The 57,671-nt window shown below is 59.4% G+C and carries 54 protein-coding genes and 1 tRNA gene (2 of these 55 running past the window's edge); 13 read left to right on the top strand and 42 right to left on the bottom strand.

What is annotated here, in order from left to right; genetic code table 11:
* From rpsB to rpsP, 16 genes are all read right to left on the bottom strand, one after another.
* Positions 1 to 469: the 5' portion of a 30S ribosomal protein S2 gene (gene rpsB / locus Q0H23_RS00795; protein ID WP_293834674.1), read on the bottom strand. It extends 287 nt beyond the left edge of the window; 469 of the gene's 756 nt are visible here — the first part of the coding sequence; the start codon lies at positions 467 to 469; its stop codon lies beyond the left edge, outside the window.
* Positions 470 to 629: 160 nt separating this feature from the next.
* Positions 630 to 1,574 (bottom strand): tyrosine recombinase XerC, encoded by a 945-nt coding sequence (locus Q0H23_RS00800; protein ID WP_293834677.1) that lies wholly within the window; start codon positions 1,572 to 1,574, stop codon positions 630 to 632.
* Positions 1,567 to 2,892, bottom strand: coding sequence for a methylenetetrahydrofolate--tRNA-(uracil(54)-C(5))-methyltransferase (FADH(2)-oxidizing) TrmFO (gene trmFO, locus Q0H23_RS00805; RefSeq protein ID WP_293834679.1), 1,326 nt, complete (start codon positions 2,890 to 2,892; stop codon positions 1,567 to 1,569). The genes Q0H23_RS00800 and trmFO overlap by 8 nt, the downstream gene beginning before the upstream one ends.
* Before the next feature lie 30 nt (positions 2,893 to 2,922).
* Positions 2,923 to 3,846, bottom strand: coding sequence for a DNA-processing protein DprA (locus Q0H23_RS00810; protein ID WP_293834681.1), 924 nt, complete (start codon positions 3,844 to 3,846; stop codon positions 2,923 to 2,925).
* The gene (locus Q0H23_RS00815) at positions 3,833 to 5,344 is read right to left on the bottom strand and encodes a YifB family Mg chelatase-like AAA ATPase (protein ID WP_293834683.1); all 1,512 of its coding nucleotides are present in this window, start codon (positions 5,342 to 5,344) and stop codon (positions 3,833 to 3,835) included. Before Q0H23_RS00815 ends, Q0H23_RS00810 begins: the two co-directional genes overlap by 14 nt.
* On the bottom strand, positions 5,344 to 5,742 hold the full coding sequence (locus tag Q0H23_RS00820; protein WP_293814583.1) for a YraN family protein: 399 nt from the start codon (positions 5,740 to 5,742) through the stop codon (positions 5,344 to 5,346). Before Q0H23_RS00820 ends, Q0H23_RS00815 begins: the two co-directional genes overlap by 1 nt.
* Before the next feature lie 96 nt (positions 5,743 to 5,838).
* Entirely contained in the window at positions 5,839 to 6,630 is a 792-nt protein-coding gene (locus Q0H23_RS00825) for a ribonuclease HII (protein WP_293834685.1), read from the bottom strand.
* A gap of 70 nt (positions 6,631 to 6,700) precedes the next feature.
* Positions 6,701 to 7,045, bottom strand: coding sequence for a 50S ribosomal protein L19 (rplS, locus tag Q0H23_RS00830; RefSeq protein WP_073294688.1), 345 nt, complete (start codon positions 7,043 to 7,045; stop codon positions 6,701 to 6,703).
* A gap of 167 nt (positions 7,046 to 7,212) precedes the next feature.
* Complete coding sequence (locus Q0H23_RS00835) at positions 7,213 to 8,046, bottom strand: kinase/pyrophosphorylase (RefSeq protein ID WP_293834687.1); 834 nt, start codon at positions 8,044 to 8,046, stop codon at positions 7,213 to 7,215.
* Between the two features lie 89 nt (positions 8,047 to 8,135).
* A complete protein-coding gene (glyS, locus tag Q0H23_RS00840; protein ID WP_293834689.1) occupies positions 8,136 to 10,232 on the bottom strand; it encodes a glycine--tRNA ligase subunit beta in 2,097 nt (698 codons plus the stop codon).
* Complete coding sequence (locus Q0H23_RS00845) at positions 10,233 to 11,144, bottom strand: glycine--tRNA ligase subunit alpha (protein ID WP_293834691.1); 912 nt, start codon at positions 11,142 to 11,144, stop codon at positions 10,233 to 10,235.
* Between the two features lie 55 nt (positions 11,145 to 11,199).
* On the bottom strand, positions 11,200 to 11,769 hold the full coding sequence (gene lepB / locus Q0H23_RS00850) for a signal peptidase I (RefSeq protein ID WP_293814578.1): 570 nt from the start codon (positions 11,767 to 11,769) through the stop codon (positions 11,200 to 11,202).
* A complete protein-coding gene (gene trmD / locus Q0H23_RS00855) occupies positions 11,770 to 12,525 on the bottom strand; it encodes a tRNA (guanosine(37)-N1)-methyltransferase TrmD (protein ID WP_293834693.1) in 756 nt (251 codons plus the stop codon).
* A gap of 1 nt (position 12,526) precedes the next feature.
* Positions 12,527 to 13,063, bottom strand: coding sequence for a 16S rRNA processing protein RimM (locus Q0H23_RS00860; RefSeq protein WP_293834695.1), 537 nt, complete (start codon positions 13,061 to 13,063; stop codon positions 12,527 to 12,529).
* Positions 13,064 to 13,066: 3 nt separating this feature from the next.
* Positions 13,067 to 13,363: a KH domain-containing protein gene (locus Q0H23_RS00865; RefSeq protein ID WP_293814575.1), complete on the bottom strand. Its 297-nt coding sequence runs from the start codon at positions 13,361 to 13,363 to the stop codon at positions 13,067 to 13,069.
* 2 nt (positions 13,364 to 13,365) lie between these two features.
* Positions 13,366 to 13,722, bottom strand: coding sequence for a 30S ribosomal protein S16 (gene rpsP, locus Q0H23_RS00870; RefSeq protein ID WP_293814574.1), 357 nt, complete (start codon positions 13,720 to 13,722; stop codon positions 13,366 to 13,368).
* Between the two features lie 251 nt (positions 13,723 to 13,973).
* Between rpsP and Q0H23_RS00875 the strand changes: the two genes are divergently transcribed.
* From Q0H23_RS00875 to dinB, 3 genes are all read left to right on the top strand, one after another.
* Positions 13,974 to 14,651: a response regulator transcription factor gene (locus Q0H23_RS00875; RefSeq protein WP_293834697.1), complete on the top strand. Its 678-nt coding sequence runs from the start codon at positions 13,974 to 13,976 to the stop codon at positions 14,649 to 14,651.
* A gap of 107 nt (positions 14,652 to 14,758) precedes the next feature.
* On the top strand, positions 14,759 to 15,997 hold the full coding sequence (locus tag Q0H23_RS00880; protein ID WP_293834699.1) for a HAMP domain-containing sensor histidine kinase: 1,239 nt from the start codon (positions 14,759 to 14,761) through the stop codon (positions 15,995 to 15,997).
* A 1-nt stretch (position 15,998) separates the two neighbouring features.
* Positions 15,999 to 17,261, top strand: coding sequence for a DNA polymerase IV (gene dinB, locus Q0H23_RS00885; protein ID WP_293834701.1), 1,263 nt, complete (start codon positions 15,999 to 16,001; stop codon positions 17,259 to 17,261).
* Here dinB and rsfS read toward each other — a convergent pair.
* The 18 genes from rsfS to Q0H23_RS00975 all read right to left on the bottom strand — a co-directional run bounded on the left by rsfS (position 17,258) and on the right by Q0H23_RS00975 (position 39,000).
* Positions 17,258 to 17,623 carry a ribosome silencing factor gene (gene rsfS / locus Q0H23_RS00890; RefSeq protein WP_293834703.1) on the bottom strand — a complete coding sequence of 122 codons (366 nt, stop codon included), beginning with the start codon at positions 17,621 to 17,623 and terminating at the stop codon, positions 17,258 to 17,260. The two genes, dinB and rsfS, sit on opposite strands and share 4 nt — an antisense overlap.
* A gap of 9 nt (positions 17,624 to 17,632) precedes the next feature.
* Positions 17,633 to 18,307, bottom strand: a complete 675-nt coding sequence (gene yqeK, locus Q0H23_RS00895) for a bis(5'-nucleosyl)-tetraphosphatase (symmetrical) YqeK (protein WP_293834705.1) — start codon at positions 18,305 to 18,307, stop codon at positions 17,633 to 17,635.
* Positions 18,304 to 19,059, bottom strand: coding sequence for a nicotinate-nucleotide adenylyltransferase (nadD, locus tag Q0H23_RS00900; protein WP_293814568.1), 756 nt, complete (start codon positions 19,057 to 19,059; stop codon positions 18,304 to 18,306). Before nadD ends, yqeK begins: the two co-directional genes overlap by 4 nt.
* Entirely contained in the window at positions 19,059 to 20,330 is a 1,272-nt protein-coding gene (locus Q0H23_RS00905) for a glutamate-5-semialdehyde dehydrogenase (RefSeq protein ID WP_293834707.1), read from the bottom strand. The genes nadD and Q0H23_RS00905 overlap by 1 nt, the downstream gene beginning before the upstream one ends.
* 36 nt (positions 20,331 to 20,366) lie before the next feature.
* Positions 20,367 to 21,470, bottom strand: coding sequence for a glutamate 5-kinase (proB, locus tag Q0H23_RS00910; protein WP_293814566.1), 1,104 nt, complete (start codon positions 21,468 to 21,470; stop codon positions 20,367 to 20,369).
* Between the two features lie 3 nt (positions 21,471 to 21,473).
* Complete coding sequence (obgE, locus tag Q0H23_RS00915) at positions 21,474 to 23,012, bottom strand: GTPase ObgE (RefSeq protein WP_293814565.1); 1,539 nt, start codon at positions 23,010 to 23,012, stop codon at positions 21,474 to 21,476.
* Positions 23,013 to 23,109: 97 nt separating this feature from the next.
* Positions 23,110 to 23,367, bottom strand: coding sequence for a 50S ribosomal protein L27 (gene rpmA / locus Q0H23_RS00920; protein ID WP_293814564.1), 258 nt, complete (start codon positions 23,365 to 23,367; stop codon positions 23,110 to 23,112).
* Positions 23,368 to 23,409: 42 nt separating this feature from the next.
* Positions 23,410 to 23,766, bottom strand: coding sequence for a 50S ribosomal protein L21 (rplU, locus tag Q0H23_RS00925; protein WP_293814563.1), 357 nt, complete (start codon positions 23,764 to 23,766; stop codon positions 23,410 to 23,412).
* A 933-nt stretch (positions 23,767 to 24,699) separates the two neighbouring features.
* On the bottom strand, positions 24,700 to 25,917 hold the full coding sequence (locus Q0H23_RS00930) for an FtsW/RodA/SpoVE family cell cycle protein (protein ID WP_293834709.1): 1,218 nt from the start codon (positions 25,915 to 25,917) through the stop codon (positions 24,700 to 24,702).
* Between the two features lie 11 nt (positions 25,918 to 25,928).
* A complete protein-coding gene (gene mrdA / locus Q0H23_RS00935) occupies positions 25,929 to 27,965 on the bottom strand; it encodes a penicillin-binding protein 2 (RefSeq protein WP_293814560.1) in 2,037 nt (678 codons plus the stop codon).
* 3 nt (positions 27,966 to 27,968) lie between these two features.
* Positions 27,969 to 28,529 carry a rod shape-determining protein MreD gene (mreD, locus tag Q0H23_RS00940; protein WP_293834711.1) on the bottom strand — a complete coding sequence of 187 codons (561 nt, stop codon included), beginning with the start codon at positions 28,527 to 28,529 and terminating at the stop codon, positions 27,969 to 27,971.
* A gap of 9 nt (positions 28,530 to 28,538) precedes the next feature.
* Positions 28,539 to 29,546, bottom strand: a complete 1,008-nt coding sequence (gene mreC, locus Q0H23_RS00945) for a rod shape-determining protein MreC (protein WP_293834713.1) — start codon at positions 29,544 to 29,546, stop codon at positions 28,539 to 28,541.
* A 10-nt stretch (positions 29,547 to 29,556) separates the two neighbouring features.
* Positions 29,557 to 30,600 (bottom strand): rod shape-determining protein, encoded by a 1,044-nt coding sequence (locus tag Q0H23_RS00950; protein WP_293814557.1) that lies wholly within the window; start codon positions 30,598 to 30,600, stop codon positions 29,557 to 29,559.
* Positions 30,601 to 30,666: 66 nt separating this feature from the next.
* Positions 30,667 to 32,166 (bottom strand): tetratricopeptide repeat protein, encoded by a 1,500-nt coding sequence (locus tag Q0H23_RS00955; RefSeq protein ID WP_293814556.1) that lies wholly within the window; start codon positions 32,164 to 32,166, stop codon positions 30,667 to 30,669.
* 22 nt (positions 32,167 to 32,188) lie between these two features.
* Positions 32,189 to 32,734, bottom strand: a complete 546-nt coding sequence (locus Q0H23_RS00960) for a peptidylprolyl isomerase (RefSeq protein WP_293834715.1) — start codon at positions 32,732 to 32,734, stop codon at positions 32,189 to 32,191.
* A 191-nt stretch (positions 32,735 to 32,925) separates the two neighbouring features.
* The gene (locus tag Q0H23_RS00965) at positions 32,926 to 33,915 is read right to left on the bottom strand and encodes a zinc ribbon domain-containing protein (RefSeq protein WP_293834717.1); all 990 of its coding nucleotides are present in this window, start codon (positions 33,913 to 33,915) and stop codon (positions 32,926 to 32,928) included.
* Positions 33,912 to 36,587 carry an aconitate hydratase AcnA gene (acnA, locus tag Q0H23_RS00970; RefSeq protein ID WP_293834719.1) on the bottom strand — a complete coding sequence of 892 codons (2,676 nt, stop codon included), beginning with the start codon at positions 36,585 to 36,587 and terminating at the stop codon, positions 33,912 to 33,914. The genes Q0H23_RS00965 and acnA overlap by 4 nt, the downstream gene beginning before the upstream one ends.
* Entirely contained in the window at positions 36,577 to 39,000 is a 2,424-nt protein-coding gene (locus Q0H23_RS00975; protein ID WP_293834721.1) for an HAD-IC family P-type ATPase, read from the bottom strand. Before Q0H23_RS00975 ends, acnA begins: the two co-directional genes overlap by 11 nt.
* Positions 39,001 to 39,168: 168 nt before the next feature.
* Here Q0H23_RS00975 and Q0H23_RS00980 point away from each other — a divergent pair.
* The 9 genes from Q0H23_RS00980 (at position 39,169) to Q0H23_RS01020 (ending at position 48,696) form a co-directional block, all read left to right on the top strand.
* Positions 39,169 to 39,245, top strand: a tRNA-Arg gene (locus Q0H23_RS00980).
* A gap of 303 nt (positions 39,246 to 39,548) precedes the next feature.
* Positions 39,549 to 40,568 (top strand): 3-deoxy-7-phosphoheptulonate synthase, encoded by a 1,020-nt coding sequence (gene aroF / locus Q0H23_RS00985; RefSeq protein WP_293834723.1) that lies wholly within the window; start codon positions 39,549 to 39,551, stop codon positions 40,566 to 40,568.
* Positions 40,569 to 41,477 carry a prephenate dehydrogenase gene (locus Q0H23_RS00990; RefSeq protein ID WP_366509933.1) on the top strand — a complete coding sequence of 303 codons (909 nt, stop codon included), beginning with the start codon at positions 40,569 to 40,571 and terminating at the stop codon, positions 41,475 to 41,477.
* Positions 41,477 to 42,622, top strand: coding sequence for a 3-dehydroquinate synthase (gene aroB, locus Q0H23_RS00995; RefSeq protein ID WP_293834725.1), 1,146 nt, complete (start codon positions 41,477 to 41,479; stop codon positions 42,620 to 42,622). Before Q0H23_RS00990 ends, aroB begins: the two co-directional genes overlap by 1 nt.
* A 12-nt stretch (positions 42,623 to 42,634) precedes the next feature.
* Positions 42,635 to 43,945, top strand: a complete 1,311-nt coding sequence (aroA, locus tag Q0H23_RS01000) for a 3-phosphoshikimate 1-carboxyvinyltransferase (protein ID WP_293834727.1) — start codon at positions 42,635 to 42,637, stop codon at positions 43,943 to 43,945.
* 11 nt (positions 43,946 to 43,956) lie between these two features.
* Positions 43,957 to 45,105 (top strand): chorismate synthase, encoded by a 1,149-nt coding sequence (gene aroC, locus Q0H23_RS01005; protein WP_293834729.1) that lies wholly within the window; start codon positions 43,957 to 43,959, stop codon positions 45,103 to 45,105.
* 25 nt (positions 45,106 to 45,130) lie between these two features.
* A complete protein-coding gene (locus tag Q0H23_RS01010) occupies positions 45,131 to 46,276 on the top strand; it encodes a bifunctional chorismate mutase/prephenate dehydratase (RefSeq protein ID WP_293834731.1) in 1,146 nt (381 codons plus the stop codon).
* Positions 46,276 to 47,571 carry a shikimate kinase gene (locus Q0H23_RS01015; RefSeq protein WP_293834733.1) on the top strand — a complete coding sequence of 432 codons (1,296 nt, stop codon included), beginning with the start codon at positions 46,276 to 46,278 and terminating at the stop codon, positions 47,569 to 47,571. The genes Q0H23_RS01010 and Q0H23_RS01015 overlap by 1 nt, the downstream gene beginning before the upstream one ends.
* Before the next feature lie 162 nt (positions 47,572 to 47,733).
* Complete coding sequence (locus tag Q0H23_RS01020; protein WP_293834735.1) at positions 47,734 to 48,696, top strand: type II 3-dehydroquinate dehydratase; 963 nt, start codon at positions 47,734 to 47,736, stop codon at positions 48,694 to 48,696.
* A 163-nt stretch (positions 48,697 to 48,859) separates the two neighbouring features.
* On the opposite strand, the gene nrdG is transcribed toward Q0H23_RS01020, so the two are convergent.
* Together nrdG and nrdD are read right to left on the bottom strand one after the other, a co-directional pair.
* Positions 48,860 to 49,411 carry an anaerobic ribonucleoside-triphosphate reductase activating protein gene (gene nrdG, locus Q0H23_RS01025; protein ID WP_293834737.1) on the bottom strand — a complete coding sequence of 184 codons (552 nt, stop codon included), beginning with the start codon at positions 49,409 to 49,411 and terminating at the stop codon, positions 48,860 to 48,862.
* A gap of 77 nt (positions 49,412 to 49,488) precedes the next feature.
* Positions 49,489 to 51,711, bottom strand: coding sequence for an anaerobic ribonucleoside-triphosphate reductase (gene nrdD, locus Q0H23_RS01030; RefSeq protein WP_293834739.1), 2,223 nt, complete (start codon positions 51,709 to 51,711; stop codon positions 49,489 to 49,491).
* A gap of 422 nt (positions 51,712 to 52,133) precedes the next feature.
* On the opposite strand from nrdD, the gene trpS reads away from it, so the two are divergent.
* A complete protein-coding gene (trpS, locus tag Q0H23_RS01035) occupies positions 52,134 to 53,195 on the top strand; it encodes a tryptophan--tRNA ligase (RefSeq protein WP_293834741.1) in 1,062 nt (353 codons plus the stop codon).
* Between the two features lie 177 nt (positions 53,196 to 53,372).
* Here the strand turns inward: trpS and Q0H23_RS01040 are convergent, their stop codons facing one another.
* The 6 genes from Q0H23_RS01040 to rnd form a co-directional block, all read right to left on the bottom strand.
* Positions 53,373 to 53,798 (bottom strand): C-GCAxxG-C-C family protein, encoded by a 426-nt coding sequence (locus Q0H23_RS01040; RefSeq protein ID WP_293834743.1) that lies wholly within the window; start codon positions 53,796 to 53,798, stop codon positions 53,373 to 53,375.
* 94 nt (positions 53,799 to 53,892) lie between these two features.
* Positions 53,893 to 54,246: a histidine triad nucleotide-binding protein gene (locus tag Q0H23_RS01045; protein ID WP_293814540.1), complete on the bottom strand. Its 354-nt coding sequence runs from the start codon at positions 54,244 to 54,246 to the stop codon at positions 53,893 to 53,895.
* Between the two features lie 8 nt (positions 54,247 to 54,254).
* Positions 54,255 to 54,515: an exodeoxyribonuclease VII small subunit gene (gene xseB / locus Q0H23_RS01050; protein WP_293834746.1), complete on the bottom strand. Its 261-nt coding sequence runs from the start codon at positions 54,513 to 54,515 to the stop codon at positions 54,255 to 54,257.
* Between the two features lie 44 nt (positions 54,516 to 54,559).
* Complete coding sequence (gene xseA / locus Q0H23_RS01055; protein ID WP_293834749.1) at positions 54,560 to 55,951, bottom strand: exodeoxyribonuclease VII large subunit; 1,392 nt, start codon at positions 55,949 to 55,951, stop codon at positions 54,560 to 54,562.
* Positions 55,952 to 56,656 carry a zinc metallopeptidase gene (locus Q0H23_RS01060; protein WP_293834752.1) on the bottom strand — a complete coding sequence of 235 codons (705 nt, stop codon included), beginning with the start codon at positions 56,654 to 56,656 and terminating at the stop codon, positions 55,952 to 55,954.
* A 104-nt stretch (positions 56,657 to 56,760) separates the two neighbouring features.
* A protein-coding gene (gene rnd / locus Q0H23_RS01065) for a ribonuclease D (protein WP_293834754.1) crosses the window boundary here: on the bottom strand, positions 56,761 to 57,671 show its 3' portion. 223 nt of this gene lie beyond the right edge of the window; the window shows 911 of its 1,134 coding nt (coding positions 224–1,134); its start codon lies off the right edge, out of view — the gene reads right to left on this strand; it ends in the stop codon at positions 56,761 to 56,763.

The raw sequence follows: 57,671 nt of genomic DNA on the forward strand, positions 1-57,671 counted from the left end.
GCTTCATATCACGAACGCCACCAAGGTTGCGCTGAAGCTTCTCGAGCTCCTTGGTGAGAACGCTCTGCTCCTTCTTGCCACGAGCGGCCATGCGGCCATCCTCGACCATGGCCTCGAGCTCCTCCATACGATCGATGCGGGAGCGCATGGTCACGAAGTTGGTCAGCACGCCGCCGAGCCAACGCTGGTTGATGTAGGGCATGTCGCAGCGAGCAGCCTGCGTGGCGACGGGCTCCTGAGCCTGCTTCTTGGTGCCGACGAAGAGGACCTTGCCGCCCTTGGAAGCAGTCTCCTTGAGGAACGTGTAGGCCTTATCGGCATCCATGATGGTCTGCTTGAGGTCAAGGATGTAAATGCCGTTGCGCTCACCGAAGATGTACGGCTTCATCTTGGGGTTCCAACGACGGGTCTGGTGACCGTAGTGGCAACCGGCCTCGAGCAGGGTGTTAAGATTAATCTTGACTGCCATGGTGCTACCTTTCTTTGGTTTCGCCTCCGCGCCGGTCATCCCGTCTAGCCACCCGTGTTTCACGGGCACCGTGGCCTTTTGGTCGCGACGCGTGTGATTTGACGCTGGCTTCTGCACAGCGATTGGACAGTGTACCAGCGAACAAGCATTAACGCAAGGCCTAATTAGATTCCGACCTTGGGTGGGCCTGTAGCGCCGCTTCCTTCAGCCGCTCGATTGACAGATGGGTATAGATCTGGGTCGTTGACAGGCTCTCGTGACCAAGCAGCTCCTGGACACTTCTAAGATCGGCCCCGCCGTCGAGGAGCTCGGTGGCGAATGTATGGCGCATCGCATGGGGCGTAAGGCTCGGATCGAGACCGGCTATCTCGACTAGGTTCTCGAATCGTTTCCGTAGGGCGGCGGCGCTCATACGCTTGCCTTGTTTGGTGAGGAACAAAGCGTTGGTTCTGACCTTACCCGATCCGGCGAGTTCCGGGCGAGACGTCAGAAGATACCTCTCGATTGCCTCGGCGCTCTTCGCATAGATGGGGACGACCCTTTCTTTCGACCCCTTGCCAAAAAGGCGCACCTGGCGCTGAGCCAAGTCGATATCGTGTACGTCAAGCCCACTAGCCTCGGAGATTCGAGCCCCCGTGGCATAGAGGAGCTCGATCATTGCGCCGTCTCGAATCCCCACCGCATCCGAGCCACAGGCTTCAAGCAGCCTGAGGACATCACCGTCCCTCATCGTCTTTGGGAGCCGCTTTGCAATCTTGGGACTCGAAACCGTTGCCGGCGCATCTTCGTCCGTATACCCACGGCTCACAAGCCACCGATACAACATGCGAACCGAAGAGAGGTGACGGTTCTGCGTGGTGGTTGCATATCCCGCGGCAGATAGCTCGGCTATCCAGCCGCGAACCTCACGGTGAGTGACGTGCATGGGGTCTATGCCTTCACGACGCGCCCAGTCTAAATAGGCCCCAAGGTCAATCTCGTAAGCCCGAACTGTGTTTGGCGAAAGGTTCCTTACCTCACGCAGGTATGAGCAGAACTCCCCCGCTCGAGACTCGAACTCATTTTGAGATTGCTCTCTATTCGCTGTCGTGGCTCGCTCAGGCAAAAAGATCAGGCCTTTCGAGGAGATACGAACGAAGATCGGAAAGGGCGCGCTCAGAATAGCGAGCGTAACGCTCCCGCTTCTTCATGCGCGGGCCCTCAATTGGCGGCACGATTCCAAAATTTACGTGCATGGGCTGGTAGGGAGAAGTTGAGGGATCGGTGGCATATGCCACCAGAGATCCAAAGGCGCCGGTACGCGGGAGCTCGACTCTTTCAGCTCCCTTGAGATCCGCATACGTGTTAAGTGCGGCAAGAAGCCCCGAGGCGATTGCCTCCGTATATCCTTCGGTCCCGCAAATCTGACCGGCAAACCTGACTCGTGTGCCAGGAGCGGCAAACGTGTCATCGAGGGCGCGTGGGGAGTCGATAAACGAATTCCTGTGCATGACCCCGTAACGGAAGAACTCGGCAGATTCGAGGCCCGGAATCATGCGGAACACGCGCTTCTGCTCTGGCCACGTGAGGTTCGTCTGGAAGCCGACGAGGTTATAAGCTGTATGGTCGGCGTTTTCCGGACGAAGCTGCACAACGGCCCACGGGCGGCGGTCGGTCCGAGGGTCAGTAAGACCGACCGGCTTCATCGCGCCATAGCGAGCGGCGTCAACACCCGTACGAGCGACTTCTTCCACGGGTTGGCAAGCGCAGAACAAGTCGCGCTGTTCGAAGTCCCTCGCAACCACCCTCTCGGCAGAAAGCAAGGCGTCAATGAGCGCCTCGTACTCGGCCTTGTCCATGGGACAGTTGAGGTAATCTCCCTCACCGGCCTCCTCGTATCGAGATTGAGAGAAGACAATGGATCGGTCTATTGTCTCGGCGTCAACGATGGGAGCGGCGGCGTCGAAGAAGGAAAGTGAGCCGCCGCCCACCAGCTCAGATACGCTACTTGCGAGCGCATCGGAACAGAGCGGACCTGCGGCAATAACGCAGGGACCCTCCGGAATCGAAGTCACCTCGCCACGAACCACCTCAATAAGCTCTGAGGACCCAACGCGTTCGCCCACGAGCCTCGAAAACAAATCCCTATCGACAGCCAGGGCCCCGCCGGCTGGGACGGCAGCCTGATGGGCACAGTCAAGAAGCTCGCAACCCATTTCGCCAAGCTCTGCCTTGAGGAGCCCGGCGGCAGAGTCCACGCGGGTCGCCTTGAGCGAGTTTGAGCAAACGAGCTCAGCCATACCATCGGTGTGATGGGCGGCCGTCGTAGATAGGGGCCTCTGCTCGCAAAGGCGAACCCTCACGCCCCTTTTGGCAAGCTGCAAGGCACACTCGCAGCCCGCAAGGCCAGCACCAACAACCGTAACCGTCTCAAACTCGCTCATGTCTCTCCTTACCCGGGCGTAGCCGGAACATCAGTGTCTGACATTTTGCCCTAGATACGAGTCTTCCGTTGGCGCGAATCTGCCATCCATCAATCTCGTGACAAGACCCATGGCTTCGTGTTCGGCAAGAAGCGCGAGCGTTGAGGGCAAATCAAGGTCAATCAGATGTGAGATCTCATCCGGAAACATGGGATTGGCCACGAGTGCGTCCAAGAGCACTCCCCTTTCTTTGTGCTTTGATGCCCCGCACATTCTCAGTCGCCCATAATCAAGGGCAATTAAGGCCTCGAGAGATTCTTCATCCACGACAATCGCGGCACCAGACTCTATCAGCCAATTGGTTCCGGAAGAGTTGGCTGAGAATATCGAGCCTGGAATGGCGTAAACGCGACGACCGAGATCCGCCGCCTGTGTCGCTGTGCCGAAAGTGCCGGATGGCCTGCCAGCCTCGCAGACGATAAGAGACCGCGAGAGCGCTGCTATGGCGCGGTTTCGTTTGAGAAACGTCCATCTCGTTGGAGGGCACCCCCAATGCTCGACCGACACCACGCAGCCTCCCGTCTCAAGGGCACGGCAAAATAGCTTTTCGCTAGACCTTGGATAGACGACATCCGCGCCGCATCCTGGTATGACAACGGTCTTGCCACCCGCCTCGACCGCCGCTGTTCCGGCAACGCAATCACAGCCGATAGCTCCCCCCGACACTACGGTGATGCCAGACTCCGCCGCCACGCGCGCAGCCATCTTGGCGCAGCTTTCTCCATAGGGAGTCGCCTTTCTTGCTCCGATTACAGACAGGCAGTCTCCAAGCAAGACATCAGGATCCCCGTAGCCTCTGAGTATGGGCGCGTCTTTACCCAGGTCTAAAAGACTCGCAGGGTAGGAGCTGTCATCCGGCAACAACTCCCAAGAACGGAACCCCGCGCGACAAGCCGCGTAATCAACGGCCGGCATGATGGCCTCCCGTTTCGAAGCGGCACCTAAAAGCGCATGCCTCGGCAACGTGAGCAGAAGTGACGAGATCTGATTGCGAGAGATCCGCAATCGTTCGAGCAACCCGCGCGGTTCTCGTTATGGCTCTTCCTCCAAGGGCAAGGCGCTCAGACATCGTTTCGAGAAGCGAGGCGGCACTCGCATCCAAGGCGCAGGAGGCGACGTCTATGTCAACGGTTGCTCCATCCCTTTTCGCCCTTCTCCAGCTTGAGAATTCTCGAGCTCCCACAACTTGTTCCAGCATTTCATTTGACCCCAATCCCTCGGAACCCTTGATGACTCGAGCGGCGGCCGGCCTCTGCACATCAACGAAGACATCGATGCGATCCATAAGCGCACCACCAATTCTTCCCTGATAGCGAGCTATTTCTTGTGGAGTGCAGGTACATGTCCTACCCCTATCGCCAGCGTGACCACAAGGACAGGGGTTTGAAGCCGCTATGAGCTGAAACGCGCAGGGAAAGCTATATGACCCCTCCGCACGAACGAGCCTCACTTCCCTATCCTCCATGGGCTGCCTTAACGCCTGAAGGACCGACGGAGAAAACTCGGGGAGCTCGTCCAAAAAGAGGACCCCGCGATGTGCGAGCGAGGCCTCGCCCGGTCTAACTGGATTGCCTCCGCCAACGAGGCCCGCTCTTGACACCGAGTGATGAGGAGAGCGAAATGGCCTATAGCCAGCAGAAATATCATCAATGGACTCACCGCAGACGGAATGCACGAGTAGTGCCTCAAGGCGTTCCGCCTCGTCAAGCTCAGGAAGAATCGAAGGCATACGACGAGCGAGCATCGTCTTTCCAGACCCTGGAGGTCCCATCATGAGCATGCCATGGCCTCCCGCCGCGGCAATTACCAGGGCGCGCTTCGCAGCCTCTTGATCCACGACGTCCGAATAGTCAAGAGAGTGTCTAGCTCGAGTCCCTGGCATATTTACAGGTGTCGAATCAATGAGTCGCGACACACCGAGACGAACCTGCGATAAAGCCGATATCTCCTTAGGAGCAATGCCCCCAACGCTAGCGCAATCCTTCACAAGAGCCGGGGCGCCAACAAGGGTCAATCCAAGCTCTCTCGCGAGAAGAGCGTAGGCGATACCGCCGCGGACCGAGCTTACGTCTCCGGATAGGCCAAGCTCTCCGGCGAAGAGGCAGGAATCGAGGTCCGTCTTAGGCATCTGTCCGCTGGCGGCAAGTGTGGCCACGGCTATCGCGAGGTCAAGGCCCGTTCCGCTCTTACGCAGGTCGCTCGGCGCAAGGTTCACCGTGATGTGAAGGCGCGGCATCTCGAAATTGCTTTCGCGAAACGCGCAACGTATGCGATGCCTCGCTTCAAGAACAGCAGAATCGGGCATGCCGACAATCGTCATGCCGGGAATGCCTCCGGCAAGATCGACCTCAACCGTTACGGGAATGGCTTCGAGGCCCTTAAGCGTCGCGCCCCTGACGGCGTAGCTCGACATCAGAAATCGTCCAGAAGAATGGACTTAAGGTAATGCATGTGCGCTGAGTCCGGACCGGTCAGGGTTACGCCAGCCACGTCAATTCGAACGTGATCGACCTCCGGGTTTTGTCCGAGATAGATATCGACCATGCGGCGATACCGAGCTAGCTTGGCAGAATCCACCGCCTGCTCCGGTATGAGATCTGGGCCACCGCATGATAGCCTCGTTTTCACCTCAACAAAGACGCGCTCGCCGCTATCGTCGGCGATAATATCCGCCTCGCCAGCGGAACAGCGCCAGTTACGCTCGAGGACATCCATCCCGTGAGCCCCCAGCCAACTGGCGCATAGATACTCTCCCAAGCGTCCGACTTCGTTTGGCTTGAGCTCGTTGTATGCAAGTTCCGTTAGACCCATGGGTATCTCCCTTCCAAGAAGACGGCTTGGCAGGGATGATGGCGGATGGACCAAACAAAACTGGGTACCGAGTCAGACGAGATCCTGACAGCGCAGCTAGAAGAGTCGAGCCGTCTCCAAGAAATTTTGGCAGAAGCTAGCACGATGAACGGGCGTAAGCCCATGTTCGCGAATTGCGGCAATATGCTCGGGTGATGCATATCCCTTGGACTCTGCAAAATGATATCCGGGATACTGGGAGTCTAACTCGACCATCAAATCATCACGAGTCACCTTAGCGACGATGCTCGCGGCCGCGATGCAGGCCACGCGAGCATCCCCCTTCACCAAAGTCTTCTCCTTTGGGTGAATATGAAGCGGGTTGCCATCAATCAAAACCGCATCAGGTTCAATCCCGGCATCTTCAATGGCACCGAGCATGGCTTCCCTGATGGCTTTAGCCATCCCGACCTCATCGATATGAGCAGGCGATATATGACAAGTGCCGATCGCCTGAGCGACCGAGCGAATCTTGCCCGACAGTTCGCGTCGTTTCGCAGGGGTCAGTTGCTTGGAGTCATTGATGCCCCAGACCTTTGGGTCGTCCGGAAGGGCCACGGCACAAACCGTAAGAGGGCCGGCAACGGAACCTCGACCCACCTCGTCAAGGCCGAGGACGACACCCTCTCCCCCAAGCTCGCGCATCAAACCGTACATTCCCTCGACGCGCACCCTCTCGGCACGCTGCTTTTCCACGCGCCTCTGAGCTACGCCACAAGCTCGACGAACCTGAGCCCTGGGGTCCTCGGCATACCGGGCCAGAAGAGCTTCAAGCTCGTCTTCGGTCGCGTCAGCCAGCGTCGCGACTATTTCCGCGGCTGTTGCGGGGTGAGTCTTACCGAGGGCCATGCTTCCTCCAAATAAAAGAAGGAGCCGCCCCGCTGAACGGAACGGCTCCCCAACGCGTAAAACGAAGAAACTAGTCGCGCTTCTCGCGGATACGGGCGGCCTTGCCGACACGATCGCGGAGGTAGAAGAGCTTGGCACGACGGACGTCACCGTGACGGACGACCTCAAGCTTGCCAATCTTGGGCGAGTGAAGCGGGAAAGTACGCTCGACACCAACACCGAAGGAGATCTTACGGACGGTGAAGGTCTCACGAGAAGAGCCGCCGCTCATGCGGATGACGTCGCCCTCGAAGACCTGGATGCGCTCGCGGTCACCCTCCTTAATGCGGTAGTGAACCTTAACGTGATCGCCAGGAATGACCGTGGGGATATCCTCACGAATCTGCTGACGCTCGATAGCGCGAATGTAATCCATGATGTTTCCTTGTCTCTCTTGCCCAGAGGTACCGCGACCATTCGAGGTACATGGGGTTTACACACGAAGATTGATTATAGCGAAGCGACGATAGTTCCGCAACGTAAAAGTTGCCACCATCGCCGCTCCACTTCAAGATCAATTGGGAAGCAATCCCGGACTAGACGCTAGATGCTTTCAATCCTTGCAATAATGTCCGCACCAAGCTCTTCCACAGTCTTCTGTTCTGCGTTGAGACAGACGCAACCGAGGTCATCCATCCTCTTGGCCGCATAGACCTGCGCGTCCTCGACCTCTGCCATGACCTCATTGGCGTCCTTGTCAGCTGCAGAGCGCAGACGAACCTCGACAAGGGCGTCAAGGGAATTGACGAGGCCGAACACACGCTTGTGGTCAACCTGCGAGAGCTCCTCCGGAAGATCGACACCCGGGTCGAGCGGGAGATTCGCAACCTTATAGCCAAGGAACGAAAGATGCATGGCCAGGGGCGTCTTTGCCGACCCCGTGAGACCGACGAGAATGACATCAGCCTCGGGAAGGTCCTGAAAGTTCTTGCCATCGTCGTGGTTGAAGAAGAACTCCATAGCATCGACGCGTCGCTTATAGCGAGCATCGACCGTGTGATGGGCACGAGCCTGATTCTTGGGCTTTTCCTCAGTCAATCCGGCAAGAAGCTGAACAACGGGACCGAGAATATCGACAGAGAGAATGCCACGAGCATTGAGGTCGTTCCTGACCTGCCTGCGAAGCATCGGGTCAACAATCGAATGGAACACGGCCGTGGAGACATACTCATCTTCGTGCTCATCGAGGTAGTTGCTCACGTCTTCGGCGCTCTCAATCTGAGAGAGCCTGACTACGCGCACGGCACCGTCGCTAAACTGAGCCGCAGCAGAGAGCACGACGTTATTCGCGGACTCACCGAGAGAATCAGAGACGACGAAGACGACGGCGGCATCATCGCGAGCCTCGTCGCCGAACTGATCAAACGTTACGTTCAATTCGAACCCTCCTAACCACGGTTGATGGGACAATCCTACCCCTCGCCGCCGGCGGCGAATCAAACAAAAGGCCGACGGCGAGGAATCTGCTACTTCTTGCGTGCAAGCTCGCCAATGTTTGCGACACCAGAGAAGACCGAAACGAGCTCGCCGAGAAGACGGAGGCGGTTCTCGCGAAGGGTCTGGTCCTCGTCCATGACCATGACGTCAGCAAAGAAGGCGTCGAGCGGCTCGCGGACAGCGGCAAGAGCGGAAATAGCGGAAGCATACTCCTTTGCCTCAAGAGCGGAGGAAACGCCCTCGCGAGCAACGGTGAGAGCCTTGGCCAGGTTAAGCTCGGACTCGCCCATGAGAGACTCATCGGCATCGCCGACAATGCTCGCGTCAGCAAGGTGGGCGGCACGAGCGAATGCGATGGCGAGGTTTTCGAAGGTCTCAGGATCGTTGGCTCGGGCGTCCTCGAGGGCATGCGCAAGGGCAAAGAAGTCATCAGGGGCAGTCACGGAACCGGCGGAAACGGCGGCAACGGTGTCAGCGGAGACGCCGTCGTCTCGGACCATCTGCTGCATACGGCCAAGAATGAAGGCGTTGACGTCCGCGGCGACCTTCTCCGCGTCAAACTCGATACCCTGGTCAGAGAGAGCTTCGAGCGCCGCTGCGACGAGCGGCTCATAAGAGACATGCAGACGATCGCGCAGAATCGTAACGACGCCAATGGCAGCGCGGCGAAGGGCGTACGGATCCTTCGAACCAGTAGGCGGCTCGCCAATGGCGAACATGCCGGCGATAGTGTCGAGCTTATCGGCAACGGCCACGACGCAGCCACAGGTGCCCTCGGGGAGGTCATCGCCCGCAAAGCGCGGACGGTAGTGGTCGCGAATGCCCTCGGCGACATCCTCGCCCTCGCCAGCAGCAAGGGCGTAGTAGCCGCCCATGACACCCTGCTGGCTCGTGAACTCAACGACCGCGGAGCTAACGAGGTCAGCCTTGCAGAGGTGCGCGGCACGAGCGGAGGCCGCCGCCATCCTGGCCCCGATGCGCGCTTCGTGGGTCAGCGCGAGGGCGATGCTCTCGATACGCTCGGACTTGGCGAGCACGCTGCCAAGATCCTTCTGGAAGGCGACCTTAGCAAGGCGCTCGCGGAACTGGTCGAGGGAGATCTTGAGGTCCTCCTCGTAGAAGAACTTGGCGTCGTCGAGACGCGGACGCACGACTCGCTCGTTACCGGAGATGACCGTCTCGGAAACGGCGGGATCGGCGTTCGAGACAATGACAAACTCGCGGGTCAGGTTGCCCTCGGCGTCGAAGATCGGGAAGTAACGCTGGTTGGAAAGCATGGACTCGCAGATGATCTCGTGCGGGACCTTGAGGAACTCCTCGTCGAACTTGCCTACGAGGACCGTCGGCCATTCGCAGAGATTGACGACCTCGTCGAAGGTCTTCTTGGGAGTTTCAACCCTGCAGCCAGGACGGGCCGCCTCGATGGCGGAAATGCCCTCGCGGATGACCGCCTCGCGCCTCTCAGCTCCAAGAACGTGAGCTGCCTCGAGTACGCCCTCGTATGCGGAAGGCTCGCTCACGACGTGCTCGCCGGGAGAAAGAACGCGGTGTCCACGCGTGGTATTGCCGCTCGTGACGTCAGCGTACTCGACGGGAACGACCTCCTCGCCGAGAAGCGCGCAGATCCAGCGGATTGGACGCACGAAAGACTCGTGCTCGGAGCCCCAACGCTGAGAGCGGTAGTTGGGCCACTCGATCTGAGCGATCACGTCATGGCCGAGGGCAGAGAGGATGGGCATCGCCGGCGCAGACGGAACGTTCTTCTCGGCGAAGACGTACTCGTTGCCGTCCTCAGCAACGGCACGAGAAAGCTCAGACGCGTCGATGCCGCACTTGCGAGCAAAGCCTTGGGCGGCCTTCGTGGGATTACCGTCCGCGTCGAAGGCAATCTGTGTCTTGGGACCACGCAGGCTCTCATGAACGGCCTCGGTCTCGGTGGCGACATCGGAGACGATTGCCGCAAGGCGACGGGGGCTCGAAATAACACGAATATCACCATGGGCAAGGCCAGCGGCGGCAAGACCGGCGGCAAGAAGCTTGGGAAGCTGCTTAGAGGCGTTGATGAGAGGAGCTGAAGGCATCTCCTCGGTGCCAATCTCAAACAGGAAGTCCTTGGTAGATGCCATTTAAGCCACCTGGCCCTTCGTGGAGTAAGAGTCCTTCTTGCCCGCGACCTCGGCGAGATAGCTCTCGCAGCAAGCCTTGGCAACGGCACGGACCCTCAGGATGTAGTTAGCACGCTCGGTCGCGGAGATGGCCCCACGGGCATCGAGGATGTTGAATGCATGGCTGCACTTCATGACGCAGTCATACGCAGGAAGCGGGAGATTGCGCTCGAGACAGGAGTGGCACTCCTTCTCATACTCGTCAAACTTGCGACGCATCATGTCAACGTCGGCAACCTCGAAGTTGTAAGTGGAGAACTCAACCTCGTTCTCGTGGAAGACGTCACCGTAGGTCATGGGCGTGCCATCAGGTAGATAGCTCCAGACTAGGTCATAGACAGAATCGGCACCCTGGGCATACATGGCGATGCGCTCGAGGCCATAGGTGATCTCCACGGGAACGGGATCGACCTCGATTCCGCCAACCTGCTGGAAGTACGTATACTGGGTGACCTCCATGCCATCCATCCAGACCTCCCAGCCGAGACCCCAGGCGCCCAGGGTCGGGCTCTCCCAGTCATCCTCGACGAAGCGGACGTCGTGCTCGGCGGGGTCAAGGCCGATCGCCTTAAGCGAGCCTAGGTAAAGATCCTGGGAATCAACTGGGCAGGGCTTCAGGATGACCTGGAACTGATAATAGTGCTGCATGCGATTGGGGTTCTCGCCATAACGGCCGTCTGCCGGACGACGGCACGGCTGCGGATAGCAGGTGCGCCAGGCGTTGGGGCCAAGACTACGAAGAGTAGTGGCAGTGTGGAACGTACCAGCACCGACCTCCGAGTCATACGGCTGCATGACGGTGCAACCCTTATCAGCCCAATAGTGCTCGAGGGCAAGAATCATGTCTTGGAACGTGAGGGCGTTGTCTTTCATGCCTCTCCTACCTTCCTTGATAAACGGGGCTTTCGCCCGATACGTGCCACAACTGCTAGATGGTACCAACATGCTCTGGAGGCCAAAAGACGAAGACGGCCTTTGACGTAACGTTGGAAACAGGAATCGCTCCAAAGTAACGCGAATCCTGCGAGTTGGTTCGATTATCGCCCATAACCCAAATATGACCCGCGGGCACCGTATAGGGATACGTGATGGCGCTAGAAAGCAAGGAAGAAAATCCAGGCAAAGGATAGCTAGGCTTTCCGTCCGTATAATCCTCAGAAAGCTCGATGCCATCAACGTAGACCTTCCCGTCTACGAGGTTGACGGTCTGCCCCTCCGTGGCGATGACGCGCTTGATAAGCGTGAGAGAAGGGTCATCAGGATCCTTAAAAGTGACGATATCGCCAGCCTGAGGCGAAGAGCTGCGATAGGTGAGCTTCTCCCCCACCAGACGGTCTCCGACCATAAGAGTGTCCGTCATGGAGGCGGAGGGGATGATGAAGGGCTCCGCCACGTACGCTCGAACCAGCAGGGCGACAACGAGAGCAAGGCCCGCAAAGGCCACGAGCTCGATGAAGTCCCTAGCTGCGTTGCTATTTCCGTGAGCTGCGCGTGGCATCTACTCGGCTTCCCCTTCTGGCTCGACTTGCAACATAATCCCACGCGCGAACTCGCGCTCGTCATCAGTGATATTGGCCGATTCAAGAAGATCGGGCCTCAACATCGCCGTACGCTCGAGTGCATTCCTGCGCCTCCATGCGTTCACGCGCGCGTGGTCACCGGAGAGAAGCACTTCGGGCACAGTCATACCATCATAATCCGCGGGGCGGGTGTATTGAGCATATTCGAGAAGGCCGTCATCCGAGAAGGATTCGTCTTGCGGGCTCATCTCGTCTCCGAGGGCCCCGGGAAGAAGGCGCACAATCGCGTCCGTAACGACCATGGCGGGAAGTTCTCCGCCAGTCAAAACGTAATCACCGAGGGAGAGAGTCTCGTCGGCAAGCGAATACACGCGCTCATCCATGCCCTCATAACGCCCGCACACGAAGAGAAGACGATCCTCATGGGAGAGACGCTCGGCCTCTCGCTGCGTGAATGGAGTGCCGACAGGCGTGAAGAAGATGACCCGCGCGGGACGAGCGTCAGCAGTCTTAATGGCGTTAACGGCTTCGAATATCGGCGCGGGCTTCATGAGCATGCCCTGGCCACCGCCAAATGGCGCATCATCGACCGTACGATGGCGGTCGTGTGTCCAATCGCGAAGATCATGGGCTCGGAACTCGAAAATGCCCTTCTTTTGGGCCCGTCCCATGATCGAGGCGCCAAGGTAAGCGTCAAAGACGCCCGGAAATACGGAGAGGGTTTCGATTAGCACGCTAATTCCTCCCCTCGCCCGTATCCCAGGGCGCGAGACCGGCGGGGATAGAAACGCCAATGGGCGTATCACCCGGCTCGAAATCAACAATCATCTCTTCCACAACGGGAATGAGAGTTTCCCCGTGCTCGCCATCGACGACCCATACGTCATTCGCAGGACCGGCCATCACCTCGGTGATGCGTCCGAGCTCGCCGAGACGTTCGTCAACAACGAGACGCCCCATGAGCTGATAAGAATCATGGACGGCAAAGTCCGCGGGAAGGTCAGCCTCGGAGGCAAGAATCCACTTGCCAGCGAGCTCACGGGCGGCTCCTAGATCGTTGATACCCGATAAAGAGACAAGCTGACCTGTGGGCGAGGTCTCCACGTCGCTCACGACATGCCATCTCGAACCCTTAAGGGCCGGAGGCACGATAGCGACGCGGAGTCCCTCGTCCAAAACAGGAGGAAGGCCGCTCGCGGGAACCGCAACGACCTCCCCCTTTGTCCCGTGCGCTTTTGCGACACGGGCTATGAGCCTATATCCGGCTGCCACGATCTAGCCAAGAACCTCGACGTCGACAGACGTGCCAACACGCTGTCCAAGGGCACGAGCAATGGTTCGAATGGCCTTGATCTGACGACCGTGCCGGCCAATGACCTTGCCGGCATCATCTGCTGCGCACTCGATTTCGATGAGCGTGCCGTCCTCACGGTCGGTAACGTCAAGAGAAACCGCGTCCTCGTCATCGACGAGACCGCAAACGATGAGCTCGACAAGATCGGCGATGCGGTCGCTCGGCAGCTCCTCAGAGGCCGCCTGGGCCTCCTCGAACGGCTGAGTCTCGGCATCCATGGCTACTCGGCGTTCTCGGCCTCAGCGGCAGCAGCAGCCTCAGCGGCGGCCTCGGCGGCAGCGGCGTCCTTGGCGATCTGCTTCTTGGACTTCTTGACCTTCTTCTCAGGGGCAACGTCGCCGGCGCGAACGATGTCGATGAGGTGGGCGACGGCGCTGGAGGGCTGGGCACCCTTGGCAACCCACTCGTCGATCTTCTCAAGATCGAGGGTGATGGTCTTCGGGGTGGTCAGCGGGTTGAAGCGGCCGACCTCCTCGATGTGACGGCCGTCACGCGGCATGCGGCTATCGGCGACGACGACACGGTAGTACGGGCGCTTCTTGGCACCGAAACGGGCCAGGCGGATCTTGACTGCCAAAGGTAACTCCTCCTTACGTGCGACGCGAGCAGAGTTGGCGTGGCGTCGCAAAACCAAACAAGCGGTTTCTGATAATACGACAAAGTGCAGGAAGTTTGTAGTGGAATCATGGGTTTTAGGCAACCGGGCGCCGTCTGGCCCCCATCGAAGGCGATACGTGAGGATTGCGTGACGCTCGCCAGGCTTTCAGGAAGCTTCAGGCTCGCTTCAGCCTCATTCATAGAATGAGTCTAATTGCGAAAGGGGCCAGAATGAACATCCTTGTTGTGGAAGACGAGAGAAACCTCGCAGACGCCATCTGCCATATTCTCGAAGGCGACGGCTATCACACTGACGCCGCCTATGACGGCAGGAGCGGCCTGACCTACGCTCGAAGCGGCAACTACGACGCCGCGATTCTTGACGTCATGCTTCCTGGGCTCGATGGATTCGGGATCGTCAAGGAACTCCGCAGCGAAGGCAATTCCCTGCCCATCATGATGCTGACAGCAAGGACCTCGACCACCGATAAGGTCGACGGCCTCAATCTTGGTGCCGATGACTATATGACGAAGCCGTTCGAAACTGCGGAGTTACTCGCGCGCACGCGCGCCTTAACCCGTCGCCAGGGCGAAGTGATTATCAACGAGCTCACATTTGCTGACCTCAAACTAGACCTCAACACGCACGAACTGTCTTCAAACGAACGCCACGTTCACCTTTCTCAAAAGGAATTCGAGGTAATGCGCCTGCTCATGAGCACGCCTGGCAGAATCGTGTCAAAGCAGGATCTCCTCACGAGCGTATGGGGAACCGATGGCGAAACGAGCGAGAACTCCGTCGAAGCTTACGTGAGCTTCCTGAGAAAGAAGATCTCCCATGTAAAAAGCCCGGTTCAGATCACGACGCTCCGCATGCTTGGCTATAGACTTGAGGTCACGGAAGCCTAAAACGGAGATAGCCTCGGCGAGTGTTCGATCGTGCGTCCCTGCACTTCTTGCCAAGCGCGGGCAACTGCGCAGAACGCTCCCAACGGGAGGAATCGATAGGATAGCCCATGCCCATGCTAAAGCGGCTTCGCATACGTCTCGTCGCTATCATTGTTGGCCTCGTGGGGGCGGTATTCCTATGCATGGTAGCCCTCACGTATATGAGCTCGGAAGCCTCCCTGAATACGCTTGTGGATCATTCGCTCGCGGGCGCCCTGCAAGAGCGCACCGGTTTTGATGCCGGAGCTGGATCCAATGAGCCGATGGGCATGGACCGACTTCCCGTCATCTGGGTTGACATAGCATCGGGCGGCCTCGTTCTGGGAACCAATCAGGAGCAGGTGTCGATTGACGCGGACCTACTCAGGGAAACTGTCGCCAACGCTTTGGAATCTGGCCAAACATCCGGCAAGGACAAAACCAACCACATAAGCTGGCGAATGAACTCCTCCAAATTCGGATGGAGAATCGCCATCGCAGACACCTCGAGCGTTGACGCGGAGATTTCGAGCCAGCTCGTAAGGTCTCTCGAGCTAGGGGCTGGAGGCATCGTCGCAATCGTTCTCATAGCCTTACTCCTTTCGCGCTGGGCACTTAAACCCGTAGAGCGCGCCTGGGAGCAGCAGAGACAATTCGTCGCGGACGCATCCCACGAGCTCAAAACGCCGCTGGCGGTTATCCTGGCGAACACCCAAATCCTCAAGAGCGACGAGTCAAAAATCCCAGAAGAGTCTCGGCGCTGGATAGAGGGGGCGTCAGACGAGGCGGAACGCATGCGCGGCCTCGTGGAAGAGCTTCTCGAACTCGCAAGAACCGAAAACGGCACAAGCAATGCAAGGGCGAATGCCCCCGTCGACCTAAGTTCGCTTGTCGAGGGGGATGCCCTGCAATTCGATGCCGTCGCCTACGAACGCGGCTGCGAAATCGAAACGAATGTCGTCGACGGCATTTCGGTCCTGGGAGACCAAGATCAACTCGACCGCCTGCTAAAGACGCTCATCGACAACGCTTGCAAATATGCGGCACGCGGCACCCGGATCAAAGTAACGCTTGAAAAGAACGGCTCGCATGCCCTCTTTATCGCGACGAACGAAGGCGAGCCCATTCCCGAAGAAGACCTGCCCCGCGTATTCGACCGCTTCTGGCGATCAGACAAAGCCCGCGCGAGGTCAACGGGAGGGTATGGCCTTGGCCTGGCAATCGCGAAGGGCATTGCGGAGTCACATGGTGGCAAAATATGGGCGACGAGCGACGACGTACAAGGCACGAGCTTCTATGTGAAGCTGCCGATTAACGAAAGGGCCTGATATGGAGCCTGCCGCAAAAGCCCTCTCAGTCCCCTGGAACGGCCCCGCGATTGGCCTCCTCGACCTTGACGCCTTCTTTGCGAGTGTGGAACAGCTTGACCATCCCGAATGGCGGGGCAAGCCCGTCATCGTAGGCGGCGACGCCGATCGCCGTGGGGTGGTTTCGACGGCCTCATACGAGGCAAGGCAATATGGCGTTCATTCTGCCATGCCCGCGGCGACAGCACGGCGCCTCTGCCCAAACGCCATTTGGACGCACGGAAGTTTCTCGCGATATCGCGAGGTCAGCAATCTCGTCATGGATATCCTCGTGGACGAGACTCCGTTGGTGGAGCAAGTCTCGATCGACGAGGCGTTCTTCGACATAACGCCAGGACGCTATTCCAAGGAAAGCCCCATCGACATCTGTAGGCGCATTCAGAAGCGCGTGGCCTCCCTTGGAGTCACGTGCTCCATAGGCATAGGTGTCTGCAAGACCGTGGCAAAAATAGCCTCGGAAATGGAGAAGCCCCGGGGACTCACCGTTGTGCTTCCAGGTACGGAGGCGGGATTCCTCGCTCCCCTACCCGTGCGTTCAATGAGCGGAATTGGCCCATCGGGCGAGGCGAAGCTCATCCGCATGGGAATCAAGACACTTGGCCAGCTCGCCGTCGCAGACCCCTCTCTGCTCGAACGGGAGCTCGGATCTCTGGGAGTAACGCTCCGCGAGCGTGCCGCGGGAGCCGAACGCTCCCGAGTTGGCGAACGCGCTGTTGAAGAAGACCCCAAGTCCATCTCGAACGAAAGGACCTTCGCAGCAGACCTGACGAGGGAGGATGAGATCCTTCCCTCACTCGACGCACTTTGCGCAATGGTGGCAAGGAGGCTGAGAAGAAAGGGCCTCGCGGGCTCAACCCTCACGGTTAAGATCAAGAATACTGCCCTAAGCTCGCGCTCCGCCCAGTCGAAGCTATCGGAGCCGACGGATGACGAAAGCGCAATGTCTCCCGTCGCACGAGAACTGCTAGAGCAGCTCTGGAGCGAAGGCGACCCCGTTCGCCTCCTGGGGGTGGGCATGTCCAACTTCATGGAACAGGGCCCCCGACAGCTTGACCTGTTCGAGGACCCTGAGGTTGAGCGCCGCAAGTCTGCGATGCGGAAGCTCCACGAGGCAACGGACGCTCTCAAAGAGCGATTTGGCGACGAAGCGGTGGCCTTTGGAAGAGAAATGAAACTCAAAGGAGCCACAACGAACACGCAGCCCCAGCACAAAGAGGTTGACTAGTCCTCCAAGGCGAGTTCAAAGCGCGGCGCATCTCCCCAAAGATGCTCGATACGGTAATAGTCCCTTGCCTCGGGAGAGAAGACGTGCACGATAACCGTGCCGTAGTCCATAAGAATCCAGCGGCCATCGGCCCTTCCCTCGATTGAGATGGGACTAAGGCCAAAGGCGGCGCGAATGCGCTCCTCGACCTCGTCGACTACGGAGTCCGCAAGACGGGCGTTTGCACCGGTGCAGATGACGACGGCATCGCATACGTCAGAGATGCCGACAAGATCGATGGCAACGATGTCATCGGCCTTCTTCGCGTCGGCGGCGGAAACTGCGACAGTAACGAGGTCGTGTGAATCAAAGTCAGTCGACATGAATCTCCTTTAGTTGGCTGCGCGCGAAAGCACGAGCTCGTTGTAGATGTTGAGAGTTCCAGGATAGAGGTAGCGCCTCGTGTCTATGACGTAGGAGACTCCGTCTGCGAAGCTCTCCCAGAAAAGATCAGGAAGGGATGTCGAACCCGCATGACTTCGCTGCGAGGCTATCGCGGGGGCGTTCTTGCGGAACGGCTCTATGCCATCAGCGACGAAAATGAGCATGTCGAGGGGGCTCATATGCGAGTCTCCAAGCGTATGACGCTCGATTGCCTGCAAAACCTCACTCGTGAGTTCAGGGAAGATGCCGGGAAGCTCTCGAGCGGCGACCATTCCGTGCAGAACCGGTTCGACAAGCGAATAGTCAACGCCAAGGTCAATTCCGAGGGCAGAGGCCCTATCCAAGAGCTCATTCTTCGGAAGTCCCTTAGACCAGTCATGGAGAATGCCGGCCACTCTGGCCGAATACGGGTCGATGCCATAGGCGATAGCGAGCCGTTCGGCGACAAGACCTACCGAGAGAGAATGCGAGAAGCGCTTGGGCTTCTTTTCGAGTTGCTTCGCAAGCGCCGCCTCGTAGCTGTCGATGGCGACGACCTCGGCATCACTGTACGCCGGAAGCTTCTTTGGGAGCCAGGAAACGTCCAGACCTTTCCATAGCTTGCAGTCGTTCTTCTTGCTCATGCGCCCTCCGTGCTCATGCCACCCATGAGACCCAAGGCATCAGGTGCCACGTATGGTGCTCGCGCCGCGTCATACAGGTGGCGCTTTTCGATATAGCCGACGACGGAATCACTCGTCAGGTAGCGAAGCGACTGGCCCGCCGCAACTCGAGCGCGAAGATCGCTCGAAGAAATCGCAAGCGCTGGAACCTCAAGATAATGCACCAGGAAGCGGATCCCGGATTTCGCGAGGCTCGCCCTCGCGTGCTCGAGATCATAACCAGGGCGAGTAGCGCCGACCAAATGCGCAAGGGACGCGATGCGATCGGCATCATGCCAGCTCAGGATGTCACTGATGGCATCCGCGCCCGTGATGAAATAGATCTCCACGTTATTGGGATAGTGATTCCTCAATAGCTCCAGAGTATCTACGGTGTAGGTAATGCCGGGCCTATCAACCTCAAGTCTGCTCACGAGAAAGCGAGGATTATCCGCAGTTGCAAGCAGCGTCATGGCGTGACGATCCTCCGCGCTCGAAACATGCCTGTCTTGCTTAAACGCAGGACTTCCGGCTGGCACGAACACGACGAGGTCGAGGTTGAGGTCATGGGCCGCCTGCTCGGCGGCGACAAGGTGCCCATTGTGGATGGGATCGAACGTACCGCCCATAACGCCAAGGCGATACGTGCGCGAGGAATCCCTCCCCAGCGCAGGAAGATCCGAGACAAGCTTGGCGGCAACATCACCAGGAAGAGCTTCCTTGCCTGCAGACATTAGGCACGCACCTGGCCATCGCCACGAAGTAGGCACTTGGTCGTCGTAAGGGCAAACGCTCCCATGGGGCCACGGGCATGCAGCTTTTGGGTCGAAATGCCAATCTCAGCGCCGAGGCCAAACATGCCACCGTCAGTGAAGCGCGTGCTGGCATTTACATAGACCGCAGCGGCATCAACGCGCGCGAGGAATGCCTCCGCCGCAGTAACGTCACGAGCCACGATGCACTCAGAGTGCTGAGTACCAAATCGATTGATGTGCTCGATTGCTGCGTCGAGATCGGGAACGACGTGAACGGCAAGATCGAGCGAATCGTACTCACGCGCCCAATCATCCTCTGTGGCCGCAACGTACTCAGAGCTCTCACTAAGGCCATTCTCGACGCACGCGGCCAGAGCGGCCTCGTCACCATGAACCATGACGCCCCAATTGCGACAAGCACTCACGAGGCGCGGCAGGAACTCGCCCGCAACGTCCTCGTCGACAAGCACCGTCTCGATTGCATTGCAGACACCAGGCCTCTGGGTCTTTGCGTTTTCAATAATAGAAATCGCCATGTCAAGATCGGCGGAAGTGTGGACGTAGACGTGGCAATTGCCCTCGCCCGTCTGGATCACCGGGACGGTCGCCCGCTCAACGCAAGTGCGAATGAGTGAGTGACCGCCGCGCGGAATGAGGACGTCAACGAGCCCATTGGCATGCATAAGTTCACGCGTCTCGGCTCGATCCGAAGAGTCGATGATGCACGCACAGTCTCGAGGAAGTCCGGCGGACGCAATGCCATCGCGACAGGCCTGGGCAATAGCCTCGCAGGAATCATGAGCCGCGGAACCGCCACGGAGGACCACGGCATTGCCAGAACGCAGCGCAAGACAGATGGCGTCGGCAGTGACGTTGGGCCTAGCCTCGTACACCATAGCGACGACGCCGAGGGGCACGCGAACCTGAGTGAGGCGAATGCCGGAGGCAAGCGTCCTGCCGCCAACAACCTCGCCGATAGGGTCAGCTTGGGAGGCAACTTCTCGCATGCCGGCAACAATGCCGTCGAGGCGAGCGTCATCAAGCATCAGGCGATCAAGCAGAGGGCCCGGCATGCCGGCTTTGCTACCACGTTCCATATCGCGGCCGTTGGCCTCGAGAATGGCGGACCTAGACTCGCTCACGGCATTTGCTGCTGCAAGAATCGCCTTGCTGCGCAGTGAGGCGCTTGCCTGGGCAAGCACGACGGAAGCGTCATGTGCGGCGCGGGCCTTATCGATTGCCTCGGACATATCGTTCCCTTCAGTCGTACGCGCGTGAAATCGAGATTAGAAGACGAGGAGCTCGTCCCTGTGGATGACGGGACAGTCGTCACGGTCGGGCCAAAAGCGCTTTATGACCTCAAGCCTGAGGCCGTGAATACGCCAAATGTCATCCGAGGAGTAACGCGTGATGCCACGAGCGATGAGCTGACCCTTGGAATCGAGCACGTTGACGGTGTCTCCAGCGTCAAAGGTTCCATCGACCCCGGTAACGCCCACGGGAAGAAGCGAGGCGCCATCCCTCTCGAGCGCATACACAGCACCATCATCGACCGTAATAGAGCCACGAGAAAGGCCCGCAAGGCCAATCCAGAGCTTACGTGCCTGCTCATGGCCCATGCTGGCCGGGCCCTCGAACCGAGTGTGGCGACCAGTCCCGGCGACAGCGGAAAGGAGCGCGCCCTCTTCCCTGCCCTTGCAGATAACCATGGGAATGCCGGCGGCTATCATCGCGCGGCCGGCTCGAATCTTAGTGGCCATGCCGCCGGTCCCGTAGCTCGAGCCAGCGCCGCCCGCCATCGCAACGATCTTCGAGCTGACACGCTCGACGCGATCGATGAGCTTGGCGTCAGGATGCGTGTCGGGGTTAGCGGTGTACAGGCCATCGATATCCGAAAGGATGACGTAAAGGTCCGCGTCGATAAGCGACGCGACGATGGCGCCAAGCATGTCGTTGTCACCAAAGGAGAACTCGCGAACGCTGACGGTATCATTCTCGTTCACGATGGGAATGACGCCCAGGTCAAGGAGACGCTCGAAGGTGTTCCTCGCATTGAGATAACCCGTCCTATCCACCACGTCACCGCGGGTGAGAAGGACCTGCGCACACTTGATTCCGTCCTCGGCAAGAACCTCGGCATAGCGCTCGATGAGCTTCGTCTGGCCCGCGGCGGCACAGGCCTGAAGGGTCGGGATGTCTCCAGGACGCTCGGTAAAGCCAAGGAGGGAGCGCCCGACGGCGGCGGCGCCGCTCGAGACGAGAACGACTTGGTTACCCGCCCTGCGAAGCTCCCCCATCTGAGAGCAGAGGGAACGCACGAAGGCGAGATCAAGCTCGTTATCCGAGCCCATAAGGGTCGACGAGCCAACCTTAAATACGATCAGGGACAAGGACTACTCCTCCTCAGCAGCATCGGAAGAGGGCGCACCAACAAACGAAGTCTCATCGGAATCGTCCTCGACAGACGAAGCGCCATCGAACGATGTGTCAGCGTCAAGCTCGCCGAGGCCTTCGCAGCCAGCAGAAAGCTCGCCGACCGTCAGCACGTCATCGTCCCAGTCGCCGTCGAACACAAGCTGAGGTTCATCCTCGCGAAGCTCGGCATACGCATCAACATCATCCTGCGAGTAATCAAGGTCATAGCCGAGGATTCGAACGGTGTCGCCAGACTTGACGCCCGCCTTCGCGAGCATGTCATCGAGGCCCATGCGATCGAAGCGATGCTGGAGGTAGGCAATGGCCTCCTCGTTGTCCCAGTCGGTCTTGATGACCATGCGCTCGACGGCGGTGCCGCGAACTCGCCAGACGCCGCCACCGAGGTTCTCCACCTTGATGGCATTCTCGCGGCGAGTTCTCTTCTCGCTGAAGACCTCGTCACGGACCGGACCCTGCTCTACCTCGCGGTCGGCACGAAGACCAGAAACGAGGTCAGCGACAGTGCTTTCAAGCGCATCGATGCCCGCGCCCGTCACGGCGGAGACGGCAAAGAAAGGGTGACCGTCCGCCGCGACGCGACCGCGTAGCGCAGCGAGGGCCTCACTCGTTCCAGGCATATCGCACTTGTTAGCGACGACGACCTGGGGCCGCTCGGCAAGCTCGGGTGCATAGGCTGCGAGCTCGCGATTGATGACCTCATAGTCCTCTACGGCGTCACGGCCCTCATAGCCGCCCGTAAGGTCGACGACATGCATGATCAATGCTGTGCGCTCGATGTGCCTGAGGAACTCATGCCCAAGGCCCTTGCCTTCGCTGGCGCCCTCAATAAGGCCAGGAACGTCTGCGACGACAAAGGAACCGGCCTCGCCGGCCTTAACGACACCAAGGTTGGGGATAAGCGTCGTGAACGGATAGTCCGCCACCTTGGGACGAGCCGCGCTCATGCGAGCAATGAGGGAGGACTTGCCCACGCTTGGCATGCCGACAAGCGCGGCATCAGCCATAAGCTTCATCTCGAGCTCGATCCAGTGCTCGAAGGCTGGCTCGCCCTTCTCAGCGAATGCGGGAGCCCTGCGCACGGACGTCACAAAGTGGATGTTGCCCTTACCGCCAGTGCCGCCAGGGCCAACAACGGTGCGCTCGCCAGGACGAGTGAGGTCCGCGATCTCATACAGGGGCTCCATGGTCTCAGGATCAAGCTCGCGCACAACGGTGCCACAGGGAACCTTGAGAATCAGGTCCTCACCATCCTTGCCGTGACGCCTGGCTCCCTGGCCATGGGTGCCGCGCTCCGCACGGAAATGGTGCTTGAAGCGATAGTCGATAAGAGAGGAAAGCTGAGGATCGCACTCGAGAATGACATCCCCGCCGCGACCGCCGTCTCCCCCATCAGGACCGCCCTTGGGAACGAACGCCTCACGACGGAATGACATGCAGCCGGCTCCGCCGTCGCCACCCTTTACGTTAATGCGTGAAATGTCGGTGAACTGGGACATGCGATCCCTTCCAAACTGGAATTGAAGCTTACGAAAAAGGACCCCCGGCGATAGAGGCCGAGGGTCCTTTGCTGCCCAAACTGGGTCGAGGAAGCCCTTAAGCCTCCTGAGCCGGACGCACGTGCACGCGGTGCTTGGCGCCCTTCACAAACTCGACGGTGCCGTCGGTGAGGGCGAACAGGGTGTCGTCCTTGCCGCGACCGACATTCTCGCCCGGCGTGATGTGCGTACCGCGCTGACGAACGATAATCTGACCGGTCTTGATGGACTGGCCGCCGAAGACCTTGGTGCCAAGGCGCTGAGCCGCAGAATCGCGACCGTTACGGGAGCTAGCCTGACCCTTCTTGTGTGCCATTGATGGTACCTGCCTATCTAGTCGAAACTAAGGGAACGCGCGTTACTCGGCGGCGTCCTCGGTCGTGGCGGCCTTCTTGGCCGTCGAGGTGATGCGGGGCATGCTGCAGACCTCAAGACGAGTGAGGTTCTGACGGTGACCCTTCTTGACAGAGTGGCGCTTGCGCTTCTGGAACTTGAAGACGAGCTGCTTGGCGCCCTTGTGCTGGTCGACAACCTTGCAGGTAACCTTCTTCTTGGCAAGCTTGGCGGAGTCGACGAGGACCGTCTTACCGTCATTGAGCATCAGAACGTCGAGCTTGACCTCGTCGCCAGGCTGCGCATCAAGCTTCTCGACGTCGAAGACGTCGCCCTTGGCAACCTTATACTGCTTGCCACCAGTCGTGATGATTGCGTACATGTGAGAGCCCTTCATTGCTGTGGTGAGTGCAACAGTTGGAAATAATACGCTAGGAAATAGGTACCGTCAACGACAAAAATGCGGTTGTTGACGGGCTTTCCACGCTTTCTCCGCCTCATATCTAACGATAAGCGCCCGTCCGACGGCGGCGGTGCCTCCAAAGGCGACGGTGGGACGAACGAGAAAGCCCAAACCGGGAAGATTCTTACTCAAATAACGAGCTATACCTCGACAAGCGAAAGCGCTCGCCACGACGAATGCAATGTCTGCGACCCGCCCGGAACTGACGCCGCAGCCGTGAGCGCTGGCAACGTCTAGCGCCATAAGAGCCTGGTTGGCGGTGAGCAGCGGCATTTCTGCGCCGCCACTCAAGGGCAGAATCGAAATAGCCGCATTTTGGGCGCAGCGCCTCGAAACGCAAGCGAGCGAGACGGCATGACGGACAAACGGGAAGTTAGTCGCGAGGGCGATGTCCGCGTGACACGCTTCCGCCATCCAGGTCGCCAGTTTCTCGAGCATAGCATCGGGCGACGTGGCAGCGATGAGAGCGGCGCCTGAAACCTCATGGGGTTCGGGTGCCTCGACGCTTGTCTCGACGACTATGGCGCACGGCACCGCCATCGAGGTGAACGCCCTTGAGACCTCCGCGGCAATCCCGGAAGTACCAGAGACAACAATGGCGAGGTCACAATCCGGGTTAACACGAACAGGGGCACCGGGACGCACCACCTCGACGTGAACGAGCCCAGTCGCAGTCTGGGGCATAAGGGCGTCGCGCAGCGAGCATACGAGTTCGGACGGAGCCCCCTCCTCCAGCTCGATGGACACGCGAACACAAGACCGACGAGAATTCTCGGCGGCACGGGCGCCATCAACAACCTGCCTAACGGCGCCAAATGGAATGTCTGAGACCTTTGCCAAAAGACGCCCTCCTTAGGCCGACTTCGTACGGTGCAGGTAGACGGACTGCACGATGCCCACCGAAGCAACCTGAATAACCATAGAAGTGGATCCATAGCTAACGAATGGCAGCGGGATACCGGTGATTGGCATGATGCCAATGCACATGCCAACGTTCTGAAGCAACTGATAGCTCCACATGGCAATGACCCCGGTAAGCACTAGCTTCGCAAACGGGGCATCGACGCGCATCGCAAGGGCAAGGGCCGAATAGATGAGCCAGGCATAGAGGGCGAGGAGCGCAACTGCGCCGACAAATCCGAACTCCTCAGCAAGACGGGCGAAGATAAAGTCAGTATGGTTCTCCGGAAGAAAGCCACCAGCAGATTGAGTAGCCGCTCCAACGCCCTTACCAAAGAGCCCACCGGATCCAACGGCGATTTTTGCCTGCTGAAGGTTGTAGCCCGCGCTCGTGGACTCCAGGCTCGAGTCAGCAAAGACGAGTAGGCGGTTGAGCTGGTACTGCTTGAGCGGGAATTGGAAGTTGATAGAGCAGAACACGATGAGCGTGCACGCCGCGACGAACATCGCGAGCGTGACGAGAACCCATTCCCGCTTCGCTCCGGCACAGATGATGATCGCAGCCCCCGTCACGACGATGATGAGGCCCGTTCCAAGGTCAGGCTGCGCCATAATCGCGGCAAAGGGAACAAGCAGCGTGCCGCAAAGCTTCACGTAATCTCGAAGCTCCTTGATGCGCCCGTTATACTGCGCGGCAAGAGATGCCATGAGGAAGATGGTGACGAGCTTGCCAATTTCTGACGGCTGGAAGCGCAAGGGACCCAACTTAACCCATCCGGTCATGCCGTTAGCAGCGCTCGCTAGTCCGGGGATACGCGGGGACAGCATGAGGACGACGTCAATCACAAGAAGCCACGTGCTCATATTTGCCAAGGCTCGATAGTCGTAGCGCCACACGAATGCAGCCGCGACAAGACCAAGTACGGCTCCAACAGCCTGTCTCGGCAGAGAGGCGTAAGCATTGGATAGGGACGCACTCCAAACGACCACGAGCCCGTAGGCAATGAGCAGAAGTGCGGGAATTAGGTTAGCCCAATAGACCTCGGAGAGAATGCCGCCCTTGCCTGGCATGCGCGCGTGCGCAGCCCCCGGCTTTTTGCCGGCGTCACCTCCAAATAGAGACGAGACGATAGAGCCAAAGCCAACGCCACCAGCAGAATTCTGAGCCATCTTTCCCTCCTCTACCTAGTTCCGTCGCTGACTTCTGTCGTATTAGTATCGGGCTCTCCAAAGAGCTGGCCGAGTATGTCTCGGCAGACGTACATCGCGGAGACCGAACCGTAGCCGCCGTTGTCGATGACGGCGGAGACAGCGTACTTCGGGTTATCCGCGGGGGCGTAACAGCAGAACCAGCCCGTAGGCTCCTCGTTGCCATGCTCACCCGTGCCGGTCTTGCCCGCAACGCGGGTGGTCATATTGGTGAAGTGGGCCGTCATCGACTCGCTCTCCTCGTAAATGACGCCCTCGAGACCCGAGTGCACGAGGTCGAAGCTCGCCTGCGGCTCGCTGGGCTCGAGGTGGACCTTGGGCGTGTAGTCGCGCGCTGAAGAGGTGTCGCCGCGGCCGAGAACGCTCTTGAGGACATGCGGGGTCCAGATGGTGCCGCCGTTGGCGATGCCCATGTAGGCACAGCACATCTGGAGAGGCGTGACGAGGATGTCACCCTGGCCGATGGCGATGTTCGTGTAGTCGCCGCCGTTCCACTTTCGATCCGCGTCGGACCAGCTCGTGAAGTAGTTCCACTTCCACTCCGCGTCGGGTACGCGCCCGGATGCCTCACTGGGAAGGTCGATTCCCGTCTGCGAGCCGAGACCCCACTTGCGGAAGGTCTCCTGCATTCCGTCCTGCTTGCCCTCGTCAAGGTTGTAGAAGGCCTTCGCGATCTCGTAAAAGACGACGTCGCAGGAGTAAGTGATGCCATTCCTCAAGTCGATCGCCCCATGGCCGTCGTGGTCCCAGCACCACTTGCCACTAGCCTCGCCGAAGCCCGTCCACCAGCCACTGCAGACGTAGCTCGAGCCGGTGTTTGCGACACCGTAGTCAAGAGCGGCGAACGTCGTGAGCGGCTTGATGGTGGAGGCGGCGACGAACTGACCAGCAACCGCGCGGTTCATGAGGGGATTCGCCGCTTCGTCGGCAGAGAGCGCGTCCCAGTCGTCCTGGGAGATACCGCCCACGAACAGCTCGGGCTTGAAAGTGGGAGCACTTGCCATGGCGATAACCTCGCCGTTGGTAACGTCGACCACGCAGGCGGCTCCGGACTTGCAGCTCTCGATACCCCCATCGCGCTGCTTTTTGATAATCCTGGCGAGCGATTCCTCGGCCATGCGCTGCACGTCGACGTCGATGGTCAGCATGATGTCGCTACCCGCCTCCGCCGGGACGGAGGTGGAGTAGTCGGTCACGTTGCCGTGAACATCAACGTAGACTGTCTGCTCGCCGCGGACTCCCTGGAGCACCTCCTCGTACTGGTACTCGACGCCAGCCTGGCCGGTGGTGTCGCCGGACTCGTACGTGATACCAGCATTCGAGGTCTTGGAGGCGTTGATCTGGTCCTCCGTCACGGTGCCGGTATACCCAAGTAGGTGACAACAAACCTCGCCCTGCGGATAAGAGCGCTGAGTGCGCTGCTCAACGGTAACGTTAGGGAAAACGTCCGCATGCTCCTGGATATAAGCAACGGTAGTACGAGGAACGTCGATGCATATGGTTCGCGCGCTCTGAGCGCTCTGCGAAGAGTCCGTAGCCCTTCGCTTGGCTGCCATCGAGGGCATGCCGAGGACGGCTGCGAGCAGGTTGAGCTCGATGGCGTCGTCCGCGACCTCGGCATGGGCACAGACGGTGAGGCTCGGACGATTGGTAACGAGCTCGACGCCGTTGCGATCTAGGATGCGCCCGCGGGGCGCGAACGAGGTGACCGTGCGCGTGCGGTTCGACTCCGCCTGACGCGAGTAGTCGTCGGACCCGACAATCTGCATGGACCATAGACGCGCGAGCAGAGCGCCGATAACGCCCCCAGAGAAGATGCCCAGGCCAATGAGACGGCGCTTGAACATCTTATCGGGGCTGGCGTCATTACCGCCGGCCGCACGCGGCGCCTGGCCACCGATGTCAAACTTAAGGGAGGAGGAACCGGAGTGCAGGAGCAAGACGAGCACGACCGCTACGGCAGCGGCAATGATGACTATGAAAATGAGAGCAAAAGTAGCCGAGGTCATCGTCTACAGACCCTTCGTGGAAAATCGCGCGCCGCGACGAGAGCTCTTGCCCTTACCGAAGCCAGAGGCGGGAGCACTCGAGCGAGACAGGATGACCGCGACGATAAAGAAGGCGAGCACGTCGAGAACGGACCCAGGCAGCGCGCGAAAGAAAAGTGCGTCGACGAGAGAGCTCGACTGACCAACAATGAGAATGATGATGCCATAAACGACATTCACGAGCAGCGTCACGGGAATGAACAACGTGATTGACGCGACCAGGTCATCGGCAACGCGGCTACGACCCATAGCCGCAAGACCAAACCCCACGATGGTAAGAATGAGGGCCATGAGCCCAATGGGACCCGATCCTGCGAGGTCATAGAAGGCACCAGAAGCAAAGCCGACCACGGGGGCCATCTTGACGCTACCCCCAAGGCACACGCAAGCAACGAGAACGAGGGCGAGATTGGCGCGACCCCCGAGGAGGGCAACGTTGGGTACGAAGCCTATCTGGAGAATAGCGAGGACGATGGCAAGGATGATGGCTAGACGCTTGTTCTTACCAGAATCGTTGACGATCATGCTTACCCCCTATTCCCCACTCGAATCGCCGTCAGTGCTAGAACCGTCATCACTATTTGCGGAAGAACTTGTTGTGGCAGACGCCGTGGTGGCGGAAGTAGAGGCAACCGCCTTATCCTGGTCGTTAGCCGACGCCGTATCCTCCGCACTCGCCTGCTGGTCATCGTTAATCGAGGTAATGACGAGGACCTCTTCTAGGCTTGAAACAGTACACAGGGGGTCGACAGAAATATCGTAATAGAGAGCGCCAGAAGACTTGGTTACGTTTGTAACCGTGCCAACGGGCAGACCACGAGGATAAACGCCACCCAGGCCACTTGTGATGATCGTGTCTCCAGTGGCCACCTGCTGATCGGAGCGAACAAGCGTCAGACGAAGGGTCCCATCCGCCGACCCGACAAGCTGACCTTGCGCGCGGCTCGACTGAACCATGCAGGAAACCCCAGAGGATTCATCGGTGATAAGGCGGACAACCGCCGTCGAAGGGCCGCATTCGCTGACCTGGCCAATCACACCCGTAGAGCTTGTAACGGGCATGCCGACGGCGATGCCAGAGGTCGACCCCTTGTCTATGGTGATGGTTGAAGTCCACGAGTCGCTCGACTGGGCAATGACGCGAGCCGCGGTGGATGTCAGGCTGTACTCGTTCCTAAGCTGGAGAAGCTCCGTCAGGGTGTTCGCCTGCTGCTCATACTCTGACAGCTTGGCCACCTGGGCCTTGAGCTGCTCATTCTCGTCCCGTAGCTCCGAAAGTGTCTCGGAGTCTGCAGTAAGATTGCCAACGACGTTGCCGATACCGGAGACGGGAGAGGCGGCGAATGAGCCCACAACGCGCACGGGCGAAGCCACGGCCTGGAAAACGCCACGAATCCCATGAAGCACACCGCTATCACCCTCGCGCGCTCCGACGACAAACATGAGGAGCGACACGACGGTAAGGACAACAAGCGAGCGCGGGACCCCCGAGGAGGACCCGCGCCCAAGAGATGAGCTGGGGGCAGAAAAGCGCTGAGCCATCGGCAATTCCCTACTTACCAGAGCTCTGCACGAAACCGCCGGACAGAGCATTGGCCTCAAGGACCTTCGCGCAACCAAGAACGACATTCTCGAGGGCAGTGGGGCTCACGTTAACGGGAACACCAGTCTCCTCGCGAAGGCGCTGATCAAGACCGCGGAGCATGCCACCGCCACCGGTAAGCATAATTCCGTAGTACATAAGATCGCTCGCGAGATCAGGCGGAGTAACGTCAAGAGCATCCTTGACAGCCTTCGTGACCTGGTCAAGAGGGGCATCAAGCGCCCGACGAATCTCCTCGGACTCAATACGAACGGTCTTAGGCAGACCGCTCATGACGTCACGACCGTTAACCTCAACATCGAGCTCTTCCTTAAGAGGCGCCGCGGAACCGACCTTGATCTTAATATCCTCAGCCGTGCGCTCACCAATGGAAAGGTTGTAGGCATCACGAACATGCTCGAGAATGACCTGGTCGAACTCGTCGCCTGCAGTGCGAATCGACTGCGAGACGACAATGCCGCCCATAGCGATGACGGCAACCTCTGTCGTTCCACCACCGATATCGACGACCATGGTGCCCGTCGGGTCCTCGATGGGCAGGTTGGACCCAATGGCGGCGGCCATCGGCTCCTCGATGAGGAACGCCTGACGAGCGCCCGCCTGAATAGTGGCCTCAAAAACGGCACGCTTCTCAACGGATGTAACACCGGAGGGAACGCAGACGACAACGCGGGGACGAGGACTCCAGGGGTAACGACGCGTTGACGCCTTCTCGATGAAGTATCGAAGCATTACCTCGGTGACATCGAAGTCGGAAATAACGCCGTCCTTGAGCGGTCGAATGGCCGTGATGGAGCCGGGCGTCCTGCCGACCATACGCTTAGCGTCGGCACCGACGGCAAGGACGCGTTCTTCGCTCTGGTCAATGGCGACCACGGAAGGCTCATTGATGACAATGCCCTCTCCACGCACGGAGACAAGCGTGTTTGCCGTGCCGAGGTCAATAGCAAGATCGCCACCGTACTCGCCAAATATGGAGTCAAAAAACGACATGGCACCAATTCCTAACTTGGCGGCAGCTTCGCCGCTCGGACTATTGCTACAAGAATACCCAGAAGCTTACTGGGCAGACACCTCAGTGGTCTCCGCGCCGGATTCCGTCGAGGCCTCCGGAGACGCAGCGGCGACAGTGGAGGCGCTTGAGTCGTCAGGAGCCACCTCTCCGTCACTAACGGTGGTCGCAAGCGAACCGCTCGAAGCGTCAGGGCTGGATCCCTGAGAAGCAAAGGTGAGCTCAACGCTCGTTACCTTCCAGCCCAAGCCATCGCGCGCGAGAGAGACGGAATAAGACTGGTTACCGCTCGAGGCGAGGCTGGCGTTAACGAGGACCGTGCTCTGGGCCATAGAGCGATCGACACCGGAAACGCTGCAAGTAGCACCACGGGGCATGATGGACTCGATGTCCTTACGAGCATCATCGGAGATAGAGCTCGAAAGATAGGGAGCGATATCGCTGCCAGAAGCGCCGGCGCTAAACATGTCAGAAACTACGGCCTCCTGGGTGGGCCAGCCGTAGCCCTTATAGTAGGCAAAGCCACCAACGCCACCAAGAATGGCGAGAAGAAGGAGGATGAAAAGGACCACCTTGAGGCCGCGGTGATTGTGCTTGCGACGCATCTTGCGATCGTCGCGATCGGCCTTCATGAGGTCCTCCTCCGTGACGGAGAAGAAACCCGTATCCTCAGGACTCGGAATGAACTCGCCGGAGCGGCCCATCGGATCCAGTGGATCATATGCCGCGCCCTGAGAGTAGCCCTGGTTCACGACAGCCTGGGATCCAGACTGGTCCGCGCCAACTAGGCCCTGGTTGCCATAACCGGCATTGGCGAGCATCTGATCGGTCTCGGAGGGGCCAGAACCCGCTGCGGCAGAGAGAGCCCTTTGAGCCGCAGAGAAGGCAACCTGCTGCTCCGGCGTAAGGGTGTAGTTGGGATCCGCAGCCGCATGGTTGAACGCATCCGCGGCCTCTGAGATCTTGTTGCAAGCCATGTAGGCCTGGCCGAGCTCCGCGTTGATGGCGCCCGTGCTGGCACTCGTAGAAAAATCAAGGGCCGTACGATATGCATCAATGGCATCGTTGGGTCGTGTGAGCTGCATAAAGCAGGCACCAAGCTTCACGAGAGACTGGGCCGGATCGGGATTCTGCTCGTCAATCGCGGCAGAACGCCAGGCACTCGCAGCCTCAACGACGAGGCCGCGCTTCTCGAACAGCTTACCAAGGGCAAGATACGCCTTGTACGGCGTGGGATAGCTGGGGTCAGACACCGCAGCCTGGAAGCACGCCAGGGCCGCGTCATCCTGACCGGCGGCAACAAGCGCACGACCACGGTTGCAGTTAAGAGCGCCGACATGGCCGTATGCGGCGTCAGAGAGTGCCTCCGCATACGCAGCCGCGGCCTCAGCATAACGGCCGAGCTTCATAAGGGCATTGCCACGAAGGTGGTCAGCCTCGCCAAAGGCCTCACCGGAGGACTTGGCGTTCGCAAGGGCGCTGGCAGCTCCAGCCCAATCGCCACGCTGATAAGACTCCTTGGCAATCCTGAAAGCTTCGGTATTCATAGGTCATCCGTCCCTTAGGGTTCTAGGCCTCGTGACTAATGCGAATGGACTCAATGTCGTCACCCGCACGCAGGGCGCCGATGACATCGAGGCCCTCGATGGTCTGGCCGAAAACCGTGTAGTCATTATCAAGCATGTGCTGGGCACCAAGGCAGAAATAGAACTGCGAGCCAGCGGAATCCGGGTTAGATGAGCGCGCCATCGCAAGCGCGCCGTCGTCATGGCTGTTGCGGGGATTCGTATCATACTCATGAACGATGCGATAGCCAGGGCCGCCGGTACCCGGCTGGCCATCAGGGCCACGCATACCGCGAGCGACCTCGTCAGAAGTCATGTCACGGGTGTTGGGGCAGCCGCCCTGAATGACAAACCCGGGCACATAGCGATGGAACTTGAGTCCGTCATAATAGCCGCTCATGGCAAGCTCGCAGAAGTTGGCTACGTGAACGGGAGCACCCTCGGCGTCAAGACGCACACGAATCGTGCCCTTCGAAGTGACTACGGTAGCAACCTCGTCACCAGCGCAGACATACTCGGGGGTGTAGAGGGGATCGGGCATACCGAACATGTGGCCTCCATGCATGTGGACGCGCGCCTTATGGCGCGAATTCAAACAAACTTATCTAGATGATTCTAGCAGCACGAGAGACTGTTCACACATTCGGCACGCCACATTGAGACGCGAAGCGCCCGAAGAACATTTAAGCCTCCTCGAACGCTCCTAGCGAACACTATTTTGAAGGACCCAAAAGGCCGGTTTTATCTCTGCACCGGCTTCCAAGCGTCATAGTTCTTCTTGAACAGATTGACGTATGACTCAGAGCCATCAGATTCCCTGTTCCCGACCATGGGAGCGAGAATCTTGCTCTTATCCGCAGACGGATCAGAGGAGCCTGCAGAGACTTCCCACGCGTCATAAATAGCCTCAACGCGGTTCCTAAGCCAGCTAGCCAACGTAGAGACGTTGGTCTTCTGGTCCGCATAGGTACCCGTCGTCACCACATCAATGTTAGAAATCGTCGTCGCGACGTTGCTGGCATCAAGCGAAAGCTGCTTTGCCTCCTCAAGAGCAGCGGAGCGATCCTCATATGATCCCGAGATGCCCGTAGTGTCGAGTCTCGACTCGAGGTCGTCCGCCCTGTCCGAAATATCCTTAAGGCTCTCATAGGCCGAGAGGAGCGAGTTGTATGTCAGGTCGTCGGCACTTTCGGCCGATGTCGCACCAGAAACCTTATCCTGGCCCTGCAGGGCGGATATCGTACCGGGGAAGCCTGCCTGCGAGGTGTCCGCCGGCGTCGTGGCGCGAGTGTCATTCAGGTTCGGATTCCACGGATGCGTAATGACAAGCGTAAGACCGCCAACAAGAAGCAGGCTCGCAATGGCGGCGAGAGCGAACACCTTCGTATGAGGCAGTCTCTCGCGGCCATAGGCAGACTCTGCCGAAGGATCAGGCTCCGAAGGAATGGCGCTTTCAATACGCGGCAGCGAGGACGTGCGTTCGCGCTCGAGCGCACGATCCTCGGCACGCCTATGCTCCATCTGTTCTGCGGCCGAGCTAACGCGAGACGTCTCGACCGGCATGCCGCACTTAGGACACGCGGCGGCTCCCGCGGGCACGAGCGCGCCGCAGGAGGAGCACCAGGTACCTGAAAGTTTGGGCATAACGCGAGTCATGGCAAGGTCCGCGTGACAAGCTGGGCAAACAGAGAGCCCGTCAGGTATAACGGACCCGCAAGAAGGACAAATCACGAAAGCTCCTCAAGAACATAGGGAAGAATGCCGCCGGATGCGAGGAATCTACCCTCAAGAGCGGTATCTACGCGCACGACACAAGAGAACTCAACAACCGTACCGTCTTCCTTCGTGGCTCGAACGTTGGTGGTGCGACTCGCAGGAAGACCCGACGAGAGGTCGACGGCGTCAATCTCGTACACCTCGGTGCCATCAAGCCCAAGCGAGGAAGCGCCCTCTCCCTCGGCAAACTCGAGGGGCAGCATGCCCATCTGAACAAGATTCGAGCGATGGATGCGCTCGAAACTCTCGGCTATCACCGCGCGCACGCCGAGAAGCATCGGACCCTTCGCCGCCCAATCACGGCTCGAACCAGAGCCATACATACGACCAGCGACGATGACGAGAGGCACGCCAACACGGTTGTAATCCTCGGCGGCGTCAAATACCCTCACGACCTCGTTGGAAAGCTGGTCAAGCGTAAAGGGGCCAGGACGGCCGGCAAGCTTGTTCTCAAGCTTCACGTTGGCGAAGGTTCCTCGCGCCATGCACTCATGATTGCCTCGACGGGCACCATAGGTGTTGAAATCTGCCTGCTCAACGCCTCGTTCGTTAAGATAGCGCGCGCAAGGAGAATCAGTGGCGATCGCACCCGCTGGAGAGATGTGGTCCGTGGTGACGAAATCGCCAAAGAGGGCAAGGGCGCGCGCACCACAAATGCCAAACTCCTGCTGGGACTGAGCCATCTCGAAGTAGGGCGGACAACGGACATAGGTCGACGTCTCGTCCCAATTGAACGTGTCAGTCGCAGACGCCTCGATAGAGCGCCACGTGGCATCCCCCTCCATAAGGCCCTTCATGCCGAGGGAATAAACCTCAGGAGTAAGGACCTCGGCAAGAACGGCGTCGATTTCCTCGGTAGACGGCAGGATGTCAGAAAGCATGACGGGAGCGCCAGATGCGTCCGTACCGAGCGGCGTGACCGTAAGGTCGACGTCCATCGTGCCAGCAATCGCATAGGCCACGACAACCGCGGGCTGCGCGAGGAAGTTCTGCGCCACATCGGGAGAGATGCGGCCGTCAAAGTTGCGGTTACCAGAGAGGACGCTCGTAAGCTCGCAGTCGGCTGCGATCGGCTTGAGGGCAGGAAGGATATCTCCGGAGTTGCCGATGCAACTCATGCAACCAAAGCCGCAGGTATAGAAGCCAAGCGCCTGAAGGTCGCCAAGGAGGCCCGCGCGCTTGAGAATGTCTGCCGCGGCATGGCTGCCGGGTGCGAGGATACGCTTGACCCAGGGCTTGGCCTTAAGACCCGCCTTGTGGGCGGCGCGGGCGGTGAGGCCGGCGGCGACCATCATCGCGGGGTCTGTCGCCGTCGTGCAGCTGGTGATGGCGGCAATGGCGAGCGTGCCGTGTCCGAGGTCATACTCCACGCCATCGGCGCAAGCAACGTGCCAGGTTGCGGTGGCATCGCCATGGCCGTGCTTGGCGGCGTTCTCCTCAAAGCGAACCTTGAGTCCTGCGGGCGTCACGCGGTTATGGGGCCTCGAAGGACCAGCGAGCGAGAGCTCGACCTCGGAGAGGTTGAGCTCGACCACGCGCGCATAGGTACGCCCGCTAACGCCACCGAAGACGCCCTGCGCTCGGGCATAGGCCTCGACGAAGGAGATCTCCGCGTCGTCGCGGCCAGTAAGGCGAAGATAATCAAGGACGTTGTTGTCGATCGGGAACAAAGTAGAGGTAGCGCCGTATTCGGGCGTCATGTTGGATACGCAAGCGCGCTGAGTAACGGAAAGCGTGGAAACGCCCTCACCAAAAGCCTCGACGAGGCAACCCACGACGCCCTCGGCGCGAAGCCTCTGAGCAACCGTAAGGGCAAGATCCATAGCCGAGATGCCGTCACGCAGGCGACCCGTCAGATGAAGACCGACGACCTCGGGGACACGCATGGTGATGGGCTGGCCGAGGGCCGCCGCCTCGGCCTCAATGCCACCGACACCCCAGCCAAGGACGCCGATGCCATTGGCGGTGGGGGTGTGAGAGTCCGTGCCGACGACGGTGTCGAAGCACGCGAGCTCGCCCTCGCCCTCCCAAAGGGCGTCAGTGGAGACGACCTGGCAGAAACGCTCGATGTTGAGCTGGTGGCAGATGCCGCCGCCGGGCGGAACGATCTCGACGTTGTCAAACGAGCGACCAGCCCACTTGAGGAACGAGAAACGCTCGCGGTTGCGCTTCGCCTCGATAGCGAGATTCTCAGCGGCGGCAGTCGTACAACCCGAGACATCGGCGGCAACGGAGTGATCGATGATAAGCGTGCAAGGAATGCGAGGGTTCACGCGAGAGGGGTCTCCCCCACGCGCCGCCATGGCGTCACGCATAGCGGCAAAGTCGACGAACACCGGAACGCCGGTGAAGTCCTGGAAAAGGACGCGGGCGGGCATGAACATGACCTCATCACCAGCCGAGCCGGAGCGGGCAGCCACAAGAACTCGCTCGACCGAAGCGATGGCCTCCTCGTCAGTCTCGGCTCGCCTAACGACGTTCTCGAGAAGCGTGAGAAGACAAGCGGGAAGCTCAGACGCTCCGGGAATGCCGGAAACGTCGATATAGCCCCTGCTAATACCAGATACATCGAGGGTCTTAGGATTCCTCGCGGCCACAACGGCACTGGCAAAGGTCTCATTTGTCATTTGAATCACGTCCCTTATCACTATTCTCGATTGCACTCATGAAGCGCGCGTAGCCCTCGTCCTCCGTGGCAAGAGCAACGCCGCGGCTGAAGAGGTGGTTGAAGAGGAGAAGCGAGACCACTCCGATGGCGGCGATTGCGACGATCATTCCAGACGTCGGAGAGACGATACAGAAGAACGGTCCCGCAATAGTGCAGCCAAATACAACGATGGCAACGACGACGACGAGCAGAGCGCCCCTAAGCGAGTTGAGCGGCAGTGAGATTCGAACGACGAGGCTGAAGCCAACCAGGCACGTCAGGACCACGCACACGGTGGAGATCTGATCGCGCGTTAGGCCGAAATGCTCCAAGAACCCTGAGGCTACGCCCACGGCGAGAACGATCGCGAGGGACGCGGGCACGGAACGAGCGAGCACGTTGCCAAGGAAGTTGCCCCTCACGCGCTCGCGATTGGGCTCCAGAGCCAGGACGAAGGACGGAATGCCGATGATGGCGGTCGAGATAAGCGACATCTGAACCGGCTGGAACGGATAAGGAGGAATGAAGGCGCATAGAACGGCCAGAACGGCGGAGAAGACGGTCTTGACGAGGAAGAGCGAGGCAGACCTCTCGAGATTGTTGATCGCACGGCGACCTTCTGCGACGACGTCAGGCATGTGGGCGAAGTCGTCGTCAACAAGGACGACCTCGGCGACATTGCGCGCCGCATCAGAGCCAGACGCCATGGCGACAGAGCAGTCAGCCTCGCGAAGCGCCAGGACATCATTCACGCCGTCACCCGTCATTGCCACGGTATGGCCCGCCCTGCGAAGCGAAAGGACGAGCTCGCGCTTCTGTTGGGGGGTCACGCGACCAAACACGCGGTACTTTAGCGCCGCGCGCTTGACGTCCTCGGGAGTTACGAGCGTCGAGGCGTCAACCCACTTGTCTGCATCGGGCACGCCAGCCTCGGCGGCAATGCTTGAGACCGTGCGGGGGTCGTCGCCCGAAATGACATTGAGCTGTACCCCCTGCTCCGTGAAGTACTTAATCGTTGCAGGAGCATTCGTTCGAATATGGTCAGAGATGGAGATGATTCCGAGGGGCCTAGGGGCACCAAGAATTGCGTCCTCGCCGTCGAAACCGTCGCACTCCGCGAGAACGAGCACGCGTTCCCTCTCGCCCGAAGAAGCGAGCGCGGAGGAAATCTCCCGGGGCACGCCGCCAGCGAACACGAACTGCGCCGCGCCCATGACCAGCGCTCGGCCATCAGCGGTAACGCACCCGGAATACTTGCGCGCACTCGAAAAGCCCACGACGCGCTGGTAATCCGGAGTGTCGATGCCCGTCTCATCAGCATGGCGAAGGATGGCGGTAGCCGTCTCGTTGGCGTCATGGCTGCTAGCACGGCTAACACACGCGGCCGCAAACTCGACGTCGGCGGAGCTGTGACCCGGCACGCCAATGGCGCGCTCGAAGTCCATAGATCCAGACGTAATGGTTCCGGTCTTATCAAGGCAGAGAACATCGACGCGGGCGAGCATTTCGATGCAATAGAACTGCTGGATGAGAACGCTCTTCCTCGCAAGCCTTGCAGTAGAGATGACGAGAACCGTTGAAGTGAGAAGAACGAGACCTTGCGGAATCATGCCAACAAGCGCAGACACCGTAGTAAGGATCGCGTCATTGAGGCCATATCCGTCCTTAAGCGTGCGAATAAACAAGGCAAGGCCGATGGGAGCGAGGAGCCACGTAGACGTCCGGATGATCATCTGGAGCGTCGTCATGATTTCGCTCTTGGTGTTCTTGATGTACTTAGCCTCGGCGTTTATGCGAGCGGCATAGGAATCCGCGCCAACATCCGTCACGCGCGCAACAACGCAACCAGAGTCAAGAAAGCTACCGCTCATAAGCGTGTCGCCAATCGACTTGGCAACAGGCTTGCTCTCGCCTGTCAACAGGCTCTCGTTAAGGCCAGCCCCTCCCCAAACAACCTCGGCGTCAGCAGAGACCTGGTCACCGCGTCGCAAAACGAGCAGGTCATCAAGAACGACCTCGGCATGCCCGACTTCGACATCTCCGCCATCGCGACGAACCGTGACGGGGCGCTCCGCCAGAATCGAGAGCTTGTCGATGATCCGCTTAGAGCGGATCTCCTGGACAACGCCGATAGCGAGGTTAGAGAGCACGACGCAGAGAAACGTAAGATTGCGCCAGGCGCCCGTGTACGCCACCAGACAGGCAAGGATGATGTTGATACCGTTGAACAGCGTGAACGCATGAGTTGCAATGATCTGAGGGATGGTCTTAGTTTGCGGACCAGCGTCAGCATTGACGCGACCGTCGGCGACACGGTCCTCGACCTCAGCCGAAGAAAGGCCCTTGAACTCAGGTGCGACGATTTCGATATCTTGCGTACCCAGTGTTATCATGCCTCCGCTCAACAATCCGTAAGTGCTTATTGTACGGACTAGTGGGTCACAAAAATCGAAAGCTAAAAACACTTACATACTTGAAACGTTGAAGAATCAGGCAGCCATCCCCGCCGAATTGCGCTACATGCCCTATACTCTCTTTCGCACACTCGCATGAAGTTGCATGCTCTCTTAGCTCAGCTGGATAGAGCGTTCGCCTCCGGAGCGAAAGGTCGCGGGTTCGAATCCCACAGAGAGCACCATTCGTTTGACCAGGGCCCCAACTATGGGGCCTTTCTTGTATGCAGTGCAGTGCGGTGGGATTCGAACCCGAGAGGGGCCGCGTCGAGGTGCAAAGCACCGAAGGGCACGCGACTTCGCGAAGCGAAGGCGTGGATATCCCACATAGAGCACCATTCGTTTGATCAGGGCCCCAGCTATGGGGCCTTTCTTGTATGCAGTCATTACATCTCTGTTTCGCGCGAGGTTCGCGTCGGGCGCTGTAGTACCATCAGTCAACTAACTAAAACTCGGGTTGACCCCAGACAGCGCCAAAGGAGAATCGCATGATCGCCGTCGTCAAGGACACCGCCACACCAGAGCAGCTTGACCACTTTGTCTCCTGGATTCACGGCAAGGGCCTCGATGCCCATGTGTCCAAGGGCTATAACGCGACGATCGTCGGCCTCGTAGGCGACACCACCCAGATTGACCCGTACCTTATCGAGGGCATGGATATCATCGAGCGCGTTCAGCGCGTCTCCGAGCCCTTCAAGAAGGCCAATCGTAAGTTTCACCCGCTCGACACCGTCGTCGACTGCGGCCACGGCGTGAAGATCGGCGGAGGCACCTTCCACGTCATCGCCGGCCCCTGCTCCGTGGAGGGCGAGAATCTCATCAACATCGCCCGCCAAGTCAAGGCCGCCGGAGCTACGCTTCTTCGCGGCGGCGCCTATAAGCCCCGCACCTCCCCTTACGCTTACCAAGGCATGGGCGAAAAGGGCCTGGACCTTCTCTGCGAGGCTCGAGACGAGCTCGACATGCCCATCGTGACTGAGATCATGGACCCTCGCGACGTCGACACCTTCGTGTCGCACGGCATTGAAGTCTGGCAGATCGGCGCCCGCAACGCCCAGAACTTCCCCCTGCTCAAGGAGGTTGGCAAGACCAATGCCGCCATCCTACTCAAGCGCGGCATCTCCGGCACCATCGACGAGCTCCTCATGGCCGCCGAGTACATCATGAGCGAGGGCAACCCCAACGTCATCGTCTGCGAGCGAGGCATTCGCACGTTTGAGACCCACACGAGGAACACCTTCGACCTCTCCGCCGTCCCCGTCCTCCATGACCTCTCACACCTGCCGGTCTGCGCCGACCCGAGCCACGCAACGGGCCACACACGCTATGTCACCCCGATGGCCCTCGCCGCAACCGCCGCAGGCGCCGATTGCCTGGAGATCGAGGTTCACGACGACCCGAAGCACGCCTGGTCCGACGGTGCGCAGGCACTCACGCCCGCGCAGTTCAAGGACGCCATGACGCGCATCGCCACCGTCCGCGAGGCAGTCACGATGGAGGTCGAGTAAATGATGGTGGAAGGCAACGCTCATCCCGAGACTGAGTCTCCCTCGATCGTACCAGGCCGCACGGGCATCGTTGGCCTGGGCCTCATCGGCGGCTCATTCGCGCGCGCCCTAGCCAAGGGCGGCCGCGAGGTCTATGCCTATGACCCAAACGAGGAGATCACGAGCTTCGCCGCCATCGAGACCACCACTGGCGTGCTCACCGACGAGATCATCGGCACCTGTGAGCTCATCGTTCTTGCCTGCTATCCAGAAGCGTGCGTTGCTTGGCTTCGCGAGCACGCAAACCTTGTGAACTCAGGCGCCATCGTCATCGACACGGGCGGCGTGAAGCGTTCCATCTGTGAGCCTTGCTTCGAGATCGCGCGCGAGTTTGGCGTCACTTTTATTGGTTGCCACCCCATGGCGGGAACCCAGTTCTCAGGCTATGCGCACTCCCGAGCGAACATGTTCGAGGGGGCACCGATGGTCGTCTGCCCCGCGCCCGAGGTGAGGGGTGTCGAGTGCCTCTCCCTCGTAGATCGCCTCGAGGGCCTTCTCGCTCCGTGCGGGTTCGATAAGTTCACGGTTACCACGCCCGAACGCCACGACCGAGTCATCGCCTACACCTCGCAGCTTGCGCATGTCGTGTCGAACGCCTACGTGAAGAGCCCCACCCTCGGGCTTCGCGACGGCTTCTCCGCCGGTTCCTACAAGGACCTCACCCGCGTGGCGAGGCTCAACCCAACGATGTGGTGCGAGCTATTCCTCGATGACGCCGACAACCTCGCTAACGAAATCGGGATCATCATCACCGAGCTCTCCAAATACAAGGACGCTCTGGAGAAGCGCGATGCTAGCCGTCTAACGGACCTTCTTGCCGAGGGCGACCGCATCAAGCGTGCCGACCTCGCAAAGGAGGAGGAGGTCTAATGGGCTCAGCCTCCAACGACGTGATCGTTCGCGTTGACACAACATCAAGGTCTTACGACGTCCACGTGACTCCCGGAGTCATCACTCGCGCGGGCGAACTCGTACGAGAAGCTGCCGGCGGTGAGAATGCCTTCATCGTATCCGACACCAACGTGGCCCCGCTTTACATGGACCAAGTTCGCACCTCTCTCGAAGCATCGGGCTATACGACGTCCCAATTTGTCTTCGAGGCGGGAGAGGCTTCCAAAAGGCCATCGACATGGGCAGCTTGCCTCGAGGCAATTGCCGCAGCGGGACTAACCCGTGACGATGTCGTCGTTGCCCTTGGCGGAGGGGTCACGGGAGATCTCGCGGGCTTTGCTGCTGCCTGCTACATGAGGGGCTGCTCCGTCGTCCAGGTCCCCACCAGCCTTCTCGCGATGGTCGATTCATCCGTCGGAGGCAAGACAGCGATTGACCTGGAGGCAGGCAAAAATCTTGCCGGCGCATTCTGGCAGCCTCGGGCAGTCATCGCAGACCCCAATTGCTTGAAAACCATTCCGCAAAACCTCTTCCGAGACTCATGTGGCGAGGTCATCAAGCATGGTGTACTTGCAGACCCGTCCCTATTCGATGACCTCGAAAGTGAGCCTCTTACCTCCGAGGGCGTCCCGGCCGAAAGGCTGGCGCGCGTCATCGCGAGAAACGTTGAGATCAAGCGTGACGTAGTCAATGCCGACGAGCAGGAGCGTGGCATTCGCCAAACCCTCAACCTCGGGCACACGATCGGCCACGCCATCGAAACCGCAAACGACTTCGCGCTAGGGCATGGCACCTGCGTCGCCATAGGTCTCTGCGCCATCGCTCGAGCTGCCGCCGCCGAAGGAATCTGCGATCCAGAGGTTGCAACTCGCATCGAGCGAGTCGTCGACGCGCATGGGCTCCCGACAGACACACGCCTGCCTCATGACGTCATCGTGAATCTTGCGATGTCAGACAAGAAGCGCCATGGTGACGGCGTAAACGTCATCTTGCCTACCCGCATTGGCAAGGTCGAGATTCGCCGCGTAAGCATGGCCGAATTCGCCCGCCTCGTCGATGAAGGCTGCGGCACCGCACGCATCGGCTTCGCCGTCGAAGACCAGAGCCAGTCAAGCGTCAACTAGGAGACTTCGTCAATGGACGTAATCATCACCCCGCACGAGATCGAGGGCTCGATTGAGGCTATCGCCAGCAAGTCGATGGCCCACAGACTGCTCATCTGTGCCGCTCTCTGCCCGGGCCCCACGAAGATACGCTGCACCACCTCGTCAAAGGACATCGAGGCCACCATTTCTTGCCTCAACTCCCTTGGCGCCTCAATTGAACGCGAGGGTGACTTCCTAAAGGTTGCGCCACTCCCTGGCGCGCCTTCGTCTGACAACATCCGCACCGGCGCTTACGGGGCGGTCCTAGACTGTGGCGAGTCTGGATCCACGGAACGCTTCTTGCTACCCGTAGTCGCAGCCCTCGGCTGCGACGCTGCGCTCACGGGCCACGGGCGCCTTGCGGAAAGGCCGCTCTCGCCCCTCTACGAAGAGCTGATCGCTGGCGGTTGCGACCTCACCGAGCAGGGCACCTTCCCACTCAAGGTTTCCGGCAAGCTCCGCAACGGGCGCTTTGAGCTCCCCGGAAACGTCAGCTCGCAATACGTCAGCGGCCTTCTGCTCGCGGCTCCCCATCTCGAGGGTCCCTCGGAGATTCGCGTGACGATGCCCATCGAAAGCCGCCCCTACGTCAACCTGACGATTAGCGCGCTCGAGCAGTTCGGGGTTCACGTCACAGAGACAAGCGAGCGCGACCAGAACACCGACTATACCGTCTTTGCCGTCTCCCCCTCCACCCCATATCGCTCCCCCGGCGAGGTCTCTGTTGAGGGAGACTGGTCCAACGCGGCGTTCTGGCTTGCCGCTGGAGCGCTCGGGCATGGCGTCTCCGTTGAGGGCCTCGACCTTGCCAGCCGTCAGGGCGACCGCTCCATGCTCGCGGCGCTCGCAAAGCTCGGAGCCCAGGTCTGTCGCACGCGTGGGGTTGCAACCGTTCACTCCGGAGCTCCCCAGGGTTGCGAGATGAATGTCGCGGACTTCCCCGACCTCGTCCCCCCACTAGCCGCCGTCGCCGCGCTCGCGCCTGGCAAGACGCGTCTCACCGGCTGCGCGAGGCTTCGCCTCAAGGAGTCCGATCGAGTAGAGACCGTGGTAGCCGGTCTTTCCACCCTTGGCGCTGACATCACCAGCGAGGGTGACGACATCGTTGTCAACGGACGAGACAGCCTCCCTGGTGGCGTCGTTGACGCCGCCAACGATCACCGCATCGCCATGATGGCCGCCATTGCTGCCTCTCGCTGCACCGGGCCCGTCACCATTCTCGGGGCCCAATGCGTCGAGAAGTCCTACCCCAAGTTCTTCGAAGACTACCGACAGCTCGGCGGCGTCGTCGAAATCGCCTAGGGAGGCTTTCCATGTCTTCGACCTTTGGAGATAGCGTTCGCGTCACCGTGTTCGGCCAGTCTCACTCCGAGGCGATCGGCTGCGTCGTCGAAGGCCTGCCAGCGGGCATCGAAGTAGACCTCGAGGAACTCCAGTCCTTTCTGGACAGACGCGCTCCGGGGCGCGGTGCCACCTCGACGCCCCGTCGTGAGGCGGATAGGCCGCGATTCGTCTCCGGCCTCGCAAATGGCCACACCTGTGGAGCACCGCTCTGCGCGGAGATCCAGAACACCAACACACGCAGCCAGGACTACGAAGGCCTTCGCCGCGTTCCCCGTCCGGGTCACGCAGACTACCCGGCGTTCGTTCGCTATGGCAATCACCATGACGTTGCCGGTGGAGGGCACTTTTCCGGGCGACTCACAGCGCCGCTCTGCATCGCGGGAGGAATCGCCCTCCAGGCGCTCGAGTCCAGCCTTGGAATTAAGATCGTCGCTCACATCGCCCAGCTTGGCCCGGAGAAGGTCACTGACGAGCCTTTGGATCCGCTTGCCTTCTCGGAAGATCAGCGCAAGTCGATTCTCTCCAACGCCCTCCCCTGCGTGAGCAAGGCGGCTGCGGGCGCGATGTACGAGAGCATCATGACCGCCAAGGCGGAGGGGGATTCCGTTGGCGGCGTTATCGAATGCGCCGCCTACGGCATGCCCGTCGGAGTTGGCGACCCGATGTTCGATGGCATCGAAAATCGCATCGCGAAGGCGGCTTTTGGCATCCCGGCTGTAAAGGGAGTCGAATTTGGCGCAGGCTTTGACGCGAGCACCCTTCGCGGGTCCGAGAATAACGACCCGTATCGCTACGAGTACGAAAGCGTAGTGCCGCAGACGAACAACGCCGGCGGCATCCTCGGAGGCATCACCACCGGGGCCCCGATCATCTGGCGTTGCGCGATCAAACCAACGCCATCGATCGGCATCGAGCAGGACAGCGTCGACCTCGCCACGGGCGCAAACGCTCGCCTCAAGGTACGTGGGCGTCATGACCCTTGCATCGTCCCGCGGGCGGTCCCCGTCGTCGAGGCTGTTTGTGCCCTCGCTCTTCTCGACGCCCTCGTAGAAGAAGGTAAGTTCCCCATGCCCGCACCCGAAAGACTAAGCGTCGACTCGACGCAGGACGCAATCTAGCCCCACATCCATCGACAGGAGCACCATGCAAGATCTCTCCGAAATCAGAAAGCGCATTGACGCCATTGATACGCAGATCTGCGATCTGTTCACCCAGCGCATGCAATGCACGCACGAGGTCGCGGAGTATAAGCGCGCCAACAACAAGCCCGTTCTCGATAGGGGACGCGAGCGCGCGAAGCTCGCCGATGTTGCATCGAAGGTTCCGGAGCCCCTCAGGGACTACTCGCAAGTCCTCTTCAATCTGATCATGGAGATCTCTCGCGCACAGCAGAGCGCGGAGAATAACCAGGACTCCCCTCTTGCCGGTCAGATCAGTAGGGCCGTGGCCGATACGCCGGCGCTATTCCCCCAGTCCGCCTTCGTAGCCTGTCAGGGTGTCGAAGGGGCCTATTCCCAACATGCCGCAGACAGGCTCTTCAAACACGCGAGCATCAGCTATTTTGAGGAGTTTGAGGGAGTCTTCCGCGCCGTCGACCAGGGCTTTTGCAAATATGGCGTACTCCCCGTCGAAAACTCGACGGCCGGCACCGTCAATCAGGTATACGACCTCATGATGCGCCATAAGTTCTCGATCGTGCGCAGCGTGAGGATCAAGGTCGATCACAACCTGCTCGCCCTCCCCGGTGCCAAACTCGAAGGCATCCGTGACATCTACAGCCACCAACAAGCAATCAACCAAAGCCGACAGTTCCTCGACTCGCTGCCCAATGTGACCGTTCACGTCGCCGAAAACACTGCCGCTGCCGCCAAGATGGTTGCCGAGAGCGGCAGGACCGACGTCGCCGCTCTCTCCAGCCGTTCCTGCGCCGAGCTCTACAACCTCGTCGCCCTCGCCCGCAACGTGCAGGACAGCGACGCAAACTACACGCGCTTCGCTTGTATCGCCAAGGACCTCGAGATCTATCCTGGCGCCGACCGTACCTCTCTCATGGTCGTCACCAAGAATGACCCGGGCAGTCTCTACAAGGTTCTCGCGCGCTTCTACGCCCTTGACATCAACCTCGTAAAGCTCGAGAGCCGGCCCATCCCCAACTCTGACTTTGACTTCATGTTCTACTTCGACGTAGAGTGCCCCGTCGCCGCGCCCGAGTTCGCCTCGCTCATCGCATCCCTCGATGACGTATGCGAGGAGTACCGCTATCTCGGCAGCTATTCGGAGCTTGTCTAATGAACGGCAACGTCATGTGGGACGGCACGTCACCCATCACCTACGGTCTTCTCGGACGTAAGCTCGGACACAGTTGGAGCCCCGTCATTCATGAGCGTCTCGGAAGCGTTCCCTACGTCCTGATAGAGCGCGAGCCCGACCAGGTGAGAGATTTCATTGTCAACGGGGCTTGGCGCGGGCTGAACGTGACCATCCCCTACAAGCAGGATGCGGCGCAGCTTGCCGATGTCAGGACCAGCCGCGTCGAACGTCTGGGCGTGGCCAACACCCTCGTACGCCAGCAGGATGGCACCATCCTCGCGGACAACACCGATATCCTCGGCTTTGCCTGGATGTTAGAGCGGTTCGCAAACCGAGAGTTTGACAAGACCGCAAGCGAGCTTCTCGCCGCCAAAAGCGTTCTCGTCTTTGGATCCGGAGGCGCCTCCCAGGCGATTCGCGCCGCGTTGGAAGACGTAAACGCTCACGTCAGCGTAATCTCACGCACGGGCGTCGACACCTACGAGACGCTTTTGGAGCGCCATAGCGACGCCTCGCTGATTGTGAACACGACGCCCGTGGGTATGTATCCCAACTGTCCGGCCTCTCCCGTTGCCAAAGATACGCTCTCGCAGATGAAGAGCCTCGTTGGCGTGCTCGATGTCGTCTACAACCCGACGAGGACAGGCATCTGCCTTGACGCGGAGGATCTAGGCATCGCAAACGAATCTGGCCTCGCGATGTTGGTTGGTCAGGCTCTTTTCGCAAGCGAGCTCTTCCAGGGGCACGAGCTTGAACATGCGATCGCGACGGACATCCTAGACGACATCCATGCGAGCACGGGAAACATCGTTCTTATCGGCATGCCGGGTAGCGGGAAGTCGTCCTGCGGCAGACAACTCGGCAAAATTTGTGGGCGCGAGCACATAGACCTCGATGACGCATTTTCCGAACGCTTCGACAAGTCTCCCGCCGACGTCATTCGTGAATCAGGCGAGGACGAGTTCCGAGAGATGGAGACGGAAGTGCTCTCCACCTACGCAAGCAGGAGTGGGCTCGTGTTGTCCACAGGCGGAGGGGTCGTCACAAGGCCGGAGAATTACCGCCTCATGCACCAAAACGGCACCATCGTCATGCTCGACAGGCCCTTGAGCGAACTATCTAGCAAAGGAAGGCCCATCTCCCAAGCGTCGGGAGTCGAGGAACTGGCGAGAAGGCGCATGCCACTCTATGTTTCATGGGCGGATATGGTGGTCACCTGCACGGGCTCGGCCCGTGGAGACGCTTTGGAGATTATCAAGCGCTTAAGCATCTAAACAACCGTTCACCCGCCGATTGTCAACCGTCGACAACTTGAATCGCAATTCTCGAGTGACGATGCGGCCATTTGGTGAGAACGTAACGAACTATATATAACGATTTAGGGCCTTGTTTCAGGCCCATCCAATTAGCGTCGAAGGGTACGTGGGGGAAAGAGCATGAACTACAAGGACGTGGCCACTAGCATTCTTGCCGCTATCGGAGGCAAGGGCAACGTCGTGAGCGTAATGACATGCCTCACGCGCCTCAGGCTCACCCTCACTGATCCGTCTGCCGTTGATGCGGATGGCCTTCGCGGCATTCGGGGCGTATTGGGCACCACGACGCGAGGTACCTCCGGCATTGAGGTTGTTCTCGGACCCGCCTCCATTGAGGGGGTCTCACGCGAGTTTGCGATTCTGTCTGAAATCGAACTTAACGAAAGCTGCAATGCATGCGCCAACCCGCTTGTAATTGACAGTGAATCGAATCGCGACGAGAAACATGATGAGGAACCTGCGAAGAACTCGCGAGTAGAACGCGTTGTCATCACTCCGGGAAGACGTATGTCCTACCGCGCCCAGCAGCAAGCCGCCATTGATGACAAAAGGCTTGAGGAGGAGGACCTCGACGCCCTGCGCGCCTTCCTCGACAACTCTTCAACCAAGGTGAGCGATTCCTCAGCACTCAAGAAGACCGAGGGTCGCTCGCTCCTCGTGATCAACGGCCCGAACATCAATATGCTTGGCATTCGCGAGCCGAGCATCTATGGAAAGGCTGACTACGCCGCCCTAGTGCGCACCTGCAAGGCGGCCGCCGCCGAAGCAGGCTTTAGGGATATCAAGTGCTACCAGAGTAACCACGAGGGCGCAATCGTCGACGAGATCCAAGCCGCCCTTGGGACGTACGACGGCATCGTCATGAACCCCGCTGCCTACACTCACACCTCGATTGCAATTCTCGACGCCCTAAAGGCAGTCTCCATCCCCTGCGTTGAGGTCCACATCTCTCATGTCGAAACCCGCGAGGACTTCAGGCAAGTCTCCTACGTTCGCCAGGCCTGCTTCGAGACTGTCACCGGCATGGGAATCGAGGGCTATCGCAAGGCAATCCTCGACCTGGCTGCCCACCTCGGGATGTAGCAGCATTTTCAGTTTCCTCATCAGCGAAAAACAGATGCGCCCTTTCCTCCATTGATGTTCGAGGAGAGGGCGCATTGTTGATGATTGCTAGGGGATTACGGTCATTGCAAACCAGACCCGGTGACTGCAACAAAGCCACCTTACACCCCTCTTAGACCAGCCATTACATGGAATGCGTGCCGAACACGGGGCCGTCGTCCCAGAGTGTGATCTGACCCGTCTCGCGCGTCTTAGAAACGTCGATGAGGCGCTGGTTGGATGACCCGCGGAAGCGAAGCGTGATGTCCTTCTCGTTCGCAACGAATGGCCCATCAACGAGAACGTCGATACAGTCGAGCAATTCGTCAGTGACATTCTCGAGGTATCGCTTACCGCCAGGCACAAGGTCGCGGTCGTAGACGTAGCCCGTGTAACACCAGATGTCCTTCTCGGGCAGCTCACGGATAACGAGCTCGCACAGCGCGAGGAGTTCCTCCTGGTGCTCAGGCTCCATGGGGTCACCGCCAAGAAGCGACAGGCCACGAACGTAGGAAGGTCGAAGGCTCTCGATAATCTCGTCTGCTACTTCTTGTGTGAAGGGCTTGCCGAACGTGAAGCTCTGCGCCTCGTCGTTGAAGCATCCCGGACAGTGAACACGGCAGCCCGAGACGAACAGCGACGTACGCACGCCCACTCCGTTTGCGATGTCACAGTATTTAATGGCTCCGTAGTTCACGGCTCTCCCCCATGGTGTTTCGGGCTCTCGGTACACAAGAGGGCCCCGCAAGGCTCATGCCACGGGGCCCTCCGAGTCTAAAGGTGCATAACGCGATCGCGGATCTCCTCGGTGCGACCCTGATTCCAGAACTGCGTACCGATATAACCACAGGTACGACGGGCAACATTGAGCTTGCTCTGGTCGCGGTTGCCGCAGTGCGGGCACTCCCAAACGAGCTTGCCATCATCTTCGACAATCTTAATCTCGCCGTCGTAGCCGCACTCCTGGCAATAGTCGCTCTTGGTGTTGAGCTCGGCGTACATGATGTTGTCGTAGATGTACTGCAGCAGGCTCATAACAGCCTCGAGGTTATCCTGCATGTTGGGAACCTCGACGTAAGAGATGGCTCCGCCCGGAGAGAGGCGCTGGAACTCGCTCTCGAACTTGAGCTTCGTGAAGGCGTCGATTTCCTCGCGGACGTTCACGTGGTAGCTGTTCGTGATGTAGCCGTGGTCGGTGATGCCGGGCACGATGCCAAAGCGGCGCTGCAAGCACTTGGCGAACTTGTACGTCGTCGACTCAAGAGGCGTGCCGTAGAGGGAGTAGTCGATGTTCTCGGCCTGCTTCCACTCGGTGCACTTGTCGTTCATGCGCTGCATGACGGCAAGGGCAAACGGCGTGGCCTCCGGATCGGTATGAGAGTGACCAGTCATGAACTTCACGCACTCGTAGAGGCCCGCATAGCCAAGGCTGATGGTGGAGTAGCCGCCGTACAGCAGCGGGTCGATTGGGGCGCCCTTGGGCAGACGCGCCAGGGCGCCATACTGCCAGAGAATGGGCGCGGCATCGGAGAGCGTGCCCTTGAGGCGGTCGTGACGGCAGCGAAGGGCCTTGTGGCAGAGCTCGAGGCGCTCGTCGAAGATCTTCCAGAACTCATCGACGTCGCCCTGAGACGAAAGTGCCACGTCCGGAAGGTTGATCGTCACGACACCCTGGTTGAAGCGACCATAGTACTTGGGCTTGCCAGGCTGATAGTTGAGGGCGCGGGCGACGTTGTCATAGCCATTGCCCGTGCGATCCGGCGTGAGGAAGCTACGGCAACCCATGCAGGTATAGCAGTCGCCGTTGCCCGGGGTCTCACCAAGGGAGAGCTTGAGCTCGCGCATCTTCTTCTCGGAGATGTAGTCGGGCACCATGCGCTTGGCCGTGCACTTGGCGGCAAGTTGCGTCAGGTGGTAGTACTTCTGGCCAGGCCTGATGTTGTCATCCTCGAGCACGTAGATGAGCTTGGGGAACGCAGGCGTGATCCAGACGCCCGCCTCATTCTTGACGCCCTCGTAGCGCTGGCGCAGCGTCTCCTCGATGATAAGCGCGAGGTCATGCTTCTCCTGGGCGTTACGGGCCTCGTTGAGGTACATGAAGACCGTCACGAACGGTGCCTGCCCGTTCGTGGTCATGAGTGTGACGACCTGATACTGAATGGTCTGGACACCACGGCGGATCTCGTCGAGCAGGCGAACCTCGACAACCTCGGAGACCTTCTCCTCGGAAGCCTCGACCCCAAGGGTCGCAAGCTCGCGCAGGACCTCACGACGAATCTTCTGACGGCTGACTTCGACGAACGGAGCGAGGTGCGTCAGCGAGATGGACTGGCCGCCGTACTGCGAGGATGCGACCTGGGCGATGATCTGCGTGGCGATGTTACAGGCAGTCGAGAAGCTGTGGGGCTTCTCGATGAGGGTGCCGGAAATGACGGTACCGTTCTGGAGCATGTCCTCGAGGTTCACGAGGTCACAGTTGTGCATGTGCTGGGCATAGTAATCCGAGTCATGGAAGTGGATGACGCCCTCGTTGTGAGCCTCCACGACGTCCTCGGGCAGGAGCATGCGCATGGTGAGGTCCTTGGAGACCTCGCCGGCCATGTAGTCACGCTGAACAGAGTTGACCGTAGGGTTCTTGTTCGAGTTCTCCTGCTTGACCTCTTCGTTGTTGCACTCGATAAGGGAGAGGATCTTGTCATCCGTCGTGTTGTTCTGGCGCTTTAGGCCCTGAACATAACGATAGGTGATGTAGTTGCGAGCAACCGAGAAGGAGCCCTTGGCCATGATCTGGTCCTCGACCATGTCCTGTACTTCCTCAACCGTAACGGTGTGACCGCAGGCAAGAGCCTCAGCCTCAACAGCGTCGCCGGCATCGAGAATTTGCTGGTGCGTGAGACGCTGCTCGGGCGGAACGGTGATATTGGCACGCTCGATGGCGGAGACGATCTTGGTCACATCAAAGGTGACCTCTGAGCCGTTTCGCTTGACGATCTTCATTGCATGCCTCCAATTCAAGTCGCGGACTGGCCGCGAGGCAAATCTGTACGCAAAATAACGCTTCGAACACCAGGCGCGTTAGGATGGAGCCTGCCATGCTCGCGTCCGGCAGGCTCCATCCTAACGCACCAACAAGACAAAAGAAGACTTGACATTGGCAAGATAGATACAACCCGCTGGCGGTTTAATTTCTTATACCCCAAGATATTGTGTTTCAGCAGGTCTAAGGCCTATGGAATAAATGCGAAGAAAACAACTATCGCCCATCTTTCGGCGAACGGCCCGAGTCCCCACACAAGGAGCTCAAGATTCGACCTTCAGTCAAGGATGGCGTACCATTGGACAGCATATGACGACCATACTCCGGGATTACAGGCCGGAGGATTAACACAATGGCGCGCGAAGCGCCGGGAGGAAGAGACATGCCCAACGAAGGAAGCTATGAGGTTGCCCTCGAGCGCAGCAACCGCATCCGCACGGACCTGCCCGAGCACCCCGAGCGTTACACGATGCTCACTGGAGACCGCCCGACGGGTCGCCTCCACCTCGGCCACTACTTTGGCACCCTGCAGAGCCGCGTCGAGCTTCAGAACATGGGCGTCCACACCAACGTCCTCATCGCGGACTACCAAGTCATCACGGACCGTGACACGACCGAGCACATCCGCGACAACGTCTATAACATGGTCATGGACTACCTCGCCTGCGGCCTGGACCCTGACAAGACGATGATCTACACGCATTCCTCCGTGCCTGCGGCAAACCAGCTCATGCTGCCGTTCCTGTCGCTCGTTTCCGAGGCAGAGCTCTCCCGCAACCCGACGGTCAAGGCCGAGATGGAGGCGAGCGGCCACGAGCTTACCGGCCTGCTCCTCACCTATCCCGTCCACCAGGCCTGCGACATCCTGTTCTGCAAGGGCAACGTGGTTCCGGTTGGCCGAGACCAGCTCCCACACATCGAACTCACGCGCACCATTGCCCGCAAATTCAACAAGCGCTACTGCAAGGACACCAAGCCCGTCTTCCCGATGGTCAACGCGCTTCTCTCCGACACTCCCCTGCTCCCCGGCCTCGACGGTCGCAAGATGAGCAAGTCCTACGGCAATGCCATCTCCATCTCCATGACGCCCGAGGAGACGGCGGAGCGCATCAAGAAGAGTCAGACGGATGGTGAGCGCATGATCACGTTTGACCCCGAGAACCGTCCCGGCGTCTCCGGTCTGCTCTCCACCGCCGCCATCTGCACGGGCCGCTCCGAGGTCGAGATCGCAGAGGAAATTGGCATGAGCGGCGCTGGCGCCCTCAAGAAGTACGTGACGGAGGCGGTGAACAATCGCTTCGCCGAGATTCGCGAGCGTCGTCACGTGTACGAGAACGATCTTGACTACGTGAAGGACGTCCTCGCCGAGGGAAACCGCCGCGCCAACGAGATTGCCGAGGCTACCCTGGCCGAGGTCTGCGAGGCCATGGGGATGACGTACTAGCGCCATTAGTCCCGAAACCGTAAGCCCCACCCCCGCGCTTCTCCACTCAAAAAGCTCTTGCCGCAAGAACGGCGGCAAGAGAACTCGTGGCGAAGCGCGGAGGTGGGGCATTCTTGTAGCTATAGCGCGCGTGGCCTCGCGGGCCTCGCGGCGGCGGGGTTGCCATAGGGGGCAAAGCTACTTGAGGAAGGTGTCGGGGAAAAGGACTTGCTCGACGAGGTCGCAGGCGGTTGAGATGCAGATGGGGCACGGGACCGCGACGGAGCCCTCGCCTTCAAGACCCTTGAGGACTCGGCAAGTCACGGAACCGTTCTTCTCCTCGAATCGATTGAGGAGCTCGCGAGAGAGGGCGTAGCTCGCCTTCTTGGTGGACGGGTTCTCGAGGTTGCCGTCGCTCGTGGCGAGACTAGCGAGGTAGACGGCACCGGAAAGCGCGCCGCAGGTGCCAAGCATCCCGCCCATGCCAAGGCCAAAGGCCTCGGTCGAACGGAAGGCCTCCTCCTCTGAGACGCCAGCAAGGTCGCAATAGGTGCAGGCAACGGCCTGAGCGCAGTTGTAGCCCTTCTTATGGCGTTCTGCAGCAAGGACGGCTCTAGATTCCAAAACGACTCCTTTCGCCGCGTATCACGCGACAACAATCAAGCCCGGTAACTCGAGACACCGAGCGCAGACGAATTAAAGATCACCGGCGGCACCGCTACTCTGAGTCCTCGGGAAGAAGGCCCATACCGAGGTTCTTGCCTCCGAGTACGTGCATGTGGAAGTGCATGACCGTCTGGCCCGCATCCGCACCCGCGTTAGAGATAACTCGGTAGCCAGACTCCTCGAGGCCCTCTGCCTTCACGACCTCGGAGATAGCATGGGTCATGGCAGCGAGAGTCTCGGCGGGAACGCCATCGCAGATGTTGGCATAGTGCTTCTTGGGGATAACGAGAACATGCGTCGGGGCCTGAGGGTCGAGGTCGCGAAAAGCAATAACCTCGTCATCCTCGAATACAACGTTGGAGGGAATCTCATGGTTGGCAATCTTGCAGAAGATGCAATCAGACATTGTTTCTCCTAATCTTCGCTTGTGGCTGCCGTCGTATCAGGTGCGACGACCTCACTGGTGGTGTCGAGCAAGACCTTAACCTTCTGCTCAGCGTTGGTAAGACGCTCGCGAAGGCTTTTCAATAGCTCGACACCTCGAGCATAACGCGCAAGGGCGTCCTCAAGCTCAAGATCGCCGCTCTCGAGAGAACGCACGACTTGCTCAAGCTCAATCGAAGCCTCCTTGAAGGAAAGCTCCTCGACTGGAGCCTCCGAGTTCTTATCCGCCATATCCAAAACCGCCTTTCCGCCGGTAAGCACCAGCTATGTCGAATTTAATCACAGGTTCCAGTAACGGAGGCTTCGAAGCTACCCGCCCCGACACGAACGCTAACAGAGTCTCCAACGGTCAAAGACGAAGCATCGGTGATGACATGCCCGGCCTCATCGCGAGCGATGGCGTATCCGCGCCCGAGGACCTTCAAAGGTGAGAGCGCGTCCAAAGTCGCCGCCATGCTTGAAACCATTGCCTCATGAGGACGTAGCATACGGGATGCCGCAGCGTCGAGGCGAACAGAATAGTCTTCCAATGAGCTAGCCTTACGACCCAAGGCACGCGGCAAAGCATCTACCAGACGCTGCTCAGACTGCATGAGAGCGACGGCACGATCATCAATGAGGGACTCCGGATTCGTGAGGCACCGGCGTTTGGCAAGGCCTTCGAGCCGGACCCGTTCGCGATCGAGAAGCGTCGCCATTCCGCGCGCAAGCGAAGTATCGACCTGCTCGAGAGAGCGCGCATCGGCGGCGAGCGCAAGGTCCATAGCTCGCGCCAAGCGCTCCCGACGCCCGTTAATCGAGGTCACAATCTCATCGAGAGCCGGAGCCACGCTTTCTGCGGCAGCCGTGGGCGTTGAAGTTCGACGGTCCGCAACATCATCGCAGATCGAGTTGTCCGGCTCGTGGCCAATGCCCGTAATGACGGGGACGGGACAAGCGGAAACCGCCCGAGCAAGAGTTTCGTCATTGAAGGTCATGAGGTCCTCATAAGAACCCCCACCTCGGACAAGCAAGATTGCGTCTGGATTAGAAGCCGCGGCAACCTCAAGAGCGCGAATGATGGTAGCGGGAGCTCCGGGACCCTGGACCTGGCACCCCACAGCATCGATCTCAACAAGTGGGTTGCGCCGGCGGAGCGTCCGTTTAACATCGTCGATCACGGAGCCAGAAAGGCTCGTGACCACGGCAACACGCGTGCAAAAACGCATAATCGGCCGTTTGCGAGCCGGGTCCATGAGACCCTCGATCTTGAGCTTCTCTCGAAGAAGAGCAACCTGTTGCCTCAAAAGCCCCTCTCCGGAAACGGAGATGCGGCTCGCAATAAACGAAAGCCTGCCAGACCCGACGTAGACATCAAACTTACCCCGGAGTTCGAGCTGCATGCCGTCACGCAGCTCGATGCCACTCGATGCATAGACGCCGCGCCATACGATGACGTCCATCGCAGCAGATTCGTCCTTGACTTGAAAGTAGCAGTGGCCAGACCGAGCGTTGGGACCCCTAAAGCCCGTGACCTCACCGGTCACGAGGAAGGAACCCATCTCCCCCACACGAGCCTTCGCGGCGCCCACGGCAGAGCTCACTGAGATTGGCTCTCGCGATGCAGCGTCAAGAGCAGCAGATGCGAAGTCTATGCTGCCGCTCGTCTCCTCGCGTCCCCAGGCCATTTAGTCATTCCTCCGCTGAACACGAGAAAGGTAGTAGAGAAGCTGGAGCACCGACACGAGCGCGGCAGCAACGTACGTCAGTGCCGCAGCGATTAGCACCTTACGCGCGCCGCGGACCGCAGTCTCGCTCATGCCGCTACGCTCGAGATAGGCAACGGCGCGACGAGAGGCATCGAACTCGACCGGAAGCGTCACGATCTGAAAAATGACCGAGAAAGCAAAGAGGATGACGGCAAGCTGCACAAGGCCAGCAAGACCAATGGCTACGCCGGCGAAGAACACGATCATCCATACGTTGGACGTGAAGTTAACGATAGGCACGAGAGCGGAGCGAACCTTCACCGGGATGTATCCCCTTGAATGCTGGACCGCGTGGCCAGCTTCGTGACAAGCAACGGCCGCGCTCGCGACGGAGCCGCCGCTCAGGTTGGCACGCGAAAGGTTGAGAACATTCGAGCGCGGATCGAAGTTATCCGTTAGCTCACCCGCGATAGGCTGAATCCTCATGCCGGAGACGCCTTCGTCAGCAAGCATACGCTCTGCTACCTGGGCTCCAGTAAGCCCGCAATCAAGCCCGACTTTAGACCACATCTTATACGTCGACTTAATATATGACTGCGTGACGAGGCCAAGCAGGGTAGACACAAGAACCAAGACGAGGTACGAGGTGTCATACCCCATCCCGTAGCCCATGCCGTAGTACATACGAACCCCCAATCAGTGAATTTCTTTGAGTATGTACCCAAAGCCGGACACAAAAGGAGCCGGACTACTCACCCGGCTCCCCAAAAGAACATGCGCTATGTAGCCTAGAGAATCTCCACTCGACCGTCCTTGACGGTCAGGCCGCAGTCGCCCAAGAGGAGTCCCTTGAGCTTCTCCCCCGCGATGTCGCGTCGCCATCCAGAGGCGAGAGACGCATCCTCTCTCCCAGCCATGAATTCAAGGAGGTCTTCGCGCGTTGCGATGAGCTGAGCGGCCACGCCGGTCTTCTCGGAAATGATGCGCACCATGGCGTACATGAGGTCGATGACGCATTCCTGATCGGCAGACGGACGCGAGCGCTTAGGAAGACTCGGACAATCGGACGCTTGGCATGCGGCGCCGCGCGATATGGCATGAACCAGAGCATCAGCATCGCGCTCAGATAGCTGCTCTGTTCCGCGAATGCGACGCAGCCGTTCCGTATCCGCCGGTCCGCGCTTGCAGATCTCGAGCATCACTTCATCAGAGAGAACCCATTTGCGCGGGATATCGCGCTTGGACGCCATGCGCTCTCGCCAAGCGCAGGCCTCGCGCGCCACGGCAAGTTGACGTCGGGTGAGCGACGAGGCTCGCTTGAGGTGGCGAAACGCGTCAATCGGCTCGTGACGGTAATGAGACGGGTCGAGCAAAGCCTGCATCTCGGGAAGGACCATCGAGAGACGGTCGCGTTCGACAAGCTCGGAGAGCATAGTCTCATAAATACCCGGAAGGTAGCGCACGTCATCTTCAGCATACGTAAGCTGCTCGGGGTCAAGCGGACGACGAGACCAGTCCGTTAGGCTCTCGGCCTTGGCGAGGCGAACGCCAGTGTAGGCCTCAACGAGGCCACCGTACCCAAGTTGCATGCGCTGACCGAGAAACGCGGCAGCAAGCTGCGTGTCGAACAGAGGAGCCGGAACACATCCCAGGCTGCCATCGATGACTTCAAGATCTTGGGAGCAAGCATGAAAGACCT

The organism is uncultured Parolsenella sp. (assembly GCF_934660935.1).
GTDB lineage: Bacteria > Actinomycetota > Coriobacteriia > Coriobacteriales > Atopobiaceae > Parolsenella.

Bases quoted from the DNA above. Each gene is read 5' to 3' on its own strand.
- Q0H23_RS00810 (WP_293834681.1), bottom strand. From the start codon at position 3,846: ATGCCGGCCGTTGATTACGCGGCTTGTCGCGCGGGGTTCCGTTCTTGG.
- Q0H23_RS00865 (WP_293814575.1), bottom strand. From the start codon at position 13,363: ATGGATGCCGAGACTCAGCCGTTCGAGGAGGCCCAGGCGGCCTCTGAG.
- Q0H23_RS00815 (WP_293834683.1), bottom strand. From the start codon at position 5,344: ATGTCGAGCTACGCCGTCAGGGGCGCGACGCTTAAGGGCCTCGAAGCC.
- Q0H23_RS00955 (WP_293814556.1), bottom strand. From the start codon at position 32,166: ATGAATACCGAAGCTTTCAGGATTGCCAAGGAGTCTTATCAGCGTGGC.
- Q0H23_RS01045 (WP_293814540.1), bottom strand. From the start codon at position 54,246: ATGTCTGATTGCATCTTCTGCAAGATTGCCAACCATGAGATTCCCTCC.
- mreC (WP_293834713.1), bottom strand. From the start codon at position 29,546: ATGGCTCAGCGCTTTTCTGCCCCCAGCTCATCTCTTGGGCGCGGGTCC.
- rplU (WP_293814563.1), bottom strand. From the start codon at position 23,766: ATGTACGCAATCATCACGACTGGTGGCAAGCAGTATAAGGTTGCCAAG.
- trpS (WP_293834741.1), top strand. From the start codon at position 52,134: ATGCCCAACGAAGGAAGCTATGAGGTTGCCCTCGAGCGCAGCAACCGC.
- Q0H23_RS00820 (WP_293814583.1), bottom strand. From the start codon at position 5,742: ATGGGTCTAACGGAACTTGCATACAACGAGCTCAAGCCAAACGAAGTC.
- mreD (WP_293834711.1), bottom strand. From the start codon at position 28,529: ATGATCGTCAACGATTCTGGTAAGAACAAGCGTCTAGCCATCATCCTT.
- Q0H23_RS00960 (WP_293834715.1), bottom strand. From the start codon at position 32,734: ATGTTCGGTATGCCCGATCCCCTCTACACCCCCGAGTATGTCTGCGCT.
- dinB (WP_293834701.1), top strand. From the start codon at position 15,999: ATGGAGCCTGCCGCAAAAGCCCTCTCAGTCCCCTGGAACGGCCCCGCG.
- rsfS (WP_293834703.1), bottom strand. From the start codon at position 17,623: ATGTCGACTGACTTTGATTCACACGACCTCGTTACTGTCGCAGTTTCC.
- Q0H23_RS01010 (WP_293834731.1), top strand. From the start codon at position 45,131: ATGCAAGATCTCTCCGAAATCAGAAAGCGCATTGACGCCATTGATACG.
- xseB (WP_293834746.1), bottom strand. From the start codon at position 54,515: ATGGCGGATAAGAACTCGGAGGCTCCAGTCGAGGAGCTTTCCTTCAAG.
- Q0H23_RS00880 (WP_293834699.1), top strand. From the start codon at position 14,759: ATGCCCATGCTAAAGCGGCTTCGCATACGTCTCGTCGCTATCATTGTT.
- Q0H23_RS00950 (WP_293814557.1), bottom strand. From the start codon at position 30,600: ATGTCGTTTTTTGACTCCATATTTGGCGAGTACGGTGGCGATCTTGCT.
- rplS (WP_073294688.1), bottom strand. From the start codon at position 7,045: ATGGATTACATTCGCGCTATCGAGCGTCAGCAGATTCGTGAGGATATC.
- aroB (WP_293834725.1), top strand. From the start codon at position 41,477: ATGGGCTCAGCCTCCAACGACGTGATCGTTCGCGTTGACACAACATCA.
- aroC (WP_293834729.1), top strand. From the start codon at position 43,957: ATGTCTTCGACCTTTGGAGATAGCGTTCGCGTCACCGTGTTCGGCCAG.
- mrdA (WP_293814560.1), bottom strand. From the start codon at position 27,965: ATGACCTCGGCTACTTTTGCTCTCATTTTCATAGTCATCATTGCCGCT.
- xseA (WP_293834749.1), bottom strand. From the start codon at position 55,951: ATGGCCTGGGGACGCGAGGAGACGAGCGGCAGCATAGACTTCGCATCT.
- Q0H23_RS00975 (WP_293834721.1), bottom strand. From the start codon at position 39,000: ATGATAACACTGGGTACGCAAGATATCGAAATCGTCGCACCTGAGTTC.
- yqeK (WP_293834705.1), bottom strand. From the start codon at position 18,307: ATGAGCAAGAAGAACGACTGCAAGCTATGGAAAGGTCTGGACGTTTCC.
- Q0H23_RS00825 (WP_293834685.1), bottom strand. From the start codon at position 6,630: ATGGCCCTCGGTAAGACTCACCCCGCAACAGCCGCGGAAATAGTCGCG.
- trmFO (WP_293834679.1), bottom strand. From the start codon at position 2,892: ATGAGCGAGTTTGAGACGGTTACGGTTGTTGGTGCTGGCCTTGCGGGC.
- glyS (WP_293834689.1), bottom strand. From the start codon at position 10,232: ATGGCATCTACCAAGGACTTCCTGTTTGAGATTGGCACCGAGGAGATG.
- Q0H23_RS01015 (WP_293834733.1), top strand. From the start codon at position 46,276: ATGAACGGCAACGTCATGTGGGACGGCACGTCACCCATCACCTACGGT.
- lepB (WP_293814578.1), bottom strand. From the start codon at position 11,769: ATGCCACGCGCAGCTCACGGAAATAGCAACGCAGCTAGGGACTTCATC.
- Q0H23_RS00875 (WP_293834697.1), top strand. From the start codon at position 13,974: ATGAACATCCTTGTTGTGGAAGACGAGAGAAACCTCGCAGACGCCATC.
- Q0H23_RS00905 (WP_293834707.1), bottom strand. From the start codon at position 20,330: ATGTCCGAGGCAATCGATAAGGCCCGCGCCGCACATGACGCTTCCGTC.
- Q0H23_RS00990 (WP_366509933.1), top strand. From the start codon at position 40,569: ATGATGGTGGAAGGCAACGCTCATCCCGAGACTGAGTCTCCCTCGATC.
- Q0H23_RS00930 (WP_293834709.1), bottom strand. From the start codon at position 25,917: ATGGCTCAGAATTCTGCTGGTGGCGTTGGCTTTGGCTCTATCGTCTCG.
- rpmA (WP_293814564.1), bottom strand. From the start codon at position 23,367: ATGGCACACAAGAAGGGTCAGGCTAGCTCCCGTAACGGTCGCGATTCT.
- obgE (WP_293814565.1), bottom strand. From the start codon at position 23,012: ATGTCCCAGTTCACCGACATTTCACGCATTAACGTAAAGGGTGGCGAC.
- aroA (WP_293834727.1), top strand. From the start codon at position 42,635: ATGGACGTAATCATCACCCCGCACGAGATCGAGGGCTCGATTGAGGCT.
- Q0H23_RS01060 (WP_293834752.1), bottom strand. From the start codon at position 56,656: ATGTACTACGGCATGGGCTACGGGATGGGGTATGACACCTCGTACCTC.
- Q0H23_RS01020 (WP_293834735.1), top strand. From the start codon at position 47,734: ATGAACTACAAGGACGTGGCCACTAGCATTCTTGCCGCTATCGGAGGC.
- nrdD (WP_293834739.1), bottom strand. From the start codon at position 51,711: ATGAAGATCGTCAAGCGAAACGGCTCAGAGGTCACCTTTGATGTGACC.
- Q0H23_RS00845 (WP_293834691.1), bottom strand. From the start codon at position 11,144: ATGAAAGACAACGCCCTCACGTTCCAAGACATGATTCTTGCCCTCGAG.
- aroF (WP_293834723.1), top strand. From the start codon at position 39,549: ATGATCGCCGTCGTCAAGGACACCGCCACACCAGAGCAGCTTGACCAC.
- nadD (WP_293814568.1), bottom strand. From the start codon at position 19,059: ATGTCTGCAGGCAAGGAAGCTCTTCCTGGTGATGTTGCCGCCAAGCTT.
- acnA (WP_293834719.1), bottom strand. From the start codon at position 36,587: ATGACAAATGAGACCTTTGCCAGTGCCGTTGTGGCCGCGAGGAATCCT.